This window comes from Streptomyces sp. NPDC050548 (genome assembly GCF_044457385.1).
Classification (GTDB): domain Bacteria; phylum Actinomycetota; class Actinomycetes; order Streptomycetales; family Streptomycetaceae; genus Streptomyces.
Map to the genome: position 1 here is coordinate 337,825 of NZ_JBITGV010000010.1, position 42,012 is coordinate 379,836.

Annotated in this window: 38 protein-coding genes and 1 pseudogene (1 of these 39 only partly in view); 27 read left to right on the forward strand and 12 right to left on the reverse strand. The window is 70.8% G+C overall.

Features of this window, described 5'->3' with window-relative positions:
- A protein-coding gene (locus ACIBJH_RS27825) for an alpha-galactosidase (protein ID WP_399119604.1) crosses the window boundary here: on the forward strand, positions 1-357 show its 3' portion. It extends 1,827 nt beyond the left edge of the window; the window shows 357 of its 2,184 coding nt (coding positions 1,828-2,184); the start codon falls outside the window, past its left edge; it ends in the stop codon at positions 355-357.
- Positions 358-369: 12 nt separating this feature from the next.
- On the opposite strand, the gene ACIBJH_RS27830 is transcribed toward ACIBJH_RS27825, so the two are convergent.
- The 3 genes and pseudogenes from ACIBJH_RS27830 to ACIBJH_RS27840 form a co-directional block, all read right to left on the reverse strand.
- On the reverse strand, positions 370-1,608 hold the full coding sequence (locus ACIBJH_RS27830) for a cytochrome P450 (RefSeq protein ID WP_399119605.1): 1,239 nt from the start codon (positions 1,606-1,608) through the stop codon (positions 370-372).
- A gap of 132 nt (positions 1,609-1,740) precedes the next feature.
- Positions 1,741-2,343, reverse strand: coding sequence for an NAD(P)H:quinone oxidoreductase (wrbA, locus tag ACIBJH_RS27835; RefSeq protein WP_399119648.1), 603 nt, complete (start codon positions 2,341-2,343; stop codon positions 1,741-1,743).
- A gap of 117 nt (positions 2,344-2,460) precedes the next feature.
- Positions 2,461-2,931: pseudogene (locus tag ACIBJH_RS27840) on the reverse strand (YceI family protein); the annotation flags it as partial.
- A gap of 158 nt (positions 2,932-3,089) precedes the next feature.
- On the opposite strand from ACIBJH_RS27840, the gene ACIBJH_RS27845 reads away from it, so the two are divergent.
- Positions 3,090-3,635, forward strand: coding sequence for a MarR family winged helix-turn-helix transcriptional regulator (locus tag ACIBJH_RS27845; protein ID WP_399119606.1), 546 nt, complete (start codon positions 3,090-3,092; stop codon positions 3,633-3,635).
- A gap of 32 nt (positions 3,636-3,667) precedes the next feature.
- Positions 3,668-4,120 (forward strand): MarR family winged helix-turn-helix transcriptional regulator, encoded by a 453-nt coding sequence (locus ACIBJH_RS27850; RefSeq protein ID WP_399119607.1) that lies wholly within the window; start codon positions 3,668-3,670, stop codon positions 4,118-4,120.
- Positions 4,121-4,130: 10 nt separating this feature from the next.
- Here ACIBJH_RS27850 and ACIBJH_RS27855 read toward each other — a convergent pair whose 3' ends face one another.
- Positions 4,131-4,670 (reverse strand): HdeD family acid-resistance protein, encoded by a 540-nt coding sequence (locus tag ACIBJH_RS27855; protein WP_399119608.1) that lies wholly within the window; start codon positions 4,668-4,670, stop codon positions 4,131-4,133.
- A gap of 230 nt (positions 4,671-4,900) precedes the next feature.
- Here ACIBJH_RS27855 and ACIBJH_RS27860 point away from each other — a divergent pair, with 230 nt between their 5' ends.
- Positions 4,901-7,357 carry a YbhN family protein gene (locus ACIBJH_RS27860; RefSeq protein WP_399119609.1) on the forward strand — a complete coding sequence of 819 codons (2,457 nt, stop codon included), beginning with the start codon at positions 4,901-4,903 and terminating at the stop codon, positions 7,355-7,357.
- A gap of 149 nt (positions 7,358-7,506) precedes the next feature.
- On the forward strand, positions 7,507-10,176 hold the full coding sequence (locus ACIBJH_RS27865) for an AAA family ATPase (protein WP_399119610.1): 2,670 nt from the start codon (positions 7,507-7,509) through the stop codon (positions 10,174-10,176).
- Between the two features lie 6 nt (positions 10,177-10,182).
- Here the strand turns inward: ACIBJH_RS27865 and ACIBJH_RS27870 are convergent, their stop codons facing one another.
- Positions 10,183-10,650 carry a DUF1003 domain-containing protein gene (locus ACIBJH_RS27870; protein WP_399119649.1) on the reverse strand — a complete coding sequence of 156 codons (468 nt, stop codon included), beginning with the start codon at positions 10,648-10,650 and terminating at the stop codon, positions 10,183-10,185.
- 276 nt (positions 10,651-10,926) lie between these two features.
- Between ACIBJH_RS27870 and ACIBJH_RS27875 the strand changes: the two genes are divergently transcribed.
- The 3 genes from ACIBJH_RS27875 to ACIBJH_RS27885 all read left to right on the forward strand — a co-directional run bounded on the left by ACIBJH_RS27875 (position 10,927) and on the right by ACIBJH_RS27885 (position 16,249).
- Positions 10,927-11,403: a hypothetical protein gene (locus ACIBJH_RS27875; RefSeq protein WP_399119611.1), complete on the forward strand. Its 477-nt coding sequence runs from the start codon at positions 10,927-10,929 to the stop codon at positions 11,401-11,403.
- A 258-nt stretch (positions 11,404-11,661) separates the two neighbouring features.
- Positions 11,662-14,955 carry an AAA family ATPase gene (locus ACIBJH_RS27880; protein WP_399119612.1) on the forward strand — a complete coding sequence of 1,098 codons (3,294 nt, stop codon included), beginning with the start codon at positions 11,662-11,664 and terminating at the stop codon, positions 14,953-14,955.
- A gap of 85 nt (positions 14,956-15,040) precedes the next feature.
- Positions 15,041-16,249, forward strand: coding sequence for a PucR family transcriptional regulator (locus ACIBJH_RS27885; protein WP_399119613.1), 1,209 nt, complete (start codon positions 15,041-15,043; stop codon positions 16,247-16,249).
- Here the strand turns inward: ACIBJH_RS27885 and ACIBJH_RS27890 are convergent.
- Entirely contained in the window at positions 16,246-17,241 is a 996-nt protein-coding gene (locus tag ACIBJH_RS27890; RefSeq protein ID WP_399119614.1) for a phospholipase D-like domain-containing protein, read from the reverse strand. The genes ACIBJH_RS27885 and ACIBJH_RS27890 overlap by 4 nt on opposite strands.
- A 223-nt stretch (positions 17,242-17,464) precedes the next feature.
- Entirely contained in the window at positions 17,465-17,845 is a 381-nt protein-coding gene (locus ACIBJH_RS27895; RefSeq protein WP_399119615.1) for an antibiotic biosynthesis monooxygenase family protein, read from the reverse strand.
- Between the two features lie 124 nt (positions 17,846-17,969).
- Here ACIBJH_RS27895 and lpdA point away from each other — a divergent pair, with 124 nt between their 5' ends.
- A complete protein-coding gene (gene lpdA, locus ACIBJH_RS27900; protein ID WP_399119616.1) occupies positions 17,970-19,391 on the forward strand; it encodes a dihydrolipoyl dehydrogenase in 1,422 nt (473 codons plus the stop codon).
- A gap of 201 nt (positions 19,392-19,592) precedes the next feature.
- Here the strand turns inward: lpdA and ACIBJH_RS27905 are convergent, their stop codons facing one another.
- A complete protein-coding gene (locus ACIBJH_RS27905) occupies positions 19,593-20,201 on the reverse strand; it encodes a TetR/AcrR family transcriptional regulator (protein ID WP_399119617.1) in 609 nt (202 codons plus the stop codon).
- Positions 20,202-20,447: 246 nt separating this feature from the next.
- Here ACIBJH_RS27905 and ACIBJH_RS27910 point away from each other — a divergent pair, with 246 nt between their 5' ends.
- The 11 genes from ACIBJH_RS27910 (at position 20,448) to ACIBJH_RS27960 (ending at position 30,323) form a co-directional block, all read left to right on the forward strand.
- On the forward strand, positions 20,448-20,675 hold the full coding sequence (locus tag ACIBJH_RS27910; protein ID WP_399119650.1) for an MMPL family transporter: 228 nt from the start codon (positions 20,448-20,450) through the stop codon (positions 20,673-20,675).
- A gap of 65 nt (positions 20,676-20,740) precedes the next feature.
- A complete protein-coding gene (locus tag ACIBJH_RS27915; RefSeq protein WP_399119618.1) occupies positions 20,741-20,896 on the forward strand; it encodes a hypothetical protein in 156 nt (51 codons plus the stop codon).
- Between the two features lie 261 nt (positions 20,897-21,157).
- Positions 21,158-22,114, forward strand: coding sequence for an ABC transporter permease (locus tag ACIBJH_RS27920; RefSeq protein WP_399119619.1), 957 nt, complete (start codon positions 21,158-21,160; stop codon positions 22,112-22,114).
- Positions 22,111-23,022, forward strand: coding sequence for an ABC transporter permease (locus tag ACIBJH_RS27925; protein WP_399119620.1), 912 nt, complete (start codon positions 22,111-22,113; stop codon positions 23,020-23,022). The genes ACIBJH_RS27920 and ACIBJH_RS27925 overlap by 4 nt, the downstream gene beginning before the upstream one ends.
- A gap of 71 nt (positions 23,023-23,093) precedes the next feature.
- A complete protein-coding gene (locus ACIBJH_RS27930) occupies positions 23,094-24,659 on the forward strand; it encodes an ABC transporter substrate-binding protein (protein WP_399119621.1) in 1,566 nt (521 codons plus the stop codon).
- Positions 24,644-25,678, forward strand: a complete 1,035-nt coding sequence (locus ACIBJH_RS27935; RefSeq protein ID WP_399119622.1) for an ABC transporter ATP-binding protein — start codon at positions 24,644-24,646, stop codon at positions 25,676-25,678. Before ACIBJH_RS27930 ends, ACIBJH_RS27935 begins: the two co-directional genes overlap by 16 nt.
- Positions 25,668-26,654, forward strand: coding sequence for an ABC transporter ATP-binding protein (locus tag ACIBJH_RS27940; protein WP_399119623.1), 987 nt, complete (start codon positions 25,668-25,670; stop codon positions 26,652-26,654). Before ACIBJH_RS27935 ends, ACIBJH_RS27940 begins: the two co-directional genes overlap by 11 nt.
- Positions 26,641-27,507 (forward strand): SDR family oxidoreductase, encoded by an 867-nt coding sequence (locus ACIBJH_RS27945; RefSeq protein ID WP_399119624.1) that lies wholly within the window; start codon positions 26,641-26,643, stop codon positions 27,505-27,507. Before ACIBJH_RS27940 ends, ACIBJH_RS27945 begins: the two co-directional genes overlap by 14 nt.
- A 108-nt stretch (positions 27,508-27,615) precedes the next feature.
- The gene (locus ACIBJH_RS27950) at positions 27,616-28,623 is read left to right on the forward strand and encodes a zinc-binding dehydrogenase (protein ID WP_399119625.1); all 1,008 of its coding nucleotides are present in this window, start codon (positions 27,616-27,618) and stop codon (positions 28,621-28,623) included.
- A 58-nt stretch (positions 28,624-28,681) separates the two neighbouring features.
- Positions 28,682-29,431, forward strand: coding sequence for an NADPH-dependent F420 reductase (locus tag ACIBJH_RS27955; RefSeq protein ID WP_399119626.1), 750 nt, complete (start codon positions 28,682-28,684; stop codon positions 29,429-29,431).
- Between the two features lie 4 nt (positions 29,432-29,435).
- Positions 29,436-30,323, forward strand: a complete 888-nt coding sequence (locus tag ACIBJH_RS27960) for an MBL fold metallo-hydrolase (RefSeq protein ID WP_399119627.1) — start codon at positions 29,436-29,438, stop codon at positions 30,321-30,323.
- An 8-nt stretch (positions 30,324-30,331) separates the two neighbouring features.
- Here the strand turns inward: ACIBJH_RS27960 and ACIBJH_RS27965 are convergent, their stop codons facing one another.
- Positions 30,332-30,751 (reverse strand): hypothetical protein, encoded by a 420-nt coding sequence (locus tag ACIBJH_RS27965; RefSeq protein WP_399119629.1) that lies wholly within the window; start codon positions 30,749-30,751, stop codon positions 30,332-30,334.
- Between the two features lie 222 nt (positions 30,752-30,973).
- Here ACIBJH_RS27965 and ACIBJH_RS27970 point away from each other — a divergent pair, with 222 nt between their 5' ends.
- From ACIBJH_RS27970 to ACIBJH_RS27985, 4 genes are all read left to right on the forward strand, one after another.
- Complete coding sequence (locus tag ACIBJH_RS27970; RefSeq protein WP_399119630.1) at positions 30,974-32,332, forward strand: sialidase family protein; 1,359 nt, start codon at positions 30,974-30,976, stop codon at positions 32,330-32,332.
- Positions 32,333-32,416: 84 nt separating this feature from the next.
- Complete coding sequence (locus tag ACIBJH_RS27975) at positions 32,417-32,611, forward strand: ferredoxin (protein ID WP_399119631.1); 195 nt, start codon at positions 32,417-32,419, stop codon at positions 32,609-32,611.
- A 5-nt stretch (positions 32,612-32,616) separates the two neighbouring features.
- The gene (locus tag ACIBJH_RS27980; protein WP_399119632.1) at positions 32,617-34,242 is read left to right on the forward strand and encodes an AMP-binding protein; all 1,626 of its coding nucleotides are present in this window, start codon (positions 32,617-32,619) and stop codon (positions 34,240-34,242) included.
- Positions 34,243-34,272: 30 nt separating this feature from the next.
- Positions 34,273-35,244 (forward strand): threonine/serine dehydratase, encoded by a 972-nt coding sequence (locus tag ACIBJH_RS27985; protein WP_399119633.1) that lies wholly within the window; start codon positions 34,273-34,275, stop codon positions 35,242-35,244.
- 187 nt (positions 35,245-35,431) lie between these two features.
- On the opposite strand, the gene ACIBJH_RS27990 is transcribed toward ACIBJH_RS27985, so the two are convergent.
- Genes ACIBJH_RS27990 through ACIBJH_RS28000 form a run of 3 tightly spaced genes read right to left on the reverse strand, consistent with a single transcriptional unit; the run spans position 35,432 to position 38,303 of the window.
- Positions 35,432-36,352, reverse strand: coding sequence for an HpcH/HpaI aldolase/citrate lyase family protein (locus ACIBJH_RS27990; RefSeq protein WP_399119634.1), 921 nt, complete (start codon positions 36,350-36,352; stop codon positions 35,432-35,434).
- Positions 36,349-37,725: an LLM class flavin-dependent oxidoreductase gene (locus ACIBJH_RS27995; protein ID WP_399119635.1), complete on the reverse strand. Its 1,377-nt coding sequence runs from the start codon at positions 37,723-37,725 to the stop codon at positions 36,349-36,351. Before ACIBJH_RS27995 ends, ACIBJH_RS27990 begins: the two co-directional genes overlap by 4 nt.
- A 56-nt stretch (positions 37,726-37,781) precedes the next feature.
- Positions 37,782-38,303: a nuclear transport factor 2 family protein gene (locus tag ACIBJH_RS28000; RefSeq protein WP_399119636.1), complete on the reverse strand. Its 522-nt coding sequence runs from the start codon at positions 38,301-38,303 to the stop codon at positions 37,782-37,784.
- A gap of 229 nt (positions 38,304-38,532) precedes the next feature.
- Here ACIBJH_RS28000 and ACIBJH_RS28005 point away from each other — a divergent pair, with 229 nt between their 5' ends.
- The 3 genes from ACIBJH_RS28005 to ACIBJH_RS28015 all read left to right on the forward strand — a co-directional run bounded on the left by ACIBJH_RS28005 (position 38,533) and on the right by ACIBJH_RS28015 (position 41,921).
- Positions 38,533-39,729, forward strand: coding sequence for a CaiB/BaiF CoA transferase family protein (locus ACIBJH_RS28005; protein WP_399119637.1), 1,197 nt, complete (start codon positions 38,533-38,535; stop codon positions 39,727-39,729).
- A gap of 33 nt (positions 39,730-39,762) precedes the next feature.
- Entirely contained in the window at positions 39,763-41,220 is a 1,458-nt protein-coding gene (locus ACIBJH_RS28010) for an aldehyde dehydrogenase family protein (RefSeq protein ID WP_399119638.1), read from the forward strand.
- A gap of 101 nt (positions 41,221-41,321) precedes the next feature.
- Complete coding sequence (locus tag ACIBJH_RS28015) at positions 41,322-41,921, forward strand: DUF4241 domain-containing protein (RefSeq protein WP_399119639.1); 600 nt, start codon at positions 41,322-41,324, stop codon at positions 41,919-41,921.
- Positions 41,922-42,012 lie beyond the last annotated feature (91 nt).

A 42,012-nucleotide genomic window follows, 5' to 3' on the forward strand; every position in this document is an offset into this window, starting at 1 on the left:
CACACGGGGCGTACGGTCCGCGCCGACCTGGAGGACGAGGCTCGCGTGCTGCACGGGGTGGTGGCCCAGGACGGATCGAGGGCCCTGTACTCCTGGGCGCGCGTGGCGAGTTCACCCGAAGGGCAGTCCGGTCGTACGCCCCTGCCGGGGCTGAGCCCCGACGCCCACTACCGGCTCCGGGTGCGCACCGAGCTCGGGCTGCCCTCCTTCCACCAGGCGGCGGCGCCTCCGTGGCTGACGGCCGCGCAGGGGGACTGGCTCGCCCTGCCCGGCTCGGTGCTGGCCGCCGCGGGGCTGCCGATGCCCACCCTCGACCCCGAGCAGGCACTGCTCGTCGAGGTCCGCCGCGTTGGCTGAAGTCGCCGTGAGTCAGCGCGAGTTGGCGTTCCCGGAGACCGTGACGTCGACGGGAAGGCTGCGTACTCCGTGCATCAGCAGGCCCGGAGACCACTGCAACTCGGCCTCGTCCACGGCCAGTTCCAGACTCTCGACGCGCTCCAGGAGCGCGGTGACCGCGACCGCGGCCTCCATCCGCGCCAGGGGTGCGCCCAGACAGTGGTGGACACCGTGCCCGAAGGCGACATGACCGGCCGGGCGTCCGAGGCGGAAGGTGTCCGGCTCCTCGAACCGGGCGGGATCGCGGTCGGCCGCGGCGAGGGACACCAGCAGCATGTCGCCCCGGCGCACCGGCACTTCACCGATCACCATGTCCTCGGTGGCGAAGCGCTCGGTCGCGGTGAGCACCGGGCCGTCCAGGCGGAGGAACTCCTCGACCGCCGCGGGCACGAGCGCGGGATCGGCGCGCAGCGCCTTGAAGAGGTCCGGCTGTCGGGCCAGACCGAGGAGTACGGCACCGATGAGGTTGGCGGTCGTCTCGTACCCGGCGATCAGGAGAAGGAAGGCCATCCCGACCAACTCCGGGTCGGTGAGGGCGTCTTCGACGGTGTCGTTGGCCAGCGCGCTCAACAGGTCAGGCCCGGGCACGGCCCGCTTGCCCGCGATCAGCACGGCCAGGTACCCGCTCATCCAGACGTAGGCCTCCTCCCGGTCCGATCCGGCGACCGGGGACACGATCTGCTCCGAGGCCCAGCGGAACCTGTCCCAGTCGGCCAGGGGCACGCCGAGCAGTTCACAGATCACCGCGATGGGGACACGGATGGCGAACCCGTCGATCAACTCCGGTGTCCCGGCGGCCAGTACGGCGTCGGCCAGTTCGTCCGAGATCTCGCGCGTGCGAGGCCGTAGCGCCTCGATCTGTTGTGGTGTGAAGGCGCGGGTCACCAGTTTGCGCAGGCGGGTGTGGTCCGGCGGGTCCACGGTGAGCATGTAGTCGATGCCGACCTCGTCCCGCACACCGCTCATCAGCCAGCCCGGCTCCAGGCCGGCGCGTTCGCTGCGCTTGGAGACGCGCGGATCGGTGAGGACTTGGCGGGCCGCCTCGTATCCGGTGATCAGCAACTGCGGTGGCGCACCGGCCGGTTCGCAGCGGTGCGCCGCTGCGGACTCCGTCAACCGCCGCAGCAGCGCGTGCGGATCCGCCTGGAACGCCGCACCTTCCAGCTCCGGTCGCAACGACCCGCTCTCGTCGGGCGAGTTGTTCGTGGTCATCCGGGTTCTCCCGCCTGGTTTCTGTGTTCTCGTCGGCGAGCGTCTCGTCGACCGAAGGACTGGAGGGCGCGTCACGGCACGGGGTGCCGACGGCCGCCGTGTGGCTGCCGCCGGTACCCAAGTGCCGTGCTGTTACGCGTTGTTGAACCGTGCGGTGATCGTGGCCACGCGCTTGCCCTGGTACGCGGCGGCGGCCCGGGCGATGTCGTCGACGGGGAGCGCTCCCTGGCCGTTGACGTGGCTGGTGCCGTAGGGGTTGCCGTCGGCGAACTTCACCGGGTCGGTGTAGCCCGGGGTGACGATGATGCCGCCGAAGTGGTGGACGGAGTTGTAGAGGGCGAGCAGTGTGGACTCCTGGCCGCCGTGCGCGGTGGCGGTGGCGGTGAAGCCGCTGTAGATCTTGTCGGCCAGCTTGCCCTGCGCCCACAGCCCGCCGAGCGTGTCGATGAACTGCTTCAACTGGCTGGCGATATTGCCGAACCGGGTGGGGCTGCCGAAGATCACGGCATCCGCCCACTCGATGTCGGCCGGGGTCGCCACCGGTATGTCCTTGGTGGCCGAAGCATGCGCCGACCAGGCGTCGTTGGCGGCGATGGCCTCCTCGGGAGCAAGCTCGGACACCCGCAGGAATCGTACCTCCGCACCCTCCTTACGGGCGCCGTCGGCCACCGCCTCGGCCAGCTCGTGCACGGTGCCGGTCGACGAGTAGTAGATGACTGCGATCTTGGGAGACATGGAAATTTCCTCTCGCTGTGCTGCGTGCTCGACGGCGGGCGCCGCCGTGGCCTCGGCGGCGGGGGCCGCCGTGCTCGGTTCGGGATGGGCGATGGTGGTCAGGGTGAGCCGCAGCCGGCGGGCGGCCATGCCCTTCGACGCGGTGAGTCCGTGGCGGTAGCGGTCGACGGAGGTCGAGGCCGAGATCCGCAGTGAGCCGTTCTCGACGGTCAGGGAGTCCACCGTCAGCTCGACCGGGGCCTGGTGTCCGCGGACGGTGAGGAGCCCCTTGACGACCCAGGCGCCCTCCTCACCGCGGGCCACCCTGGTCGACTCGAAGCTGATCTCGGGGTAGCGCTCCGCGTGGAGGAAGGCGGGGGAGCGCACATGGTCGTCACGGCGGGTCGTGCCCGTGTGGAAGCTGCGGGCCTCGACGACGGCCCGGGCGGTCGACTGGGTGACGGGCTCCGCGATCGTGACGCGCCCCGACTCCACCTGGAACGTGCCGCTCACCCTGCCCAGGCCGAACAGGTGGCGCGTGGTGAAGGCGACGGACGACCGCGCGGGGTCGATCTCGTACGTCCCGGCTGGGGGCAAGGAGACGCTCATGCCCTGCTGGCCTCTCGCTCGTTGTCGCGCGGGACGGCCCGTGCGACGTTGGTGCTTGCTTGGGCAAGTATCTTCAACCCACGGGAAATGCTTTGTCAAGCAAGTAGTTCCTGTGGTTCAGTGGTCTCACGGGGGGCTGCGGCGGGAAGGTGAAGGACATGGAAACGCCGGAGCAACAGCACCCCACGAGCCCGGTCTCCGCCCCGCTGAACTGTGTCGAGGAACGCCTCTGGCGCTCGCTGCAGAGACTGCTGGTGACGCTGCCCCGGACGCTCGACGAGGATCTGCTGCGCTCCACCGGTCTGTCGCTCACCCAGTACACCGTGCTGATGCACCTGTCCGAGGCGGACGGCACCGGCCTGCGCATGACCGACCTGGCCACCGCCACGGGCCTGTCCGCGAGCCGCATCACCCGGCTCGTGGAGACCCTCCGGGCCGAGGGTCTTGTGGTGAAGCGACCGCACTCGACGGATGCGCGGGGGAGCATGGCCGTACTCACCGAAGCGGGGTGGCGACGGCTGCGCGGCGCCTACCCGGCGCATCTGGCCAGCGCGCGCCGACGCGTCATCGACCGGCTCGACCCGGCCCTGGTCGACCAACTGGCCGAGGAACTGCGGGCGGTGGCCGATCCGCTCCAGGCCCGGTGCCGGGCGAGCCACGATCTCCGTCCCGAGATCGCCGAGCAGGGCACGGGCCGCCGTTGAGGTTCCTTGCTTGAGCACGCTAACCTGCGAGGATGACCGCCGAAGATCCCCTCACCGCGCAGGAAGAGCGCTTCTGGCGCGCGCTGATGCGTGTCATCGTCGCGCTGCCGCGCTCGCTGGACGACGATCTGCTGCGCGCCACGGGTCTGACGCTCACCGAGTACGTCGTCCTGATGAGCCTGTCGGAGGCCGAGAACCAGGAACTCCGCATGGCGGACCTGGCCGCGGCCACCGCGCTCTCGGCGAGCCGCATCACCCGTGTCGTGGACGCGTTGCAGAGCCGCGGCCAGGTCGTGAAGCGGCGCTACGAAGGGGACGCCCGGGGGAACGTGGCGACGCTCACCCCGGACGGTATGCAACGGCTTCAGGCCGCGTATCCGGTCCACCTCGCCAGTGCCCGCAAGCGGGTCATGGACCATCTGGACGGCCGGTCACTGTCGGCCCTGGTGCGGCAGTTCGAGACCGTGGTCGAGAAGTTCGACTGAGGGCCGCGACTCACGCCTGCCGGGTCGCGCCGGTGCGGTGGCGCCGCTCCTCGAACGAGGCGAAGACCGCCGAGACGCCGTAGACGAGGCTGAACAGGCCGAAGACCGTGGCGAGGGAGACCGCGCCGATGTCCGGGTGGACGAACAGCGAGAACGCGAAGACGATCGCCACCGCGCCGGTGAGCAGGAACAAGGTGCGTTCCCCCGCCGTCTCGCCGCGCTGGAAGGCCAGGCCGATCTCCATGGCGCCGGTCGTCAGGGCCCACGCGGCGATCCAGATCGTGAGCGCGAGAGCCGTGATGCCGGGCCAGGCCAGGGCGACCACCCCGCCGGCCAGCGAGAGCAAGGAGAGCAACAGCCAGCCGAGGACGGGGCCCACCCGGTCACTGGCGAAGGCGCGCGCGGCGTCCGTCGCCGCGATCATGAACGCGTAGACGGCGAACAGGACGACAACCGCGCCGATCGTGATGCCGGGCCAGGCGACGGAGACCACACCGAGGACGACGGCCAGCAGACCGCGCGAGAGAAGCACGTTGGGTGAACTGAACATGGTCACCTTCCCCATACGAATGTCGCCCCGGTCTTCGCCCGGGGCCATGGTCCGCCACGAAGGCTAGGGTCGGGCCCTCCGGTCGCGATCTGTCATACGACTGCATCGGCTACTTCCCTGCCCCCCTGCCGCCATGACATGAAGAGGTGCAGCCAACTGACCGATGCGCCCCCCGAGTTGCGGCGAGATCATCGGCACCCCTGGCTGCGGCCTGCCGACGAGGAGCCGACGTGAGCACCGTGATCGACACACCGCCTCCCCGGACCGTTCGACGGGCGGTCGATCTGTGGCGGCTGTCGCTGTCCCTGGCCGTGCTGGTGGCCGCCGCACTGCCGGCCGTCGCGACCCGCGACTTCGTCCGCACCGCACAGCAGGGACTCCTCGACTCGGCGACCGCCCTCCCTCCGTCCCTCCGGGACGCCCTGGTGGGAACGGTCCAGGCCGTCGCCCTCCTCGCCCCGGTCGCGGCCGTGGTGGTGTGGTGCGTACGGCGGCGGGTCGACCCGGTGCTACGGGTCCTGCCCGCGGCGGTGCTCGGCGCACTCGGCGCGTGGTCGCTCACGCACCTGGCGTTGGAGCGGGGGAGACCGGACACGTGGCCGGAGGTGCTGGCCGGCCGGGACGGACTGCTCCGGGCGACCTGGCCACCGGCCGTGTACCTGGCGGCCTGCGCCGCGGCCGTCGTCGCGGCGGGGCCCTGGCTCGGGGCGCGCCCGCGCCGTGCGCTGTGGGCGCTGGCCTCCTCCTGTGCCGTGCTGAGCGTGGCCACCGCCGCGATCGTGCCGCTGGACGCCGTCGCCGCACTCGCCATGGGCGGCGCCGCCGGATCGGCCGTACTCCTGCTGGCCGGTGCTCCCGCCGACCGTCCGACGGCGCAGGCGGTCGCCGACGCCCTTGCCGCGTCCGGGATCTCGGTCACCACGCTCCATGAGCTGCCCGCGAGTGAGCAGCTGCCGGGGGAGGGGACCCGCTACCGGGCCGACACCCCTGCCGGGTCCCGGCTGGCGGTGCGGGTGCTCGCCGCCGAGGACCACAACCGCGACCTGTTCCACCGGCTCGCCCGGCGGACACTGCTGCGCCACTCCGCCGACCCGACCGCCCCGACACCGCTCGTCGCCGCCGAGCACGAACTGCTCATGCTCGTCTTCGCGGCCCGTACCGGCGCCAAGGCCGACGAACCGGTGATGGCCTATCCGGTGACCGGGGGCGGCGCGCTCGTGGCGACCACGGAACCGGACGACGTCCGTACCCTGTCCGCCCTCCGCGACGAGGAGTTGACCGACCCGCTCCTCACCGGCGTGTGGAACTCCGTGGCCCGCCTCCAGGAACACCGCCTGGGACATGGGGAGTTGCGCCCGGAACACGTCCTTGTCACACCCGACGGCGAGAGCCGGCTCACCGCGTTCGCGCGCGGCCGGCTCACCGCTCCGCCCGAGGTACTCGGCAGCGACCTCGCCGAGTTGCTGGCCACGACCGCGATACGGGTCGGGCCGCAGCGCGCCACCGCGTGCGCACTGGCCGGCCTGGGACCGGAACTGCTCGCGACCGCACTGCCGTACCTGCAACCGCTCGCGCTCATGGGCCCCGCGCGGAGTGCGGTCGCCCACTACGACCAGGCCCGCGCGCGGGCGGCCCGGGAGAAGGCCGGACGGCGGACGCTGCGGGCCGGCGGCCGGCCCGGTCTGCTGCGCGATCTCACCGCCGAGGTCTCAACGGCCACTGGCGCCAGGGAAGTTCAGCCCGCTCGGCTGGCACGCTTCACGTGGAAGAGCGTTCTGGGGCTCGCGGGCGCGTTTCTCGTACTCCACCTGGTGCTGCCGCAGTTGGCCAACGCGCCCGCGGCCGTCGACGCGCTGCGGGACGCCAACTGGGGGTGGGTGCTCGCGGTGTTGCCGATCACCTTCCTCTCGCAGGCGTTCTCGACCTTCCTGCAACAGGGGACCATCCCGGAGCGGCTGCCGTTCGGCCCCACTTACCAGGTGCAGTTCGCCAGTTCCTTCCTCAACCGGATCACCCCGAGCAACGTGGGCGGCATGGCGCTCAACCTGCGCTACCTCCAGAAGACGGGGATCGAGACCGGAGCCGCCACCGCCTCCGTGGGCTTGCAGAGCCTGGCCGGGGCGCTCTCCAACACCGTGGTCGCCGCCGTCTTCCTCACCTCGGCGGGACGACGGCACGCCGGAGTGCAACTGGACCTGTCCGCGGGCCGCCCCGTGCTGTGGGCCCTCGCCCTCGCGCTCGCCGCCGGCGGACTGCTCGCCTTCACCCCGCCGGGCCGGCGCTTCCTGGGCGACAAGGTGTGGCCGTTCCTGCGGGCGGCGGGTTCGACCGTCGCGGGGATCGCGACCGAACCCGCCAAGATCGTCGTAGGTACCGTCGGTGCCCTGGGCCTTCCCCTCATCCAGATCGTCGGCCTCGCCATGAGCCTGCACGCACTCGGCGCCGACCTCCCCTTCGTCCAGGTCGGCGCCGCCTACATGGCGGCCCGGCTGATCGCCAACGCGGCTCCCGTGCCTGGCGGCCTCGGGGCGCTGGAGGCCGGACTCATCGCCGGACTGACAGCCCTCGGCGTCCCGGCCGGGGCGGCCACCTCGGCGGTGCTCGTCTACCGGCTGCTCACGTTCTGGCTGAACGTCCCGCTGGGCGCCGTGGCCCTGAACGTCGTGCAGCGGCGCGGCTACGTGTGACGGGCCAGGCCGTCGTACGGTGGACGGGCGGGCGGGTGCCGCAGCCGTACAGTCCCGGGCGCGGTCGGATGACTCAAGCCCCGCCGCCGGGGAGAGCCCTACGATCCCGCTGATGAAGACATGAGGTGTCCTGGACGGCTGGAGGGCACATGAACGAATCCGAACTCCTCGGCCGTGAGCCGCAGTTGAGGGCCCTGCACGAACTGCTGGGCAGGCTGCCCGACGCCGGCGGTGCCATGGTGCTGCAGGGCGGTCCGGGGATCGGCAAGTCCGCGCTGCTGCGGGCCGCGGCGGAACGGGCCCGGGCGGCGGGACGGCGTCTCCTGGAGGTCACCGGGGGCGGCGACGACACGCCCTTCAGCGGTCTGCGCGCGCTGCTGCGCCCGGTCCTCGGCACGGCGGAGTCCCTGCCCGCGGGGCAGAGCGAGATCCTGCGGACGGCGTTCGCCGCCGGTTCAGAGCCGCGACCGGAGACCTCGCGGGTCGCCCTGGCCGCGTTCAACCTGATCACGGCCAGGGCCGCCGAGCAGCCCACCGTGCTGATCGCCGACGACACGACCAGACTCGACGGGCCCACCCGGGACGTCCTGGCCTTCATGGCCCGCAGGGCGAGCGACAACCCGATCGTCGTCCTCGGGGCACTGCGCGGCGGACGGACCCTGCCGGGAGTCCCCGTACTGGACGTGCCGGTGCTGGACGCACCCTCGGCCCGGCGGCTTCTGGCCCGGCACGCGGGCGCGCTGCCGCAGGCCGTCCGGGAGCGGATCCTCGGGGAAGCGCTCGGCAACCCGCTCGCGCTCGTCGAACTCCCCGCGGCCTGGCGCCCGACGGGACCACAAGGAGCCTGGGCCCACCTGCTGGTGAACGCCACGCTGGTGAGCGCCTTCGCGGCCGGTCTCGGTGAACTGCCGGACCTGACCCGGGACGCCCTGCTGGTCGCGGCCGTGGACCAGGTCGGGGACGTCTCGGAGATCCTGGCCGCCGCATCCGTGCTGGCCGGGCGCGCCGTCGCGGTGGACGCCCTCGACAGCGCGGTCGCCGCCGCACTGATCCGCCTCGACCGGACGACCCTGCGCTTCCTCCATCCCGTGGTCCGGTTCGCGGTGCCGGCCGCGGAGACCCCGGCCCGCCGACAGGCCGCCGACGCGGCTCTGGCACAGGTACTGACCGAGCACCCGGACCGCCGCACCTGGCACCGCGCCCAGTCCGTCAACGGCCCCGACGATGAGATCGCGGACCAACTGGCCGCTGCTCAGGCCTCTTTGCTACGACGGCACGGAGCCCTAGCGGCCGTATGGGCGTTGGAACGGTCGGCGCAGCTGACCACGGACTCGGTCACCCGAGGGCACCGGTTGCTGGGCGCGGCCGAACACGCGCACGGGGCCGGGTGCGTCCGACTGGCCCACTCCCTGATCGACGCGGCGGAACGCCAGGAGCTGACCGGCGCCGACCGGACCAAGGCGGGGTGGCTGCGGGAGATCTCGGACGCGGAACCACAGCCCGGTCCGGCCCCGGCACAACTGCCCGACCTCAGCGAGCTGTCGGCGGGCGAACCCGAGCCGGCGCTCGACCTGTTGCTGCGCGCGGCACTGCACGTCCACCGGACCGGCGACGACCCCGTCCTGCGGGCAGCCGTCGTCCGGACCGCCGAGCGGCTGCCCGCCACGGACGACCCCCGCCACCTCGCGGCCCTGGCACTGACAGAACCCGTACGCCAGGGCAGGACGGTGGCCGACCGGCTCCCCTCCAAGGAGACGATGTGGTGTCTCACCGACTCGGAGGGATTCCGGCTCCACGGCACGGCCGCGCACGAGATCGGCGATCCGGTCGGCGCGGTCGACCTGCTCGGCCGGGCAGCGCCGACTCTCCGCAGACAGGGCCGACTCGGCCTGCTCACGGAAACCCTCCTCACCGAGGCCACCGGCCGACTGCTGCTCGGGGACTGGCCGCGCGCGACCCAACTCACCGAAGAGGCACGGCAGATCGTCGCCGAGACACGGCAGCCGGCCATGATCGCCGCACTCGCCGGCACGGACGCGGTCGCCGCCGCACTGCGCGGACAGGCCGTACGCGCCGAGGAGCTGGCCGACATGGTGGCGGCCTGGCAGCGCGCCGACCTCGCCCCGACCCTCCGGCTGGCCCGAGGCCTGGCACGGCTCGGCGAGGGGCGGTACGCGGAGGTGTACGGGGAACTGAGCCCGCTCCTCGACAAACCGCACGAGAGCCTCCGCTGGCAGGGCTTCGCCGCCGTGCTGCCGTTCGCCGTGGCGGCGGACCGCGTCGGCAGGGCGGCGGAAGCCGTACGCGTCCTCGCGTCGGCGGAGGAGGCGGCACGGGTGACGCCCGCCCCGCTGCTGCACATCCAACTACCGTGCGCCCGCGCCCTGTTGGCCTCCGACTCGACGGCCGAGGAACTGTACCTGGCCGCCCTGGAGCAGGACCTCTCGCGCTGGCCGTTGATCAAGGCCCGCACGGAACACGCGTACGGGCAGTGGCTTCGGCGCCGTCGGCAGGCCGCCCGGTCCCGCACACTGTTGCTCTCCGCGCGGGCCGCCTTCGAACTCGTCGGAGCCTCCGACTGGGCGGGCCAGGGCATGGCGCAGGGAGCGGGCGACCCGCTGCCGTCCGCCGCCGACCTGCTGTCGCCCCAGGAGAGGCAGATCGCGCTGCTGGCGGCGGAGGGCCTCTCCAACCGGGAGATCGCGGAACGGCTGTACCTCTCCCACCGTACGGTCGCCGCGCATCTGTACCGGGCCTTCCCCAAGCTCGGCATCACCTCACGCGGTGAGCTGGCCCCGCTGCTGACGAGCCTGGAGTAGGCGGCTTCAGTCGGCCGGGCGGTCGGCGGCCGGGGTGTGCTGGGGGTCGTTCATCTTCGCCCGGTTCTGCGCCAGCAGCGTCCGTACGTCCTCCTCGACCCGCTGGGCATCCACTCCGAGGGCATGACCCATATGGGCCGCCCACACCTCGGAGCGGATATTGGTCTCGAAGTCGAGGTCGGCGCGGACCGTCTCGCGCGTCGCCTGCCGGTTCTGGCTCACCATCACGAAGGTCGACAGGAAGATCGCCTCAAGGCTGACGATCATCGTGAGCAGCCCGAAGGGATAGGGGTCCCAGACCGCGCCACTGCCGAACAGCCCCTCGTTGCACACGATCCAGACCGTGAACCACAGCGCGTGGAGATAGACGAACTGCATGGTCCCGGCGAAAGCGGTGATCGCGTCCGCGATCCGGTCCTGGGTCCCCCGCATCCGCGCGAGGACGGCCTGCTCGTTCGGGAGACGTATGTCCAACCCGTTGATTCCAGACGGCACGGGCACTCCTTGATCCGTCGCTCACGAGAAACGGCCGTCAGCGTAAGTGCCGGACAGGGGCGCTTCCTTGGGTCAATCGACTGTCCGTGCGGCCGCAATACCTCCGTGTACGCCGTCCGTTGCGTCGATTGACCGAAGCGGACCGTGCCGCCGCGACGGCAGAGTGACGGTCGGCTCGGACCGGTACCCCGGCCACACGCACCGCGGTACCGCGCGTCATCGAGCAGCGACACATCCGTCAAGGAAGGGATCACCATGTCGGACCCGACGCCGCAGCAGAACCAGGCACCCGGCACCACCCCGGCCGGCCCCGCGGGGCGCCTCGCCGAACTGTCGCAGAAGGCCCAGGACGCCCAGCGGACCGTGGCGGCGAGCATCGCCGAGGACCGGCAGAAGCTGTCCGCCGCCGTCGCCGACGCGAAGGACAAGGCCGAACAGGGCGCGCAGCGGCTGCAGTCGAGTGGGCAGCGGGCCAAGGAGAACGTCGCCGGGAGCTGGAACCAGGTACAGACCTCCTGGCAGGACCATGTGGACTCGGTCCGCGCGAAACTGGACGAGCGCAAGGCCGAGCGCGATGTGAAGCGGCTCCAGCACGCCGCCGACGACGCCGAGGACTACGCCTCCGACGCCATCGACTTCGCGATCGCGGCCGTGGAAGAGGCGGAGTACGCCACGCTGGACGCGGTGCTGGCGAGGGTGGAGGCGGACGAGGCCGCCGACGCCGTGCAGTAGTCGACTTCCGCCGTGCCTCCGGGCGCGGGCGGCCGAACGGCCGGGGGAGCGGGTCGTGGGACGGCACCCACGGCCGGCTCCCCCGCGCCCGGGTGGTGGTGTGGGCGGCCACTGCCCCCGGCGCCGAACGCTGTGGCCGGGAACATCGACCTCCCCGCCCAGATCAGCGACGATCTCGCTGTGGAGCGACAGTACGTGGATTCTTCCTCGCCGACTCGTTATATTTCTTTCGGCAAGCAACTTGACGGAGGGGAGTCGGTGACCTCACGGCCCGGAGCGGACCTGGTGGGGCGCGCGGCCGAACTGGAGCTGCTGGACTCGCTGCTGGCCGGGCGGGACGGTGCCTGCCACGGGCTGCTGATGCGCGGCGACCCCGGAGTGGGGAAGACCGCGCTGCTGGACGCCGCCGCGGCACGGGCCGTGGACCTCGGGACGCGCGTACTGCGGGCCTCCGGCGTGGAGTTCGAGCGCGAGATGAACTTCTCGGCGCTGCATCAGATGCTCTATCCGCTGCGCCGGCACACCGGGCGGCTCGCCGGACACCACCGTGACGTCATCGACCGGATCTTCGGCCTCGCGCCGGGGCCGGCGCCCGACCCGCTGGCCGCTTCGACGGCCGTACTCGCCCTGCTCGGCGAAGTCGCCGTGGAGGGGCCGTTGTTGGTGATCGCCGACGACGTGCCGTGGCTCGACCTCGCCAGCGCGACCGCACTCGGCTTCGTCGTCCGCAGGATGAGCGACCACCCGATCGCCTTCCTGGCCACCCTGCGCACCGGGGTACGCGGCATCTGCGGCCAACTCGCCCTGCCCGTACGGGAGATCGGACCGCTGACGGATGGGGAGGCGGTGCGGCTACTGGACGCGCGGTGGCCCGGTCTCGGGCCGTCGGTGCGCCGACGGATCCTTGCCGAGGCCGGCGGAAACCCGCTCGCGCTAAGGGAGTTGCCGGCCGCGCTGACCGGCCGGCAGCGCTCGGGCCAGACCCCGCTGCCCACGCGGTTGCCGCTGTCCGGGCGCCTGGAAGCGGCCTTCGCCTCCGCGGTGGAAGCACTGCCCGCACCGACGAGGACCGCGCTGCTGATGGCCGCGCTGGACACGGGGATCGACCCGGCCGTGATCAGGAGGGCCGCGCGGGCGGTGTTGGAGGGTCCGGCGGATATCGAGGTCGACGGCCAAGCCGCGAGCACGGGCGCTGTGCAGGATTCGGAGGGGGGCAGCGGCCGAGGTCGGGGCATGGTCAGGGGTGCCGTGGCGGGTTCGGGGGGCGTCGACGGCCACGGTCCAGGCGCGGTCAGGGGTGTTGTGCAGGGTTCGGAGGGGGTTGGCGGCCCTGGTCCGGGCATGGTCATCGGTGTCGTGCAGGATTCGGAGGGTGCCGACGGCCACGGTCCAGGCGCGGTCAGGGGTGTTGTGCAGGGTTCGGAGGGGGTTGGCGGCCCTGGTCCGGGCATGGTCATCGGTGTCGTGCAGGATCCGGAGGGTGCCGACCGCCACGGTCCAGGCGCGGTCAGGGGTGTTGTGCAGGGTTCGGAGGGTGTCGACGGCCGCAGACCAGGCACCGTCAGGGATGCCGTGCAGGACTCGGAAGGTGTCGACCGCCTCGACCCGGTCATGCTCGGCAAGGCAGCGCCCGCGCCCGTGTGCCCGGTCGGTGCCGATGTCCTCGGGCCGGCGCGGGACGCCGGTGTGCTGCAGGTGGACGTAGGACATCTGTCGTTCCGGCATCCGCTGACCCGGGCGGTGATCGTGCACCTGGCGTCGCCCGGCGAGCGGCGGCGCGCGCACCGCTCGCTCGCCGCCGCCCTGGCCGACGTACCCGAACGCCGGGCATGGCATCTGGCCGAGTCCGCGACCGGACCGGACGAGACGGTGGCCCGGGCGCTGGACGAGGCGGCCCTGTCCGCCTGGCGGCGCGGTGCGGAGTCTGTCGGCTCCGGGGAGGCGGTCCCTTCCGAAGGGCGGCGCGTCGCCGCGTCCGCCGCCGTGTCCGCCCTCATGCGGGCCGGTGAACTCAGCCCGCACCCCGGCGACCGTTCCCGGCGCCTGGTCGAAGCCGCCTACCTGGCCACCTTCACCGGCCAACTCGACGACGTACCAAGGCTGTTGGCCGACGCCGGACAGGCCCCCGACACCCCGGGCGGACTGATCTTCGCCGCCACCGCCCACCTCCTCACCAACGAAGAGGGCGATGTCGACGCCGCCTACCGCCTCATGGTCCGCGCGCTCGACGACGACACGGTCACCGCCGCCAACGACGACTGGAACCAGACCGGCATCCTCTACGCGCTGCTGCTCGTCAGCCTCTACACCCTCCGTCCCGAACCGTGGCACCTCCTCAAGACCGCGCTGACCCGCTGCGAACCGACCACGGCGACACCGATCAGACTCTGCTACGACGCCTACGTCGAACCCACCCACGCCCCCGACGCGCTGCGCAAGGGCCTCGCGGACGCCTTCGCCGCTCTGCCCGCCGACGCGGCACCCTGGGAACTGATCCCTCTGGCCTTCGCGGCGGTCGCCACGGACGCCCTGTCGGACCACCGCTACCTGGTCTTCCGCATGATCGAACGCGAACGTGACGGCGGCGCGATCGCCATGGTCGTCCCCGCGCTGCTGCTGCTCTGCCACGACTCCTACGTGCACGGCCGCTGGGACGAGGCCGAGAACCTGGCACAGCACGGGCTGGACCTCGCGGCGGCGCACGGATACCACTTCTGGGAGCGGCAGATCCGCGTCCTGCTGGCGGCGGGCGCGGCACTGCGCGGCGACGCCGACGTCGCCCGGGCTCGTAGCGAGGAGACCACGACCTGGGCGGCACCCCGTGGCATCGAGGTGACCGAGGCCTACGCGCGCTCGGCCCGCCGCCTCGCCGCCATGGGGGAGGGCGACTACGAGGAGGCCCACGTCCAGGCCGGCCGGATCGAGCCACCCGGCGCGCCGGTCTTCGGGGTCCCGCGCCGGTGGACGCTCCTGGACCTGGTCGAGACGGCCGTCCGCACCGGCCGCGTCGACGAGGCACGCGACCATGTCGCCGCCGCGCGGCGGGCGTCCGTGCACCGCATCTCGCCCCGGACCGCGCTGATCTGCGCCGGTGCCGAGGCGGTGGCAGCGGACGAGACCGAGGCCGGGCCCCTGTTCGAGGCGGCCCTGTCGCTGCCCCACGCGGCCCGGTGGCCGTGGGAACACGCACGCGTCCAGCTCGCCTACGGCCAGTGGCTGCGCCGCACCCGCGACCACCGCGCCCGCCGATATCTGAGCGCCGCCCTCGAAACCTTCGACCGCATCGGTGCCGGGGCCATGGCGCAGCGGGCCCGCAACGAACTGCGCGCCACCGGGGTCGCCACCACCACCGGGCCCGTCGCGCCGACCGCCGCACTGACCGTGCAGGAACGGCAGATCGCCGAGCTGGCGGCCGTGGGCCTGACCAACCGGCAGATCGGCGAGCGGCTGTTCCTGTCCCACCGCACGGTCGGCTCCCATCTGCACCGGCTGTATCCCAAGCTCGGCATCACCTCACGCGCCGCCCTGCGCGCCGCCCTGGAGACGATGTAGGAGGAGGCGGGAACCGGTGAGCACCCGAAACGGTCCGGCGTACGGTGGGATCCGGGACCCCTTGAACGGTGAGCCGGAGAGGACCATGGTCGACAAGGAGATCAACGCCCTGGCCACCGCGTTGCTCGAACGCATCGACGAGCTGACGAAGGAGATGGCGGCGCGGATCCGCGCCGGCTCACGGGCGTACCACTACGACGTGGTGCCCGAGGAGGATCTGGAGGACGCCTGCCGGATCCATGTCGGCAACGCGCTCCAGGCGCTGACCGGGCAGGTGCCCCTGGACACCGGGGCCGCCGCCGACATCGGCCGCAGGCGTGCCGCGCAGAACGTGCCGCTGCCCAGCGTGATGACGGCGTATCGCGTCGGCGTGCGGTACTTCTGGGAGGCGGTGGTCGAGGAGGCCACCACAACCTCCTTGGTGGACAACGACATTCTGGTCTCGGCGGCCTCCGCGATGTGGGAGATCCAGGACGGCATCACCGAGGCCATGGTCTCCGGGTACCACGAGGCGGTGGCCGGGCGGCTTCTCGCGGGCGACCAGGAGCGCTCGGCGCTGGTGGAAGCGCTCCTGGAGGGCAGGAGCATGGACGCCGACGCCGTGTGGTCCGCCGCCGAGGTCCTGGACGTGCCGCACAAGGGCCCCTTCACCGTGGTGGCCGCGGAGGTACCGCGGATCGGCCGGCGGGCGCTGCCGGACATCGCGGCCGTCCTGGCCCGGCGAGGTATTCGGTCCGCCTGGCGACTGCGGCCCGAACTCCAGCTGGGCATCGTGCACTTGCGCACCCCGCGCGACCTGGACGACCTTGTCGAGGTGGTGCGCGAACACGCGGAGCGGCGGGTGGGGGTGAGCCCCTCCTACGGCGATCTCAGCCGCACCGGAGACGCCCTGCGCTTCGCCAAGGTCGCGATGCGCGGCGGCGACGCGGGCAGCACCGCCGTGACCGTCTTCGACGACTCCCCGGTCGCGGTCGCGACCGCGGGCGCACCCGATGTCATGGCCCGGGTCGTCGCCAAGGTCCTCGGCCCCGTCGAGGCCCTGCCCGCCGACGAACGCGCCCTGCTGCTGGACACGTTGGAGGCCTGGTTCGACTCCGGCGGCTCGGCCGAGGAGGCCGCCAAGGTGCTGTACGTCCACCCCAACACCGTCCGCACCCGCCTGCGCCGGATCACCGAACGCACCGGCCGCTCACTGAGCGACCCACGCGGCATCACCGAACTCTCCCTGGCGCTCCGCGCCGTCCGGCAGACTCCGAGGCCCCCGACCTCGGAGTCGACCGGTGCGGAGGACTAGGCGGCCGTACCGCCGGCGTAGTCGCTCTTGAAGGTGGTCTCGATGGTGGTGGCGACGGACTGGGCCACTCCCGTGCCGGTGAGGATGATGCCCAACTCCCGGTTGTTGGAAAGGGAGTTGCTGCTGATGTTCATCGAGCCCGCCTCCACCTCCTGGGTGGAGAGACCGTAGTCGGCGACCATCGCCTTGGCGTGGATGTAGAAGCCGTTCGGGTCGGAGTACCCGACCACCGTGCCGCCGGCCGCCTTGATCGCGGACACCTCGCTGGCGTAGCTCGACGGGGTCTCCAGCACCACCCGCACGGTCACGCCCGCCTTCGCCCTGGCCACGATCGCGTTGACCACCGTGCTGTCGCTGAACTCCAGTTCCTCGACGTCGAGCGTCTTGGTCGCCGCGTTGATCACGGTGAGCAGCCGGCTCCGGGAGTCCGTGGGGGACCAGAGCAGGTGATCGCCGTCGGTCGGGGTGATCGAGGTGCCGGCGTAGTCGGCGTTGAAGACCTTCTCGATCGCGGCGACGTCCCGGGTGTCGTCGGTGAAGACACCGTAGTCGCGGCCGGTCGTGTAGTACTGCGAGGTCAGATTGCCGGTCAGGATCAGGGACTTGGTCGCGTCCACCGTGATCGTCTTCTGGTGGGTGTAGACGAAGCTGGACGGCGACCACACCACGCCGACGCCCGCGTTCGTCAGCGCCGTGTACGCCGAGCTGTTCGCGGACTGGTGCGCGGTGTCGAGGACCACCCGCACGGTGACGCCCTTCTTCTCCAGCGCTATGAGGTCGTTGACGGCGGTGGTGTCCTCCAGCTCGTACATGGTCATGTCGAGCGAGGAGGTGGCCGAGTTGATGAAGTCGTAGATGGTCGGCTGGGTGGTGCCGGACTGCGAGAAGGCGAAGGCGGTGTAGGTCGCGGCGTTGGCGGGGACGGCCGTGACGAAGAGGGTGGCGCCGGCTGCCAGCGCGACACCCGCGCGGCCGAGGAACGTCCTCAACATGCGTGACTCCTAGTCGAGTTGATGCCCACGTGGGGGGTGGTGAGCGTGGGCATGACACCACGCGCGTAGAACGCTGAGGAAGAGAACCTCGGTGAACTCGCGATTACCGACGCCGAGCAGGAGCGGACAAAGGGGACTTCGCGCAGGTGGGGGCCGGTTCATGGAGTCCCCGCGAGTTAGCAAAAACTTCGTAGCCGCACTCGCGGGAAGGCCGACCGTCGGCTCAGTCCGCTGTCGGGATCTGTGGGTCCCGCGGCCGGGTGAACCCCTGGCTCCGCTCGACTTTCGCCACGTGCAGCGTGTAGCTCTCGTACCACTCGGCTCGCCCGCGCTGCTGCGCCGCGCGGTGCTCGGTGTTGCTCCGCCACTCCGTGAGAGCGTCGGCGTCACGGAAGTAGCCGACGGTGATGCCGAGCCCGCCCGGAGTCTGCGCGTGGTCCATCCCGAGGTACCCGGGGATGTCCCTCACCAGGTCTTCCATGCGCGCGTTGGTTTCGCTGTAGCCGCTCTGCTCCTGGGTCCGAACGGTGGTGAAGACGGCCGCGTAGTACGGGGGTTCAAAAGCCTCGACGGGTATGACAGGTGCTTCGGAATGATCGCTCATGTCGCCACTGTAGGGCGGGCCGGATCGGCGGACGAGGGCCGATCACGGCATCCTGGACACCGTTAGAGGATCTCCAGAAGACGTATGCCCGACCATGCTCTTCCCCGTGGTAAAGGATCTTTCGATGAGCCAGCAGAACACGCAGGACGACCGGTTCGACGTCGTCGTACTCGGCGCGGGGCCCGGCGGCTATGTCGCCGCCATCCGGGCCGCGCAACTCGGCAAGCGGGTCGCGGTGGCGGAGGAGAGGTACTGGGGCGGCGTCTGCCTCAACGTGGGCTGCATCCCGACCAAGGCGCTGCTGCGCAACGCTGAACTGGCGCACATCTTCACCCGCGAGGCGAAGACCTTCGGCATCAAGGTCGAGGGGGAGGTCTCCTTCGACTACGGGGAGGCGTTCCGCCGCAGCCGCCGGGTCGCGGACGGCCGGGTCAAGGGCGTCCACTACCTGATGAAGAAGAACAAGATCACGGAGATCGACGGCCGAGGCACCTTCCTCGACGCGCACACGCTCCAGGTGGCCGGATACGACGGCGACACCCGCACCATCGCCTTCGAGCACTGCATCATCGCCACCGGCGCCACCCCGAGGCTGCTGCCCGGCACCAAGCGCAGCGCGCGCGTCGTGACGTACGAGGAGCAGATCCTCGCCGACGACCTCCCGCGGTCCATCGTCATCGCGGGCGCCGGCGCCATCGGCATCGAGTTCGCCTACGTGCTGCACAACTACGGCGTGAAGGTCACGATCGTCGAGTTCCTGGACCGGGTCGCGCCCCTGGAGGACGCCGAGGTCTCCGCCGAACTCGCCAAGCAGTACCGCAAGTTGGGCATCGACGTCCTCACCTCCACCCGCGTCGAGTCGATCGACGAGTCCGGCCCGCAGGTCCGCGTCACGGTCACCGGCAAGGACGGCGCCCAGCAGGTCCTGGAGGCCGACAAGGTCCTCCAGGCGATCGGCTTCGCACCGAACGTCACCGGCTACGGCCTGGAGAACACGGGCGTACGGCTCACCGAGCGCGGCGCGATCGACGTCGACGGCCGGTGCCGTACCTCCGTCCCGCACCTGTACGCCATCGGCGACGTCACCGCGAAGCTGATGCTCGCGCACGCGGCCGAGGCGATGGGTGTGATCGCCGCCGAGACGCTCGCGGACGCGGAGACGATGGAGCTGGACTACGCGATGATCCCGCGCGCCACCTACTGCCAGCCGCAGATCGCCAGCTTCGGCTACACCGAGGCGCAGGCACGGGAGTCGGGCCACGACATCAGGGTGGCGAAGTTCCCGTTCACCGCGAACGGCAAGTCGCACGGCCTCGGCGACACCACCGGCTTCGTGAAGCTGATCAGCGACACCAAGTACGGCGAACTCCTCGGCGGCCACCTCATCGGCCCCGACGTCACCGAACTCCTCCCCGAACTGACCCTGGCCCAGCAGTGGGACCTCACCGTTCACGAGGTCGCCCGCAACGTGCACGCCCACCCGACCCTGGGCGAGGCGGTGAAGGAGGCGGTGCACGGGCTGGCCGGACACATGATCAACATGTGACCGTCCCCTCCACTGTGTGGTGACCGTCCCCGAGAAGGAGTCGGGCGACGGAGCGGACGGCGACGCGTTCGACGCGGAGCTGATCGCCCTCTCGCCCCTGTCCCGGCTGTCCTGGTACAAGGGTCCCGCAGGACGTCGTAGGGCCCGGTCGAGCCCCGCGCGGCTCGGCCGGGCTCCGGCTTTTCGTGGGCCCGGGTCCCGTCAGGGCCGTGCGTCCGGCGCGACGCCCCGCAGGATGAACGCGATCACCTCGTCCAGGCCGTGTTCCGCGACCTCGGGAGCGAGCATGCCCGTCGCGGCCAGGTCGGCGTAGCCGTGGAGCGTCGCGAAGACCGGGATGCCGATGCTGTCGAGAGGGCCCTCGCGCACCTCGCCCTGGCGCTGCCCCTCCAGCATCAACTGCTCGATGAGCTCGGACCAGTGCCCGGTGGCTTCCAGGAGAGCGGCGGACGCCTGCGGGTCGTGCTTGATCGAGTACATCAGGTCCAGCAGCGCGGCATTGTCCAGGCAGAAGCCCACATACGCGCGGACCACCGCCTCCAGCTTCTTGCGGCACGACTCCCCGGCATCGGCCTGTGACGCCAGCATCGCGTCGGTCATCCGCTCGTAGCCGCTCAGCGCCAGCGCGTCCAACAGCGCCTGTTTGTCCTTGAAGTGACGGCTCGGCGCGTTGTGGCTGACACCGAGATCGCGGGCGAGTTCGCGCAGCGACAGGGCGGCGGTGCCCTTCTCCCGGAGCGTTTCCTCGGCGCGGGCCAGCAGGGCGGCGCGCAGGTCTCCGTGGTGATAAGGGCGGGGGCGGGTCTGCATGGAGGGCAGTGTACCGGTGATGTGTGCGAAGCCCACATTGTTGACCGCGTCACCATTGTTGACGTTGACACCATTGTGGGCACCGCCCACAATGGCTGGCCATGACCACTGCACCCAGCGCCGCACCCGGCGCGTGGACCACCACCGACATCCCCGACCAGAGCGGCCGTACGGCCGTCGTCACCGGCGGCAACAGCGGCCGTCTTCGGCGGCTTCATCTTCAACCACGACCCGACCGTCAAGACGATCGGCTTCGCGCTCACCGCCGGCGTCCTCATCGACGCCTTCGTGGTCCGCCTCACGATCGTCCCCGCACTGCTCAGCCTCCTCGGCCGGCACGCGTGGACCCTCCCCAAGTGGCTGGACCGTGCCGTGCCGAACGTGGACATCGAAGGCGACTCGCTCCCACCGCGCACCCCGGCCGGCTGCACGGCCCAGGCCGACCCCGAACCGGCGCGGGCCACCAAGGACTGACCGGGCGCAGAGATACGTCAACGCCGGTGCGGGCAGCCCTTGTTGGGCCACCCGCACCGGCGTTGGTGAATATCGGCCAGGCGGTCGTCGAGGGCGGGCCGCGCCGGCCGCGGCCCAGCGTCATGACCGCCCTCGCCACGACCTTCGCCCTCGTCGGCGTGATCATCGGCGGCCCGATCAGCTCCACTCTGCTCACGCTGGTGCTGATCCCGACGCTCTAGACGACGGTGGAGACCCGCCGCGACCGGCGAAGGACGGGACGGACGACCAAGGCCGAGCCCCGCACACAGCCCGCGCTCCCCGTGCGCTGAGCCACCGGCCCGGGGGGGACCGGCCGTGCCGACAATCTGTTCCGTTCAGTGGACATGTGCGGCCAATCGGTTCCGGCCAGTCCCCATGCTGAGCCCCCATCGAGCCGACTCCGGGCCCACCGGGGCAAACAGCCGCACACCTCACCTACGCCTCCCAAGGAAGCGAGTCGCATGGTGCTCACCACCGCGAGACGGGTTCTGCGCAGCCTGGTCGTGATCGCCCTGGTCACGATGGCCTCCGTGGCGCTGCTGAGCCTGGCACCGGGATCGGCCGCCTCCGTGATCCTGGGCGAGAACGCCACTCCGGCGGCGGTTGCCAGGCTCAACGCCCAGCTCGGCATGGACCAACCCCTCTGGCACCAGTACACCGACTGGCTCGGCCATGCCCTCAGAGGCGATCTCGGCACCTCGCCCGTCACCAATGAATCGGTCCTGCACGCGGTCCTGACCCGGCTGCCCGTGACACTCGAACTCGCCGCCATGGCACTGACGTTGTCCCTGCTGGTCGCCGTACTCCTGGCCGTCGTCTCGGCGGCCCGGGAAGGGTCCTGGGTGGACCGCGCGCTCACGGCCTTCTCCTCCGTCCTGCTCTCGGTGCCCGCCTTCATCGCGGGACCCCTGCTCATCTATTTCCTCTCCCTGAAACTGGGCTGGCTCCCCGTCAGCGGCTGGGCGCGCATCGGCGCCGACGGCCTCGCGGCGAACCTGCGCTGCGCCCTGCTCCCGGCCGTGTCGATCGCCCTCACCGAGGTCGCGACCTTCCACCGCGCGCTGCGCGCGGATCTCGTCTCGACACTCCGCGAGGACTTCATCGCCGCGGCCCGCGCGAAGGGCATGAGCCCGGCCTACGTCATGTTCCGGCACGCGCTGCGACCGTCGTCGTTCTCCCTGATCACCCTGGCCGGCATCAACCTCGGCCGGCTGATCGGCGGGACGGTCGTCGTCGAGATCCTGTTCTCGCTGCCCGGCCTCGGCCAGCTGGTCGTCTCCTCGATCGTCTCCCGGGACCTCGTCTCGGTGCAGGGAATCGTGGTGTTCGTCGTCGTGGTCTACGTCCTCGTCAACACCCTGGTCGACATCGGTTACCACTGGCTGGATCCACGGGTCAGAAAGGTGGCCACGGTATGACGAGCAGCGTCCAGCGCACTATCGCCACGAAGGCATCCGAGGGCGGGACCGGTGACGTCGACGGGACGGAACCCGCCGTACCGGCCGTGCGCCGCAGCCGGTCGATCCTCGTCGCACTCGCCTACACCTGGCTAGCCGTGATCATCCTCGCGGCCGTCTTCGCCGACATCCTCCCACTGGCTCCCTACGACCGCCCCGTCGGCCTGCCCCGGCAGACACCGAGCCTCCACTCGCTCGATCTCCTGCTCGGCACCGACCAGTTGGGCCGCTCGCTGCTGTCCCGCTGCGTCTACGGCGCTCGGGTCTCGCTGCTGGTCGGCGCGGGCGCGGGTCTGATCGGCTCGGCCGTGGGGGCCGTGCTCGGCATGGTGGGCGGGTATCTCCGCGGCCGTACCGACTCGGTGATCAGGCTGATCGCGGACGCCATGCTCGCGTTCCCGCCGCTGATCCTCCTGCTCGCGCTCGCCGCCGTCCTCACCCCCAGCGTGTCGACCATCCTCATCGGGCTGACGCTGCTGGTCGTCCCGACCTTCATCCGGCTGGCCAGGGCGAACACCCTGTCCTGGGCCTCCCGCGAGTTCATCACCGCCGCGCGGAACATGGGCGCGAGCAGACGGCGCATCCTGGCGCGCGAGATCCTCCCCAACCTGCTGCCCGCACTGGGCGCCTATCTGCCGGTCGTGATGGCCGCGTTGATCGTGGCGGAGGGCTCGCTGAGCTTCCTCGGGATGGGCATACCGCCGCCCTCGCCGAGCTGGGGCGGAATGATCTCCGACGGCAAGGACTCCGTCGGCGACTATCCGCACCTCGTCTTCGTGCCCACCGCGTTCATCTTCCTCACCGTGTTCGCCCTCAACCAGGCCGGTGACCATCTGCGGCACCGCTTCGACCGCGGTCTGCGCGACTGACACATCCGGCCCTGCCGTGCCCGCTCCGGGCCGGCCCGCTTCCCAGCACCGTCCACGACAAGGGGTCAACGATGATCCGTACGAGGTACTTCACCACGATTGCCGTAGCCGCAGCGGCACTCCTGCTCGGTGCCTGCGGGGGCGGCGGGAAGAGCGCGGGGGGCTCAACAGGCGCCACGGGCAAGCCGGTTGCCGGCGGCTCCGCCCGAGTCCTCACCCTCAGCGAACTCCGCACCCTCGACCCGGCGCAGATGGGCAACAACTTCGTCAGCGGAGCCGTCGTCGGCAACGCGCTCTACGGCACCCTGCTGACGGACGATCCCCGGTCCGGGAAGATCCGCGGCTCCCTGGCCTCCTCCTTCAGCTCCTCGGACGGCGGCAAGACCTTCGAGCTGAAACTGCGTGCAGGGCTGACCTTCTCCGACGGCACACCGTTCAACTCCGAGGCCGTCAAGTACAACTGGGACCGCATGCGCGTACCGGCCACCGCGTCCCCGTACCAGGCCGACGCCTCGCTGGTGACCTCGACACAGGCCGTCGACGCGACGACGCTCAAGGTCACACTCGGGCAGCCCATGGCGCAGTTCGCCCAGTCGATCGTCACCACGTCCATGAACTGGATCGCCTCACCGGCCGCGCTCGGCGAGGGAGCCAAGGCCTACGACGCACATCCCGTCGGCGCCGGACCGTACACGCTGAAGGAGTGGCGCCGGCAGGACGCCATGGTGCTGGTGAAGAACCCGAAGTATTGGGACAAGCCGAAGCCCTACCTGGACCAACTCACCCTCACTGTCGCCCTCGACGCGACTCAGCGCGTCAACACCGTGATCAGTGGTGGCGCCGACCTGGCCATCGAGCAGAACTGGGAGAACCTGAAGAAGGCGGCCGACGCCGGACTGCCAACCACCACCTCCCCGCTCAGCGGCGGCACCTACCTCGCCCTCAACACCCGGCGCGCGCCCTTCGACGACATCCGGGCCCGCGAGGCGCTGGCCGACGCCATCGACTTCAACGCCCTGAACGTGTCGGTCTACAACGGGACCGGCGAAACCGTCGACACGGTGTTCCGCAAGGCCTCGCCCTTCTACACCGACACCCCCGTCGGCAAGCCCGACGCGGCCGCCGCGCAGAAGTTGTTCGACGGGATCGCGGCCGACGGCAAGCCCGTCTCGTTCACCTTCACCACCACCGCGTCGACCGAGAACAAGGCCCAGGCCGAGTCGATGCAGTCCCAGCTCAGCAAGTTCAAGAACGTCACCATGAAGATCAAGGTCGTGGACTACGCGGAGTTCATCCCTCTCCAGACCTCACACGACTTCGACGCCGTGGTGTCGTCCGCTGCCTTCAACGACCCGGAGCCCAGGCTCTGGACTGCTTTCCAGGGCGACTCGCCGACCAACATGACCGGCATCGACGACGCCCAGCTCAACGCGGCTCTGCTGAAGGGCCGCACGGCGACCACCGTCGCGGACCGCAAGGCCGCCTACGAGACCGTGCAGCAGCGGCTGGTCGCACTGCGCCCGATGCTCTGGATCCTGCGCATCGCCGGCAGCGCGATCTCCGGCAAGAACGTCGGCGGCCTCACCCAGTACGGTTTCGGCTCGCTGCTTCCGGAGGACCTGTGGATCAAGCACTAGCGGACCGGGGCGATCCGATCCTCGAAGTCCGCGAGCTGCGGGTCCACATCGGGACGCCACGCGGTGTCGTACGCGCCGTCGACGACGTCTCCCTCACGATCGGCCACGGACAAGCCCTCGGCGTCGTGGGGGAGTCGGGCTCCGGCAAGTCGGTGACGGCCAAGGCGGTCATGGGCATGCTGCCGAGGGGCGCGGGGTGCAGCGGGCAAATCCTCTTCCGGGGACGGGACTTGCTCACCCTGTCCCAGAGCGAGCGCAGGAAGATCTGGGGCGCCCAGGTCGCCATGGTGCTCCAGGACCCGGGTCGATCGCTCAACCCGGTCGTACGGGTGGAACGGCAACTCACCGAAGGTATGCGCCGACACCTCGGTGTCGGGCGCACGGAGGCGCGGGGCCGAGCCGTCGAACTCCTCGCCGAGGTGGGCGTACCCGACCCGGAACGGCGGCTGCGCAACTACCCGCACGAACTGTCCGGAGGCATGCGCCAGCGCGTGATGATCGGCATCGCGCTGGCCTGCGAACCCGACCTGGTCATCGCCGACGAACCGACGACGGCGTTGGACGTGACCGTCCAACGCCAGGTCCTCGATCTGCTGGGCCGCATCCGACGGGACCGGGGGACCGCCCTCATGCTGATCAGCCACGACCTCGCCGTAGTGGCCGGACGCACCGACCGCACGGCCGTGATGTACGCGGGTCGCCTCGCCGAAGTCGGGGCGACCCGGGCCGTGTTCACCGCGCCACGCCACCGGTACACCCACGCACTGCTGGAGGCGGTCCCCACGATCGACCACGAACGGCACACCCCGCTGCGGCTGATCCCCGGCGCCCTGCCGGATCCCGTCGCACCGCCGACGGGCTGCCGCTTCGGACCGCGCTGCACGGCGGTACGGACCGAGTGCGGGGTGCCGGGACCCGTCATGACGCCCGTGGGCGGTGACCACCGGGTCGCCTGCTGCGCTCCCGTCCCGCCGCCCGCCGACGCACCTTCGCCGGCGGGAGGTCCTGATGGCCGGTAGCGGGAACGCCCATCTCCGGGGCGACGGCGCCCTGTTGACCGTACGGGACCTGGTCGTCGAGTACGCCACCGACGCCGGCGTCGTGCAGGCGGTGTCCGGGGTCAGCTTCGACGTCCTGCCGGGGGAGACCCTCGGCATCGTCGGCGAGTCGGGCTGCGGCAAGTCCACCACGGGCCGGGCCGTACTGCGCCTGGACCGCGCGACCCGCGGCACGATCGAGTTCGACGGCGAGCGCATCGACCGGGCACGCGCCCAGCGGATGCGCGCGCTCCGACGCGACATGCAGATGGTCTTCCAGGACCCGGTGGCCTCGCTGAACCCGCGCCGCAAGGTCAAGGACGTCGTGGCGGAGGGTCTGGTGATCGGCGGCATGCCGGCCGACGAGCGCACCCAGCGGGCCGCCGGCGTACTGGCCCAAGTGGGCCTGGAAGAGGCACGGTTCGCCGAACTGATGCCCCGTCAACTCTCCGGAGGGCAGGCACAGAGGGTGGCGATAGCCCGGGCCCTCGCGCTGAATCCGAAACTGCTGATCTGCGACGAACCAGTGTCCGCCCTCGATGTCTCCGTACAGGCCCAGACGCTCAACCTGATCGAGGACATCAAGACCGCCTACGACCTGACCGTCGTGTTCATCGCCCATGATCTCAGCGTCGTCCGCGCGGTCAGCGACGACGTCATGGTCATGTACCTGGGCAAGGTGTGCGAGTTCGGCGACGCCGACCTGGTCTACGAGCGCCCCGCGCACCCGTACACCAGGGCCCTGCTCGACTCGGTCCCCCTGCTCGACGCCGAGCGCGACTTCGCCGGACCGGCCCTCGACGGCGACATCCCCTCACCCCTGTCGCCCCCGTCGGGCTGCCGGTTCCGGACCCGCTGCCCAAGGGCGACGGACCAGTGCGCGATCAGCGAGCCGCAGGTCCGCGAGGTGCGCGAGGACCAGTACGTGGCATGCCATTTCCCGCTTGAGGACACGTAGGAAGGCGGACCCGCACATGCACGAACTCGGCACCAGCGAACGGCCCGACTGGAATCTCGCGGTGGTGATCGGCGCCGGCGGCCTCGGTACGGCGGTGGCGCGGCGGCTCGGACAGCACCACCGGCTGCTCGTCGTGGACATCGACAAGGACCGGGCGGACGCAGTCGCGCGCACCCTGCGGGAGGAGGGAGGCGACGCCGAGCCGGCGCAGTGCGACATCACACGGCCGGAGTCGGTCCGGGCTCTCGCCGAAGAGGTGGGCCGGCGAAGGGGGTTCGCCGTGCTCGCACACGTCGCCGGACTCTCCCCGTCCGCCGCGGACTTCGAGAGCATCGTCCGGGTCAACCTCACCGGAGCCGCCCTCGTCACTCGCGCACTGCTTCCCCACGCGGAGCCCGGCGCGGCGGCGATCCTCATCTCCTCCCTCGCCGCGCACACCGTGACGCCGAGCGCCGCCGCAGAGGCCGTACTGCGCGACCCGCACGACCCAGCGACGGCGACCCGGCTCAAGGAGGTGCTGGGCCAGGAGGAGCACACCTCCGCGATGGCGTACCACCTCTCCAAGTACGGCCTGTTGTCACTGTGCCGACGTGAGGCGAAGGCGTGGGGAGAGCGCGGCGCGCGGATCGTCAGTCTCTCCCCGGGGCTCATCGCCACACCCATGGGCGCGTTCGAGTTCGAGCACAGTCCGGTCAAACGCGAGCTCTACGTCAGGACTCCGCTCGCCCGTGAGGGCACGATGATCGAGATCGCCGGTGTCGTCGCCTTCCTGGCCTCCGACCAGGCGTCGTTCATCTCCGGCACCGACCTTCTGGTCGACGGCGGCCTGGCCGGGACACTGCGCGGCGACTAGGGCCCGTCCGGAGAAAGTGGTCCGCCCAGCGGGATAGCGGCCTCGGCGTGCGGGCCCGCCACCATAGCTTTTCGCGAGCCGTGACTCCCCGGACCGGAAGGACCCACGATGAAGTCCGCCATCTACAACGGACCGCTCGACATCACCGTCACCGAGCTGGAGACCCCCACCTGCGGTCCACGGGACGTGCTGCTGCGCAATCTGCACGCCGGCATCTGCGGCTCGGACGTGTCGGTCTACCGCCACGGTCCCGGGGCGCACCAGATCCTGAAGGGCGAGCAGTTCGGCCACGAGGTGGTGTCCGAGATCGCCGAGGTGGGCGACGAGGTGACCGGCCTGTCCGTCGGCGACCGCGTCTACCCCTACCCCCTGCTGGCCAAGGGCGACCCCCATCGCGCCGGATGTCTGGGCGGGTTCTCCGAGTACATCCTCGTGCCCAACTGCCGTGTGGGGGAGGAGGTGTTCAAGGTCGGCGACCGGATCCCGACACCCGTCGCCGGACTCATCGAACCTTTCACGGTGGCCCACAACGCCGTGCGACGCTGCCGCCCGCAGCAAGGGGAGAAGGCCGTCGTCTTCGGCGCGGGCACCATCGGGATCGCCGCGGCCGTCGCGCTGAAGAGCTTCGGCGCCGCAGAGGTCATGGTGGTCGACCTCTCCGACTTCCGGCTGGCGAAGGCCGCCGGACTCGGCTTCCTGACCTGCAACTCCGCGCGCGAGGACCTGCGTTCGCGTGCCGGCGAGGAGTTCGGCGAGGTGACCACCCTGATGGGGACCTTCCCCGACGTCGACATCTACATCGAGGCGGCGGGGCCCGACGAACTGTTCGCGACGATCCAGTCCATGGCGAAGGCCGGCGCGCGCATCGGCGCGGTCGCCGTCCACCCGAAGCCGGTCGCCATCGACCTGGTCCGGCTGGCGTACGGCCGGCAGACCATCGTCGGGCCGGGTGGCTACCGGCCCGAGGACGTCGTCGACGTCATGAAGATCATGGAGAGCGAGCAGTTCGACCTCGCCTCGATCATCACCCACACCTTCGAACTCGACCGCATCATCGAGGCGATCGAGACGGCGGGCGACCGCGAGTCGGCCCTCCACGTCGCGATCGCCTACTGAACCGGAAGGACCGGGACGTGAACGGAGACGACCGGAACATGAACGGACGGACGGGGACATGACGAAGACCCTCGGGCTCATCGGAGCCGGACGGATCGGCGGGGCACTGGCCCGCCTCGCGCTCGCCGCCGGATTGGACGTGGTCGTGAGCAACTCGCGCGGCCCGGGGACCCTCACCGACACGGTGGCGGAGTGGGGAGAAGGCGCCAGGGCCGCGACCGTGGAGGACGCGGCGCGGCAGGGCGACATCGTGGTGGCCACCGTCCCCCTCGGCGCGTACGGGCGGCTCCCCGCCGACGCCCTGGCGGGAAAGACGGTGCTGGACACCATGAACTACTACCCCGAACGCGACGGCACCGTACCGGAGTTGGACTCCCGCGCGCTGACCTCCAGCGAGCTCGTGCAGCGCAGTCTGCCGGACGCGCACGTGGTCAAGGCGTGCAACAACATCGACTTCCGGCGCCTGGAGATCCTCGCCCGGCCCACCGGCGCCCCGGACCGCAGCGCGCTGCCCGTGGCCGGTGACAGCGCCGGTGCCAAGGACGAGGCGATCCGGCTGCTGGACCTCTTCGGTTACGACGCCGTCGATCTGGGCCCCCTGTCGGAGAGTTGGCGCAGCGAGCCGAACACGGCGGTCTATGTGCAGCCGTACCTGCCCGAACGCCCGGCGGGACTCACGGATGCCGAGGACGTCATGCGGTGGTTCCTGGACTGCCCCGGCGCTCCGCTCCCCGCCGACCGGCTCGCCGTCCTGCTGCGGGATGCCGTACGGCAGTCTCCCGCCGACGCACGGGAACGCCTTGCCTGACGACATGCGGACGCTCGGCCTGGGCAAGGCCCTGGTCGACCGGGTCGAGGAGCACACCCTGCCGGTCTCCCTCACGTTCCTGACCGGCGACGAGGCGTTCATTGCTCGTCGCGTGGACCCGCTGCCCAGCGGGTTCCTGGACCGGGAGACGATGAACTTTCGGTTCTCCAACCACAGTTGGGTGCTGCGGGTGGACGGCCGCACGGTCCTGGTCGACCCCTGCACCGGCAATGGCCGTACGGGCAGAGGGCCCTACTTCGACGGACTCGACGTGCCCTATCTGGAGCGGCTCGCGGCGGCCGGTGTGTCGCCCGAGTCGGTCGACGTCGTCTTCTCCACCCACCTCCACCACGACCACTGTGGCTGGAACACCTGCTGGGAGGAAGGGAGTTGGGTGCCGACCTTCCCCAACGCGGAGTACATCTTCGCGGAGGAGGAGTACCGGCGATGGGACCCGGCGGGGCCGCCGCACGCCAACTCCTTCAACCCCAACGTGTTCGACGAGTGCGTGCGTCCGGTGACCGAGGCGGGTCTCGCCAGGGTTGTCCCGCTGCCGTACGAGATCTCACCGAGTCTGACCGTCGAACCCGCGCCGGGCCACACGCTCGGGCACTCCGTGCTGGCGCTCAACTCGGCCGGTGTACGGGCGTACTTCACCGGAGATGCCTTCCACCACCCCGTCCAGCTGACCCGGCCCGAACTGCATCTGCCGGGCTGCGACGACCTGGAGACGGCCGTCGCCACCCGACGCGCACTGGTCCAACGGGCCCTGAACGAGGGCGCGTTCCTCTTCCCCGCGCACTTCTCCGCTCCGCATTACGGGCAACTCGCCCTCGACGGCGACGAGGTGCGCTTCGTGCCGGGCGGTGCGGTGAGGGCCACCGCCGGCTGATCATCCGGTCACTTCACCTCGACGGTGACCTTCCACGGCGTGACGACCTGGGGGCAGGCGCGGCCCGGGTCGGGGACGCAGCGTCGTTGGGCGCTGACGGTGGCGACGCCGGTGTGGTCAGCGTGCAGGACCGCCGTTGCGCCCCCGGAGGGTGTCGTGGTGCCGCCGGTGCTCGTGAGAACAGGGGAGTCGTCGGCCGCTGGAACGCTCCAAACATAGGTGAGGCCGCCCTTGCGGTAGCCGGTGAGCCGGACCTCGATGTCGTCACCGGCGTTCGCGGTCACCGTCCGGTCGGCGTCCACGTTCGTGAGTACGACGCGCTGGGCGAGGCGTACATCCGCAACCGCCCGCGCCGTGGCCGAGGCTGTGACGGCGGCGAAGGCCAGCCCCGCGGCTCCCAGGATCGTGGACCACTTCGTCGCTCCCATTGGATTCCTCTTCTCGCGTCTGTCAGGCAGGCGGACCTGCTCTCCGGCAGCTCAACGGGACGGCGCGGGGCAGGTCACGAGCAACCATCCGATTGAGGCCCGAGCCGTCCCCGCGCAGGAGAATCGCGGACTGTGCCGACCACCGGGAACGGTTCCTCCCCGGCCGGAAATCCGTCGCTAGCTTTCCGAGTCCGCAGAGTTGCAGCCTTCGAAGGAGCAGGCATGAGACCGTTCCACACCCGGGCCAGGAGAGGGGCGAGGGCCTTAGGTTCCGGCCTGGTCGCCGCCGTGATCGCGCTCCCCTTCCTCGTCACCAGCGCGCAGGCGAGTCCGGCCCACGCCACCCCCGCCGCGAGCATTCGCGAGGTCGACGTCACCCCCGACACACCGGACCGCGTCAACGGCCAGCCGGTGGTCGCCGTCAACCCCAAGCACCCGGACAACCTCGTGTACGCGTCGACGGACCACATCGTCGACGGCGCCGCGCTGGTCCGGGTGGAGTGCTACGCCGCGTTCTCCACCGACGGCGGCCGGACCTGGACCCGTACGGCCTGGCCGGCCGGCGACAACCCCCAGTGCGGGGACCCGTACCTGGCCGTCGACTCGAAGGGGATCTTCTACCTCGCCTGGAACCAACTGGGCTGCCCCGACGACCCGGACGGACCGATCACCGGTACCTGCGACGGCGTCCCGAACAAGCTCGGCGTCGCCAGGTCGACCGACGGCGGACGCACCTGGTCGCACGCCGTCGACACCCCCGCCGTCCGCGCCGCCACGCCCCGGTTGCGGGTGGACACGGCCACCGACTACGTCTACGCGGTCGGCGCCAGCCCCGTCGGACAGCCCGGGCCCTCGGCCGTCACGGTCAGCAAAGACCACGGTCTGACCTGGACGCCGGTCGCGGAGCTCCCGGACCAGCCGTTCGGCAACCAGATCGCCGTGCACAACGGCGTGCTGGCGAGCGCCACTTCGGAGGTGGTCGTGGGCGGGGTCTCGGTCCAGCCCGTGAACCCCGTGTTCGAGGTGAGCCGTGACGACGGCACCACCTTCACCTCCTTCCCGGTGACCGACAGCGCCGGAAACGCGGTCGCACCGCCCTCGGGCGACCTCGTGCCGGACACCAGACTGCTGGCCTCGGACCCGATCCCCTGGGTCACCGCCGATCCCACCAGGACCGACCGGTTCGCACTGCTGCTGCCCCGGGGCGACAACCTGGAGGTGTACGTCACGAACAATGCGGGCCGCACCTGGACCGGTCCAACCGTGGTCGCGGCGCCGGGCGCGTCCAAGCCCTGGATCGAGTTCGGTCCCAAGGGAACGCTGGGCATCATGTGGCGGCACGTGGCGGGCGGTCTCGTCGACGCCTACTCCACCGTCTCCTTCGACGGCGGCCGGACCTTCCCCCGCACCGTGAAGGTCAACCGGACGAGTGAGCCGTACACCTTCCTCGGCAGCGGTGGCGACGAGTGGTCGCGGATCCTCATCCACGGCAAGTACGCCTACGTCACCTGGGCGGACGCCCGTGAAGGCGGTGCCGTCGACGGCATCGTCGCCCGGGTTCCCCTGTCCCGCTACCACTGAGTCGGCACGACCCGGGCCGCGCCTCGCGACGAGGAGACGCGGCCCGGTGCAGCACCCGTCGAACGAGCAATTCGGGAGGGACAAATGAAGGTCGTCATCGACGAGGACAGGTGCGTCGCGGCCGGACAGTGCGTCGCCGCGGCAGCCGACGTGTTCGACCAACGTGACGAGGACGGCATCGTCGTCCTGCTGACGGAGCACCCGTCGGAGGACGTCGCCGACGACGTACGTACCGCGGCCGCCGTGTGCCCCGCACTCGCGATCCGGATCCAGGAGTGACGCCCGTGACACCTGAGCAGCGACAGCACGACCTCGCAGCGCTGCGCGACCGCTGGTACCGGGAGGGCCACTACTCCTCGCGCACCATGGCCGAGGCGTTGGAGGACGCGGGCCGGCGCTTCCCGGAAACGCGGTTCGTGTTCGCCTCGGAGGTGACCCGCACCACGCTCACCCTGACCGACATGCTCGCGCTCGGCCGCCGCGCGGCGACCGGACTGCGCCGGATGGGAGTGGGGGCCGGTGACGTGGTCGCCGTACAGATCCCCAACCGGCAGGAACTCGTGGTGTCGTACTTCGGCGCCTGGCTGCTCGGCGCGGTCGTCCTGCCCATCACCCACATCTACGACTCCGCCGAGGTCGGCGCCATCCTGCGCGACGCCGGTGCCAAGGTGCTGATCCTGCCCGACGCCTGGCGCTCCATCGACTTCACCGCCCGCCTCGCCCGCCTCGACCCGGGCCCCGCCCTCAAGCACGTCGTGATGATCGGCGAGCGGACCGCGCCGGACACCGTCCCGTGGTCCCAACTCATCGACGGGGAAGGGGAGATACGGTCGCCCGAGGGCATACGGGCCGACGACGTGTGCGCCGTGATCTACACCTCGGGCACGACCGGCGTGCCCAAGGGCGTGCAGCACACCCACAACTCGCTGCTGCGCGAACTGCGCAAGGGCGACCTCATGAACGAGACGGCACCGGGCGACACCCGGCTCATCCCCTGGCCCTCCGGCCATGTCGCCGGCCTGCTGGCCGCGTGCTGCGGGATCACCGGCGGCACGGACACCGTGCACATGGACCGCTGGCACGACGCCCACGCCGTGGAACTCGTCGAGGAGTTCCGCTGCACCATCACCAGCGGCACCCCGCTGCACGTCGAGGCGATCCTCACGGCGGCCGAGCAGCACGGCCGGGACATCTCCAGCCTGCGCTTCGTCCAGGTCGGCGGCGCCAACGTGCCGCCCGCGCTCGTCGCCAGGGCCGACGCCGCCGGCATCGTCGTGGCGCGGGCCTACGGCAGCACCGAGCATCCGCGCTGCGCGACCTCCCCGCTCAACGCCGCTGCGCCGAAGCGGTCGTTGACCGACGGTGTCGTGCGCTTCGGCGACGAGGTGCGGATCGTGGACGAGGAGCTGAGTGAGCTGCCCGTGGGGGAGGAGGGCGAAGTGCTGACCCGCGGCCCGAGTCAGTTCGTCGGCTACCGCGACCCCGCCCACGACGCGTCGGCGTTCGTGCCCGGCGGCTGGTTCCGCACCGGCGACGTCGGACGCCTCGACGCGGACGGGTACTTGACCATCACCGACCGCATCAAGGACATCATCATCCGGGGCGGCGAGAACATCGCCTCCAAGGAGGTCGAGGACATCCTCGCCACGCATCCCCGGGTGCGCCACGCGGCGGTGGTCGCCGAACCCGACCCGCGCTACGGCGAGCGCGTGGCCGCGTTCGTCGTCCTCGACGGCGGCACGCTGGACATCGCGGAGGTACGTGAACTGTTCGCCCGCCACCGGGTCGCGCCGCAAAAGACGCCGGAGCGCGTCGAGGTCGTGGAAGAGCTGCCGTTGGCGCCCTCGGGGAAGGTCCGCAAGTACGAGTTGCGCGAGCGGCTGCGTGCCCGGGCCGTCGCCGAGACATGAGCTGTGCCTGTGGCGCTACGCTGCCGTGTCGTGCAGCAGACACGCCTCGACACCGCTCGGATCAGGGCGGCCCGCCAGGTGATCGACCCGATGTTCCTCGACACCCCGCTGTACCGCTGCGAGGCGCTGGAACCCGGCCTCGGGTGCGCGGTCAGCATCAAGCTGGAAACGGCGAACCCGGTCCGCAGCTTCAAGGCGCGCGGCACCGAGCTTGTCGCGAGCCGGCTCGCCGACAGCCGCGAGCGGGCCGTCGTGTGCGCCAGCGCGGGCAACCTCGGCCAGGCCCTCGCGTGGTCCGGTCGCGGCCGGGGGCTCGACGTCACCGTGGTGGCGTCCCGTTTCGCGACCGCGGCCAAACTCGACCGCATCCGCGCGCTGGGTGCCCATCTGCAACTGGTCGACGGGGACCACGAGTTGGCCCGTGAGCGGGCGGCGGTTGTCACACGGTCCGAGGGCATCCGGCTGGTCGAGGACAGCCTCGACATCGAGACCTGCGAGGGTGCGGCGACCATCGGGCTTGAACTGGCGGACGCGGCGCGGCCGTTCGACGCCGTGCTGATCGCCCTCGGCGGCGGCGCGCTGGCCACCGGAGTGGGGCATGTGCTGAAGTCCCTGGTGCCCGAGGTCGAGGTGATCTGCGTCCAGCCGCTGGGCGCACCGGCGTTGACGCTCTCGTGGCGCGCGCGGCGGGTCGTCACCACCGAGTCGGCGGACACCATCGCCGACGGTGTCGCGGGCCGGTTTCCCATCCCGGCCGTCCTGGACGATCTCCTCCTGGTCGCCGACGACGCCGTCCTGGTCCGGGAGGAGTCGATCGTCGCCGGTATGCGGCTGCTCTTCGAGCACGCAGGCCTCGTCGTCGAACCGTCGGCGGCCCTCGGTATCGCGGCGATCCTCGAAGACCGTGAGCGCTTCGCCGGCCGCCATGTGGTCACCGTCGTGTGCGGCGGCAACGTCGACGCGGACGTCTATCGCGGCTGGATCGGCTCGGCTGCGCCGTAGGGGTGCTCGTGCACGGCGTCCCGGGCACGTTCGTCACGTGCCCGGGATGTCCCGCCGCGATGGCCGCTTTCCCTTCACCACGGCGGTGTCCACCGGTGTGTGGGACCAGAGTGGCCGCTGTGCGGCGCCGGGTGAAGGCCTCCGGGGGCCGCGTCAGACTCTCGTAAGATCCACTCCGCGCAATCCCCTACGGGGCAACGGAGTTGGAGACGGCGGCGTGCTGCGCGAGGACGTTCTCCGCGAGCTTCACATGCGCGGCGTCCACCAGTTGGCCGTCCACGCTGGTGGCGCCCAGGCCCTCGGCCTCTGCGGCGCGATACGCCTCCAGGACCCGCCGGGCACGTCGGATCTCGTCGTCGCTCGCGCGGAAGACCTGGTTCGCGATCTCGATCTGCGAGGGATGGATCGCCCACTTGCCGTCGAATCCGAGGGAGGCCGCCGAGCGGGCGTCCTCCTCGTAGCCGGCCGGGTCGCGGAAGTCGGGATAGGGGGCGTCGATGGCGGCGATGCCAGCGATGCGTGCCGCGGTCAGCACCTGCATCCGCGCGAAGTACCAGAAGTCGCCCGGATACGGCTCGCGGGGGCGGAAGTTGGTGTCCACGCGGGCGCCCTGCGACACCGACAGATCGCCCGCACCGAAGATGACGGCGTCCAGCCGGTCGCTCGCGGTCGCGATCTCCTCGGCGTGCGCGACCCCCGCGACATCCTCGATGAGGACCTCCAACCGGATCCGCTTGAGCAGACCGAGCCGCTCCTCCAGCTGGTTCAGCAGCACGTCGACCCACCACACGTCCCGCGCGGCCGTGACCTTCGGGACGATGATGGTGTCCAGGTTCTCCCGGGCCCCTTCGACCACCTCGATGATGTCGCCGTGGGCCCACTTCGTGTCGATCCCGTTGATCCGCACGGCACGGACGGTGGCGCCCCAGTCGTACTCGTTCAGCGCCCGTACGGCCTTGCCCCGCGAATCCTCGCGCAGCGCGGGTGCCACCGCGTCCTCCAGGTCGAGGAAGACCAGGTCGGACCGTGAGGCGGCGGCCTTGGCGAACATATGGTCGTTGGAGGCGGGCGTGGCCAGCTCAGAGCGGCGCAGGGGAGGAGTGTTCATCGTGTCGTGGCCTCTTCCTCGGTGAACAGGTTCGCCGGGCGGTCCAGGGACAGGTTCTCCCGCAACGTCCTGCCCGTGTACTCGCTGCGGACGAGCCCCAGCCGGCGGAGTTCGGGCACCACCAGCCGCACGAAGTCCTCGAAGGCGCCAGGGAAGTGGGTGGCGGCGAGGACGAAGCCGTCGCACGAGCGCGACTCGAACCACTGCCGCATCTGTTCGGCGATCCCCGGTCCGGTACCGACGAACCGCGGGCCCTGGAGCAGGGTGGCCCGGTGGTTCGCCAGCATGCGCAGGGTCAGTTCGCGGTCGCCGAGGTGCCGTCGTACGCCCTGGACGAGGCCGCGGATCCCGGAAACCGAGTCGATGAGTTCGTCGGTGACCACGTCGTCGAGCGAGTGGCCCGCGAAGTCGTGGTTGGTCACCTCGGACAGCAGGGTCAACGAGGCCATGGGATGCACGAGTTCGTCGAGGAACAGCGCCTCCTTCTCCCGCGCGATCGCCTCCGTCTCACCGGCGATCGTGTAGACCATGGGCAGCAGACGTACGGACCCCGCGTCCCGCCCCGCCTCGGTGATCAGGTCCTTCTGCTCCTGGTAGTGCTCGCGCGCGATCTCCTGGCTCGGATCGGACGTGAAGATCAGATCGGCCCACTTGGCCGCGAACAGCCGGCCCCGTCCCGACTGCCCGGCCTGGATGATCACCGGCCGCCCCTGCGGAGTACGCGGCACCGTCAGCGGCCCACGCACGCTGAAGTACTTACCCTGGTGGGAGAGTTCGTGCACCTTGCCGGGGTCGGCGAAGATCCCGGCCGTACGGTCGCCGACGATCGCGTCGTCCTCCCACGAGTCCCAGAGCTTCGAGACGACCTCGACGAACTCCTCGGCCCGGTCGTAGCGCTTGTCGTGTTCGAGGTGCTCGTCCAGGCCGAAGTTCTGGGCCTCGGCGTCGTTCACCGACGTCACGACGTTCCAGGCGGCCCGTCCGCCGCTGAGATGGTCGAGCGTCGCGAACGTCCGCGCCACATGGAAGGGTTGGTAGTACGTCGTCGAGTACGTCGCACCCAGCCCGATGTGTTCGGTGGCGCCCGCGACGGCACCCAGCACCGTGCTCAGGTCGAGCTTGACCGGGCGCGCACCGTAACGGACCGCGTCGGCGGGCGAGTTGCCGTGGATCGTCGGCATGGCGAGCCGGTCGTCGAAGAACATCAGGTCGAACATGCCCTCCTCCAGCACGCGCGCGATCCGCTGGTAGTAGCGCACGTCCAGGAAGTCCGCCGCGGCGCTGGGATAGCGCCAGGAGCCGGAGTACACGGACACGTTGGACGCCTGGAGGAAGGCGACCAGGGTCATCTGGTCAGCGCGTGACGTGGTCATCGGGGCCTTTCGTGAGCCGGTGGGGCGAGGGAGCGGAGGCGCGGTGCCGCGTCGGGTCAGCGGAACACCTCGTAGGAGGGGTCGGTGTCGTCCCGGCGCCCCGAAGGTGCCTCGGCGGCTTCGACGGCGTGTGTCACCTCGCGGTAGAGGTCACCGACGTAGACCCGGTGGTCGATGGCCCAGACGCCCGCGCGGCACGACCAGCGGTCGACGTACCGGCCCCGGTGGAACAGGTCGGTGACGAGACCGTCGGCCGGGCGGGTGCGCAGCCACACCGACACATACGCCTCGCTGGCCGCCGTTCCCGCCGCCTCGTCGACCTCGACGAGCGCGTTGGACACCAGGTGCGAATGGGCGGCGAGTCGGGCGTGGTAGGGCCAGACGAAGTCGAGGAAGCCGGCGCCGGAACCCCGGTAGGAAGGGCCGTAGTCGGCCGTGCCGTCGGGATGCCAGACGGTGTCGGCGAGCGCGCGGTCCATGCGGTCGAGGCCACGGCAGTACCGGTACAGGACCTCCGTGATCTCCTGCTTCGCGGCGAGCAGGGTGATCGGGGTGGTCGGCGCCGAGTCGGTCCGCATGGTTCGCTCCTCGTCAAGTTACGTAAACCCGGGGCGTGTTGACTGCGCGTCCCGTCAAAGCCGGGAAGCCCCTCGATCAACATAGGAAGCGCCGAGCCGGCAGTCATGTCCCGTGCCCGCTGAGCGGGAACGGGCCCCGGCCGGGTACCGGAGCCCCGTTAGCGTGGCCGCGCGGATCTCGCCCCGAGCACCACAGGACCGCGCTCAACAGGAAGGCAGGGAACGCACCATGAACGCCGGACCACTGGCAGGACTCCGTGTCCTCGATGCCGCCACCCTCGCCGCCGGACCACTGATCGCCACCTGGCTCGGCGAGCACGGCGCCGACGTCATCAAGGTCGAACAGCCCGACGGGGGTGACCCGTTGAGGCAGTGGGGTGCCCAGAAGGACGGCGTCGGCCTGATGTGGAAGAGCGTGGGCCGCAACAAGAAGAGCGTCACCCTGAATCTGCGCCAGGAGACCGGACGGGACCTGCTGCGCCGACTCGCCCGCCAGTCGGACGTCGTGGTGCTGAACCTGCGCCCGTCGACCCTGCGGAAATGGCGCCTCGACTACCCGAGTCTCGCCGCGGAGAGCCCCCGCCTGGTGATGGTGCACGTCACCGGCTACGGAGCGGGCGGACCGAAGTCCGACCGCCCGGGCTTCGGCACCCTTGGCGAGGCGATGAGTGGCTTCGCCCACCTCACTGGCAGCCCGGACGGCCCACCGACCCTCCCCTCCTTCATGCTCGCCGACGGCGTCGCCGGCCTGACCGCCACCTACGCGGTGATGATGGCCCTCTACCACCGCGACGTGCACGGCGCCGACGGCCAACTCGTCGACATCAACCTGATCGACCCGCTGGCACGCCTTCTGGAACAGTCGGTGCTCACCTACGACCAACTCGGCACCGTCCCCAACAGGACCGGAAACCGCTGGGACATCAGCGCCCCGCGCAACGTCTACCTCACCAAGGACTTCCACTGGCTCGCCATGTCCGGCAGCGCCCCCACGATCGCCAAACGCGCCCTCCAGGCGGTCGGACGCCCCGAACTCACCGAGGACCCCAGATTCGCCGAGGCACAGCAACGCCTGCGCCACGCCGCCGAGATCGACGCGATCATGGCCGACTGGATCGGCGCGCACACCCTGGACGACGCGATGGCCGTCTTCGAGGCGGCCGACGTCGCCGCCGCCCCCGTCTACGACGCCGCCCAACTCCTCGCCGACCCGCAGATGGTGGCCAGAGACGTCTACCGGTCGGTCCCCGACCCTCAACTCGGGTCCATGCGCGTCCAGTCACCGGTGCCGCGCTTCTCGGCGACCCAGGGCGGCATCAGCCACCTCGGCCCGGCCCTCGGCGAGCACAACGACGAGATCTACGGCGGACTCCTCGGCCTCGACGCCGACCGGCGCCGGGAACTGTCGGAGCAGGGCGTGATCTGAAGCGATCGGGAACATCGGCAGCGGGAGGCTCCCATGGCCCAACTGGACGTACACGCAAGGAACGTGGATCAGGTCACCGAGTCCTTCATCGACGGTGTGCCGGTCGGGACACCCGAGGTCTACGAGAACATCGACCCCTCGACCGGACGCTCCCTCGGCCAGGTGTCGAGAGGAACACCGGAGGAGATCGACCGGGCGGTCACCTCGGCACGCGCGGCGCAACGAACCTGGCGCACCACGACACCGGAACAACGCGCCGATCTGCTCTGCCGGTTGGCCGACCTGATCGACAACAGCTCGGAGGAACTCGCCCGACTGGAGAGCGAGGACTCCGGCAAACCCCTGTCCCAGGCACGCAACGACGCCCGGGTGTGCGCCCGTTACTTCCGTTTCTACGGCCGCGCGATCGACTCGTACTACGGCCTGAGCCTGCCGCTCCGCCCCGACCTCCTCGTCTACACGCGCCGAGAACCCCACGGCGTCACCGGCCACATCCTCGCGTGGAACTACCCACTTCAACTGCTCGCCCGTGGTGTCGCACCCGCTCTCGCGACCGGCAACTGCGCCGTGGTGAAGCCGGCCGACGAGACCCCGCGCACGGCGATCGCCGTGGCCGGGCTGGCGATCCAAGCGGGCCTGCCTGAAGGGGTGTTCAACGTCGTGACCGGCCTCGGTGCCGAGGCCGGTGCCGCGCTGGCGGCCCATCCCGGCATCGACCATCTGGGCTTCGTCGGCTCCACCCGGGTCGGCGCCCTCGTCGCCGCGGCCGCCGCCGAGCGGGTGTCGCCGGTGACGCTCGAACTCGGCGGCAAATCCGCCCACTTGGTGTTCCCCGACGCCGACATCGAGAAGGCCGCCCGGGTCGCGGCAGCCGCGATCCTGCAGAACGCCGGACAGACCTGCTCGGCGGGATCGCGCGTGCTCGTCCATGAGAGCGTGCACACCGAAGTGGTGGACCGCATCGCGGCACACTTCGCCGAGGTGACGATCGGCCGCGGCCTCGACGACCCCGACCTCGGTCCACTCGTCTCGCGCAAGCAGCAGGACCGCGTACGCGGCTATGTGCAGTCGGCCGACACCGGCGAGATCGTCTTCGGCGGCTCGGTGGCCGAGCCCGAAGGCCTGGCGGACGGCGCCTACTTCACGCCGACCCTGATCGACGGCGTCGACCCGGCGGCACCGATCGCCCAGGAGGAGATCTTCGGACCCGTCCTCACCACGATGCGGTTCTCGACCGAGGAGGAAGCCGTCGCCCTGGCGAACGGGACCGACTACGCGCTGCTCGGCGCCGTGTGGACGAGGGACCTGAGCCGGGCACACCGGGTCGCCGCTGAGGTCGAGGCGGGCCAGGTCTATGTGAACACCTACGGCGCCGGCGGCGGCGTGGAACTCCCTTTCGGCGGATTCCGCAAGTCCGGCTACGGCCGGGAGAAGGGCGTCGAGGCCCTCGACAGCTGCACCGCGACGAAGACGATCGTCGTGCAGCTCTGAGGGCACGGCCGTGCGGGGACCTTCGCCCGAACCTCGATGTCAGTGGGACCGCGTACCTTTCGATTGACCGCCCACAGGGGTGGCGAGGGAGGGGACGGGACATGGAGTGGGGCGGGGACGCCCGGCTGCCGGCCGGGCCGGAGGCCAGCTGGTATCTGGAGACGGCGTTCACACCTGGGGCCCAACTGGGGACGGTCTACGACGATCCGGAAACGCCCGTCGTGGTCACGGGAATCGAGCAGGTGACCACCATCCGTGTCCCCAGTGGCCGACTCGTCGTGGACGCGCCGTGGCACGACGACGAAATCTGGGAGTACGAGCGAGGGCGGCCCACGAGGCCCCCGAGGGAGCTGGCCGCGCGGATTCCGCCGGGCACCTACCGGGTGGAGTTCTCGTGGACGGCGGGGCCGTACGAGTTCATGGGCGAGCGTTTCGACGGCGTCGACTGCGCCGCGACCCGACTGTGTGTCAGCGACGCCCCGGTGGTCGGCTGGGAGATGGGCCTGGGGATCGACGACGACCTCGACGAGCTTGAGCCGGGCAAGCGGGTCGAGTTCGGCTCCGATGCCAATATCGGCTGCTTCGCCGACGCCGGCGCGTGGCCGACGCTGAGCGCGCCGTTCCGCACGTTCACGGACGGCATGCCGGCACCGCGCGACAGCGAGCAGCTGTCAGACCTGTGCGAGCGGATACGCGACTAGGGCGTGTTTTAGAAGTGGGCTTCATCATTCGGGCTGCGCCGTGATGATCGCGATGTGGGGCGAGGGGATCTTTCTGACGATCAGTGGGCTG

Coding starts and splice junctions, on each gene's coding strand:
- ACIBJH_RS27830 (WP_399119605.1), bottom strand. CDS start 1,608: ATGACCACGAACAACTCGCCCGACGAGAGCGGGTCGTTGCGACCGGAG.
- wrbA (WP_399119648.1), bottom strand. CDS start 2,343: ATGTCTCCCAAGATCGCAGTCATCTACTACTCGTCGACCGGCACCGTG.
- ACIBJH_RS27845 (WP_399119606.1), top strand. CDS start 3,090: ATGGAAACGCCGGAGCAACAGCACCCCACGAGCCCGGTCTCCGCCCCG.
- ACIBJH_RS27850 (WP_399119607.1), top strand. CDS start 3,668: ATGACCGCCGAAGATCCCCTCACCGCGCAGGAAGAGCGCTTCTGGCGC.
- ACIBJH_RS27855 (WP_399119608.1), bottom strand. CDS start 4,670: ATGTTCAGTTCACCCAACGTGCTTCTCTCGCGCGGTCTGCTGGCCGTC.
- ACIBJH_RS27865 (WP_399119610.1), top strand. CDS start 7,507: ATGAACGAATCCGAACTCCTCGGCCGTGAGCCGCAGTTGAGGGCCCTG.
- ACIBJH_RS27875 (WP_399119611.1), top strand. CDS start 10,927: ATGTCGGACCCGACGCCGCAGCAGAACCAGGCACCCGGCACCACCCCG.
- ACIBJH_RS27885 (WP_399119613.1), top strand. CDS start 15,041: ATGGTCGACAAGGAGATCAACGCCCTGGCCACCGCGTTGCTCGAACGC.
- ACIBJH_RS27890 (WP_399119614.1), bottom strand. CDS start 17,241: ATGTTGAGGACGTTCCTCGGCCGCGCGGGTGTCGCGCTGGCAGCCGGC.
- ACIBJH_RS27895 (WP_399119615.1), bottom strand. CDS start 17,845: ATGAGCGATCATTCCGAAGCACCTGTCATACCCGTCGAGGCTTTTGAA.
- lpdA (WP_399119616.1), top strand. CDS start 17,970: ATGAGCCAGCAGAACACGCAGGACGACCGGTTCGACGTCGTCGTACTC.
- ACIBJH_RS27905 (WP_399119617.1), bottom strand. CDS start 20,201: ATGCAGACCCGCCCCCGCCCTTATCACCACGGAGACCTGCGCGCCGCC.
- ACIBJH_RS27920 (WP_399119619.1), top strand. CDS start 21,158: ATGGTGCTCACCACCGCGAGACGGGTTCTGCGCAGCCTGGTCGTGATC.
- ACIBJH_RS27925 (WP_399119620.1), top strand. CDS start 22,111: ATGACGAGCAGCGTCCAGCGCACTATCGCCACGAAGGCATCCGAGGGC.
- ACIBJH_RS27930 (WP_399119621.1), top strand. CDS start 23,094: ATGATCCGTACGAGGTACTTCACCACGATTGCCGTAGCCGCAGCGGCA.
- ACIBJH_RS27940 (WP_399119623.1), top strand. CDS start 25,668: ATGGCCGGTAGCGGGAACGCCCATCTCCGGGGCGACGGCGCCCTGTTG.
- ACIBJH_RS27950 (WP_399119625.1), top strand. CDS start 27,616: ATGAAGTCCGCCATCTACAACGGACCGCTCGACATCACCGTCACCGAG.
- ACIBJH_RS27955 (WP_399119626.1), top strand. CDS start 28,682: ATGACGAAGACCCTCGGGCTCATCGGAGCCGGACGGATCGGCGGGGCA.
- ACIBJH_RS27960 (WP_399119627.1), top strand. CDS start 29,436: ATGCGGACGCTCGGCCTGGGCAAGGCCCTGGTCGACCGGGTCGAGGAG.
- ACIBJH_RS27965 (WP_399119629.1), bottom strand. CDS start 30,751: ATGGGAGCGACGAAGTGGTCCACGATCCTGGGAGCCGCGGGGCTGGCC.
- ACIBJH_RS27970 (WP_399119630.1), top strand. CDS start 30,974: ATGAGACCGTTCCACACCCGGGCCAGGAGAGGGGCGAGGGCCTTAGGT.
- ACIBJH_RS27975 (WP_399119631.1), top strand. CDS start 32,417: ATGAAGGTCGTCATCGACGAGGACAGGTGCGTCGCGGCCGGACAGTGC.
- ACIBJH_RS27990 (WP_399119634.1), bottom strand. CDS start 36,352: ATGAACACTCCTCCCCTGCGCCGCTCTGAGCTGGCCACGCCCGCCTCC.
- ACIBJH_RS27995 (WP_399119635.1), bottom strand. CDS start 37,725: ATGACCACGTCACGCGCTGACCAGATGACCCTGGTCGCCTTCCTCCAG.
- ACIBJH_RS28000 (WP_399119636.1), bottom strand. CDS start 38,303: ATGCGGACCGACTCGGCGCCGACCACCCCGATCACCCTGCTCGCCGCG.
- ACIBJH_RS28005 (WP_399119637.1), top strand. CDS start 38,533: ATGAACGCCGGACCACTGGCAGGACTCCGTGTCCTCGATGCCGCCACC.
- ACIBJH_RS28010 (WP_399119638.1), top strand. CDS start 39,763: ATGGCCCAACTGGACGTACACGCAAGGAACGTGGATCAGGTCACCGAG.
- ACIBJH_RS28015 (WP_399119639.1), top strand. CDS start 41,322: ATGGAGTGGGGCGGGGACGCCCGGCTGCCGGCCGGGCCGGAGGCCAGC.